Annotated in this window: 46 protein-coding genes and 2 rRNA genes (1 of these 48 running past the window's edge); 29 read left to right on the forward strand and 19 right to left on the reverse strand. The window is 41.3% G+C overall.

Annotation, left to right across the window (positions count from 1 at the left end; translation table 11 throughout):
- A protein-coding gene (locus P2W71_RS20955; RefSeq protein ID WP_276373287.1) for a lipase family protein crosses the window boundary here: on the forward strand, positions 1-863 show its 3' portion. 346 nt of this gene lie to the left of the window's left edge; the window shows 863 of its 1,209 coding nt (coding positions 347-1,209); the start codon falls outside the window, past its left edge; its stop codon occupies positions 861-863.
- Positions 864-872: 9 nt separating this feature from the next.
- Here P2W71_RS20955 and P2W71_RS20960 read toward each other — a convergent pair whose 3' ends face one another.
- The gene (locus P2W71_RS20960; protein WP_276373288.1) at positions 873-1,586 is read right to left on the reverse strand and encodes a DUF2071 domain-containing protein; all 714 of its coding nucleotides are present in this window, start codon (positions 1,584-1,586) and stop codon (positions 873-875) included.
- 3 nt (positions 1,587-1,589) lie between these two features.
- Entirely contained in the window at positions 1,590-2,510 is a 921-nt protein-coding gene (locus tag P2W71_RS20965) for a sugar phosphate nucleotidyltransferase (RefSeq protein WP_276373289.1), read from the reverse strand.
- A gap of 211 nt (positions 2,511-2,721) precedes the next feature.
- Here P2W71_RS20965 and P2W71_RS20970 point away from each other — a divergent pair, with 211 nt between their 5' ends.
- From P2W71_RS20970 to P2W71_RS20980, 3 genes are all read left to right on the forward strand, one after another.
- The gene (locus tag P2W71_RS20970; RefSeq protein WP_276373290.1) at positions 2,722-3,981 is read left to right on the forward strand and encodes a sugar MFS transporter; all 1,260 of its coding nucleotides are present in this window, start codon (positions 2,722-2,724) and stop codon (positions 3,979-3,981) included.
- Between the two features lie 124 nt (positions 3,982-4,105).
- The gene (locus P2W71_RS20975; RefSeq protein ID WP_276373291.1) at positions 4,106-4,453 is read left to right on the forward strand and encodes a YciI family protein; all 348 of its coding nucleotides are present in this window, start codon (positions 4,106-4,108) and stop codon (positions 4,451-4,453) included.
- Between the two features lie 79 nt (positions 4,454-4,532).
- Positions 4,533-5,789, forward strand: coding sequence for a sigma-70 family RNA polymerase sigma factor (locus P2W71_RS20980; RefSeq protein ID WP_276373292.1), 1,257 nt, complete (start codon positions 4,533-4,535; stop codon positions 5,787-5,789).
- 65 nt (positions 5,790-5,854) lie between these two features.
- Here the strand turns inward: P2W71_RS20980 and P2W71_RS20985 are convergent, their stop codons facing one another.
- A complete protein-coding gene (locus tag P2W71_RS20985) occupies positions 5,855-6,229 on the reverse strand; it encodes a VanZ family protein (RefSeq protein WP_276373293.1) in 375 nt (124 codons plus the stop codon).
- The gene (gene pnuC / locus P2W71_RS20990; RefSeq protein ID WP_276373294.1) at positions 6,226-6,879 is read right to left on the reverse strand and encodes a nicotinamide riboside transporter PnuC; all 654 of its coding nucleotides are present in this window, start codon (positions 6,877-6,879) and stop codon (positions 6,226-6,228) included. The genes P2W71_RS20985 and pnuC overlap by 4 nt, the downstream gene beginning before the upstream one ends.
- A gap of 157 nt (positions 6,880-7,036) precedes the next feature.
- On the opposite strand from pnuC, the gene P2W71_RS20995 reads away from it, so the two are divergent.
- Positions 7,037-7,684, forward strand: a complete 648-nt coding sequence (locus tag P2W71_RS20995) for a hypothetical protein (protein WP_276373295.1) — start codon at positions 7,037-7,039, stop codon at positions 7,682-7,684.
- A 4-nt stretch (positions 7,685-7,688) separates the two neighbouring features.
- Here P2W71_RS20995 and P2W71_RS21000 read toward each other — a convergent pair whose 3' ends face one another.
- Positions 7,689-9,134 (reverse strand): aldehyde dehydrogenase, encoded by a 1,446-nt coding sequence (locus P2W71_RS21000; protein WP_346659968.1) that lies wholly within the window; start codon positions 9,132-9,134, stop codon positions 7,689-7,691.
- Entirely contained in the window at positions 9,134-9,919 is a 786-nt protein-coding gene (locus P2W71_RS21005) for an SDR family oxidoreductase (RefSeq protein ID WP_276373297.1), read from the reverse strand. The genes P2W71_RS21000 and P2W71_RS21005 overlap by 1 nt, the downstream gene beginning before the upstream one ends.
- A 123-nt stretch (positions 9,920-10,042) precedes the next feature.
- On the opposite strand from P2W71_RS21005, the gene P2W71_RS21010 reads away from it, so the two are divergent.
- The 4 genes from P2W71_RS21010 (at position 10,043) to P2W71_RS21025 (ending at position 13,801) form a co-directional block, all read left to right on the forward strand.
- Positions 10,043-10,573, forward strand: coding sequence for a 3-hydroxyanthranilate 3,4-dioxygenase (locus P2W71_RS21010; RefSeq protein ID WP_276373299.1), 531 nt, complete (start codon positions 10,043-10,045; stop codon positions 10,571-10,573).
- Positions 10,574-10,641: 68 nt separating this feature from the next.
- Entirely contained in the window at positions 10,642-11,118 is a 477-nt protein-coding gene (locus P2W71_RS21015) for a methylated-DNA--[protein]-cysteine S-methyltransferase (RefSeq protein WP_276373300.1), read from the forward strand.
- 34 nt (positions 11,119-11,152) lie between these two features.
- Positions 11,153-12,424 carry a kynureninase gene (gene kynU / locus P2W71_RS21020; RefSeq protein WP_276373301.1) on the forward strand — a complete coding sequence of 424 codons (1,272 nt, stop codon included), beginning with the start codon at positions 11,153-11,155 and terminating at the stop codon, positions 12,422-12,424.
- 36 nt (positions 12,425-12,460) lie between these two features.
- The gene (locus P2W71_RS21025; RefSeq protein ID WP_276373302.1) at positions 12,461-13,801 is read left to right on the forward strand and encodes an NAD(P)/FAD-dependent oxidoreductase; all 1,341 of its coding nucleotides are present in this window, start codon (positions 12,461-12,463) and stop codon (positions 13,799-13,801) included.
- On the opposite strand, the gene P2W71_RS21030 is transcribed toward P2W71_RS21025, so the two are convergent.
- Complete coding sequence (locus P2W71_RS21030) at positions 13,746-15,146, reverse strand: transporter substrate-binding domain-containing protein (protein ID WP_276373303.1); 1,401 nt, start codon at positions 15,144-15,146, stop codon at positions 13,746-13,748. The two genes, P2W71_RS21025 and P2W71_RS21030, sit on opposite strands and share 56 nt — an antisense overlap.
- A gap of 156 nt (positions 15,147-15,302) precedes the next feature.
- Positions 15,303-18,539, reverse strand: a complete 3,237-nt coding sequence (locus P2W71_RS21035; protein ID WP_276373304.1) for a TonB-dependent receptor — start codon at positions 18,537-18,539, stop codon at positions 15,303-15,305.
- A 203-nt stretch (positions 18,540-18,742) separates the two neighbouring features.
- Here P2W71_RS21035 and P2W71_RS21040 point away from each other — a divergent pair, with 203 nt between their 5' ends.
- Together P2W71_RS21040 and P2W71_RS21045 are read left to right on the forward strand one after the other, a co-directional pair.
- On the forward strand, positions 18,743-21,304 hold the full coding sequence (locus P2W71_RS21040; protein WP_276373305.1) for a M14 metallopeptidase family protein: 2,562 nt from the start codon (positions 18,743-18,745) through the stop codon (positions 21,302-21,304).
- 82 nt (positions 21,305-21,386) lie between these two features.
- Positions 21,387-22,211 (forward strand): endonuclease/exonuclease/phosphatase family protein, encoded by an 825-nt coding sequence (locus P2W71_RS21045; RefSeq protein ID WP_276373306.1) that lies wholly within the window; start codon positions 21,387-21,389, stop codon positions 22,209-22,211.
- Between the two features lie 36 nt (positions 22,212-22,247).
- Here the strand turns inward: P2W71_RS21045 and dusB are convergent, their stop codons facing one another.
- Entirely contained in the window at positions 22,248-23,243 is a 996-nt protein-coding gene (dusB, locus tag P2W71_RS21050; protein ID WP_276373307.1) for a tRNA dihydrouridine synthase DusB, read from the reverse strand.
- An 88-nt stretch (positions 23,244-23,331) separates the two neighbouring features.
- Here dusB and P2W71_RS21055 point away from each other — a divergent pair, with 88 nt between their 5' ends.
- From P2W71_RS21055 to P2W71_RS21080, 6 genes are all read left to right on the forward strand, one after another.
- Positions 23,332-24,210, forward strand: coding sequence for a CPBP family intramembrane glutamic endopeptidase (locus P2W71_RS21055; RefSeq protein ID WP_276373308.1), 879 nt, complete (start codon positions 23,332-23,334; stop codon positions 24,208-24,210).
- A 46-nt stretch (positions 24,211-24,256) separates the two neighbouring features.
- Entirely contained in the window at positions 24,257-25,087 is an 831-nt protein-coding gene (locus P2W71_RS21060) for a phosphatidate cytidylyltransferase (RefSeq protein ID WP_276373309.1), read from the forward strand.
- A gap of 21 nt (positions 25,088-25,108) precedes the next feature.
- Positions 25,109-25,546: a DoxX family protein gene (locus P2W71_RS21065; protein ID WP_276373310.1), complete on the forward strand. Its 438-nt coding sequence runs from the start codon at positions 25,109-25,111 to the stop codon at positions 25,544-25,546.
- Between the two features lie 207 nt (positions 25,547-25,753).
- Positions 25,754-27,028, forward strand: coding sequence for a Glu/Leu/Phe/Val dehydrogenase (locus P2W71_RS21070; RefSeq protein ID WP_276373311.1), 1,275 nt, complete (start codon positions 25,754-25,756; stop codon positions 27,026-27,028).
- Positions 27,029-27,165: 137 nt separating this feature from the next.
- Entirely contained in the window at positions 27,166-27,825 is a 660-nt protein-coding gene (locus P2W71_RS21075) for a phosphatidylserine decarboxylase family protein (RefSeq protein WP_276373312.1), read from the forward strand.
- Positions 27,826-28,054: 229 nt separating this feature from the next.
- The gene (locus tag P2W71_RS21080; protein ID WP_276373313.1) at positions 28,055-29,164 is read left to right on the forward strand and encodes an acyl-CoA desaturase; all 1,110 of its coding nucleotides are present in this window, start codon (positions 28,055-28,057) and stop codon (positions 29,162-29,164) included.
- 18 nt (positions 29,165-29,182) lie between these two features.
- On the opposite strand, the gene P2W71_RS21085 is transcribed toward P2W71_RS21080, so the two are convergent.
- The 4 genes from P2W71_RS21085 to P2W71_RS21100 form a co-directional block, all read right to left on the reverse strand.
- Entirely contained in the window at positions 29,183-31,096 is a 1,914-nt protein-coding gene (locus tag P2W71_RS21085) for a carboxypeptidase-like regulatory domain-containing protein (RefSeq protein ID WP_276373314.1), read from the reverse strand.
- Entirely contained in the window at positions 31,086-32,084 is a 999-nt protein-coding gene (locus tag P2W71_RS21090; protein ID WP_276373315.1) for a FecR family protein, read from the reverse strand. Before P2W71_RS21090 ends, P2W71_RS21085 begins: the two co-directional genes overlap by 11 nt.
- A gap of 7 nt (positions 32,085-32,091) precedes the next feature.
- On the reverse strand, positions 32,092-32,685 hold the full coding sequence (locus P2W71_RS21095; RefSeq protein ID WP_276373316.1) for an RNA polymerase sigma-70 factor: 594 nt from the start codon (positions 32,683-32,685) through the stop codon (positions 32,092-32,094).
- Positions 32,686-32,797: 112 nt separating this feature from the next.
- Complete coding sequence (locus P2W71_RS21100) at positions 32,798-33,388, reverse strand: hypothetical protein (RefSeq protein ID WP_276373317.1); 591 nt, start codon at positions 33,386-33,388, stop codon at positions 32,798-32,800.
- Between the two features lie 167 nt (positions 33,389-33,555).
- Here P2W71_RS21100 and P2W71_RS21105 point away from each other — a divergent pair, with 167 nt between their 5' ends.
- From P2W71_RS21105 to P2W71_RS21115, 3 genes are all read left to right on the forward strand, one after another.
- Positions 33,556-34,170, forward strand: a complete 615-nt coding sequence (locus P2W71_RS21105) for a DUF4254 domain-containing protein (RefSeq protein ID WP_276373318.1) — start codon at positions 33,556-33,558, stop codon at positions 34,168-34,170.
- Between the two features lie 67 nt (positions 34,171-34,237).
- The gene (locus tag P2W71_RS21110) at positions 34,238-35,296 is read left to right on the forward strand and encodes a glycosyltransferase family 9 protein (RefSeq protein ID WP_276373319.1); all 1,059 of its coding nucleotides are present in this window, start codon (positions 34,238-34,240) and stop codon (positions 35,294-35,296) included.
- 83 nt (positions 35,297-35,379) lie between these two features.
- On the forward strand, positions 35,380-36,003 hold the full coding sequence (locus P2W71_RS21115) for an HAD family phosphatase (protein ID WP_276373320.1): 624 nt from the start codon (positions 35,380-35,382) through the stop codon (positions 36,001-36,003).
- A gap of 75 nt (positions 36,004-36,078) precedes the next feature.
- Here the strand turns inward: P2W71_RS21115 and rocD are convergent, their stop codons facing one another.
- A complete protein-coding gene (rocD, locus tag P2W71_RS21120; protein ID WP_276373321.1) occupies positions 36,079-37,317 on the reverse strand; it encodes an ornithine--oxo-acid transaminase in 1,239 nt (412 codons plus the stop codon).
- A 141-nt stretch (positions 37,318-37,458) separates the two neighbouring features.
- Here rocD and rmuC point away from each other — a divergent pair, with 141 nt between their 5' ends.
- From rmuC to P2W71_RS21140, 4 genes are read left to right on the forward strand one after another with little or no spacing between them, the layout of a single operon-like run.
- Positions 37,459-38,913 carry a DNA recombination protein RmuC gene (rmuC, locus tag P2W71_RS21125; RefSeq protein ID WP_276373322.1) on the forward strand — a complete coding sequence of 485 codons (1,455 nt, stop codon included), beginning with the start codon at positions 37,459-37,461 and terminating at the stop codon, positions 38,911-38,913.
- A gap of 40 nt (positions 38,914-38,953) precedes the next feature.
- On the forward strand, positions 38,954-39,328 hold the full coding sequence (locus P2W71_RS21130; protein WP_276373323.1) for a co-chaperone GroES family protein: 375 nt from the start codon (positions 38,954-38,956) through the stop codon (positions 39,326-39,328).
- Positions 39,329-39,382: 54 nt separating this feature from the next.
- Positions 39,383-39,589 (forward strand): hypothetical protein, encoded by a 207-nt coding sequence (locus P2W71_RS21135; protein ID WP_276373324.1) that lies wholly within the window; start codon positions 39,383-39,385, stop codon positions 39,587-39,589.
- Between the two features lie 54 nt (positions 39,590-39,643).
- Positions 39,644-41,101 carry an aminopeptidase P N-terminal domain-containing protein gene (locus P2W71_RS21140; protein ID WP_276373325.1) on the forward strand — a complete coding sequence of 486 codons (1,458 nt, stop codon included), beginning with the start codon at positions 39,644-39,646 and terminating at the stop codon, positions 41,099-41,101.
- 94 nt (positions 41,102-41,195) lie between these two features.
- Here P2W71_RS21140 and ndk read toward each other — a convergent pair whose 3' ends face one another.
- Positions 41,196-41,615 carry a nucleoside-diphosphate kinase gene (gene ndk, locus P2W71_RS21145; RefSeq protein WP_276373326.1) on the reverse strand — a complete coding sequence of 140 codons (420 nt, stop codon included), beginning with the start codon at positions 41,613-41,615 and terminating at the stop codon, positions 41,196-41,198.
- Positions 41,616-41,793: 178 nt separating this feature from the next.
- On the opposite strand from ndk, the gene P2W71_RS21150 reads away from it, so the two are divergent.
- Genes P2W71_RS21150 through P2W71_RS21170 form a run of 5 tightly spaced genes read left to right on the forward strand, consistent with a single transcriptional unit; the run spans position 41,794 to position 45,908 of the window.
- Positions 41,794-42,807: a bifunctional oligoribonuclease/PAP phosphatase NrnA gene (locus P2W71_RS21150; RefSeq protein WP_276373327.1), complete on the forward strand. Its 1,014-nt coding sequence runs from the start codon at positions 41,794-41,796 to the stop codon at positions 42,805-42,807.
- A 47-nt stretch (positions 42,808-42,854) separates the two neighbouring features.
- A complete protein-coding gene (locus P2W71_RS21155; RefSeq protein ID WP_276373328.1) occupies positions 42,855-43,751 on the forward strand; it encodes an FKBP-type peptidyl-prolyl cis-trans isomerase in 897 nt (298 codons plus the stop codon).
- 6 nt (positions 43,752-43,757) lie between these two features.
- Positions 43,758-44,666 (forward strand): FKBP-type peptidyl-prolyl cis-trans isomerase, encoded by a 909-nt coding sequence (locus tag P2W71_RS21160; RefSeq protein ID WP_276373329.1) that lies wholly within the window; start codon positions 43,758-43,760, stop codon positions 44,664-44,666.
- A 5-nt stretch (positions 44,667-44,671) separates the two neighbouring features.
- Positions 44,672-45,262 carry an RdgB/HAM1 family non-canonical purine NTP pyrophosphatase gene (rdgB, locus tag P2W71_RS21165; protein ID WP_276373330.1) on the forward strand — a complete coding sequence of 197 codons (591 nt, stop codon included), beginning with the start codon at positions 44,672-44,674 and terminating at the stop codon, positions 45,260-45,262.
- Positions 45,263-45,293: 31 nt separating this feature from the next.
- Positions 45,294-45,908: a uridine kinase gene (locus tag P2W71_RS21170; RefSeq protein WP_276373331.1), complete on the forward strand. Its 615-nt coding sequence runs from the start codon at positions 45,294-45,296 to the stop codon at positions 45,906-45,908.
- A gap of 64 nt (positions 45,909-45,972) precedes the next feature.
- On the opposite strand, the gene secDF is transcribed toward P2W71_RS21170, so the two are convergent.
- The 4 genes from secDF to P2W71_RS21190 all read right to left on the reverse strand — a co-directional run.
- Complete coding sequence (gene secDF, locus P2W71_RS21175) at positions 45,973-48,996, reverse strand: protein translocase subunit SecDF (RefSeq protein WP_276373332.1); 3,024 nt, start codon at positions 48,994-48,996, stop codon at positions 45,973-45,975.
- Between the two features lie 78 nt (positions 48,997-49,074).
- Positions 49,075-49,419, reverse strand: a complete 345-nt coding sequence (locus P2W71_RS21180; RefSeq protein ID WP_276373333.1) for a hypothetical protein — start codon at positions 49,417-49,419, stop codon at positions 49,075-49,077.
- Between the two features lie 519 nt (positions 49,420-49,938).
- A 5S ribosomal RNA gene (gene rrf / locus P2W71_RS21185) occupies positions 49,939-50,050 on the reverse strand.
- Between the two features lie 132 nt (positions 50,051-50,182).
- Positions 50,183-50,302 (reverse strand): 23S ribosomal RNA (locus P2W71_RS21190); the annotation flags it as partial.

Here is a 50,302-nt window from a genome sequence, read left to right on the forward strand (position 1 = left end):
CTGACGCGCCATCCAATTTTTCAGCAAGCGACTATAATGCGATCTCTTATGCCGCGATGGCTTCAGTGGGATTTATTGGTGTTATTCCTGATTACCTTGGCTTCGGCAGTTCTTCAAGCATCCTTCATCCTTACTATGTGGAGGAACTCACAGCATCTTCCGTAATTGATATGCTAAAAGCTGCTACTGAATTGGCCCGGCAAAAAAATATTCAATTTAATGGGAAGCTTTTTCTGGCTGGATATTCTGAAGGAGGTTATGCAACAATGGCAACGCACAAGGCCATCGAAGAAAACCCTCTCGATGGGTTTACGCTCACCGCTTCTTTCCCAGGTGCTGGAGCCTATGACTTGAAAGGAATGCAGCAACATATTTTCAATCTTCAGGAATACACTGATCCTCATTATCTAGCCTACATGGCACGTGCGTATCAGCTACATTATGATCGAGACAATTTGTTAACGGACTTTTTTAACGAACCTTATGCCTCACGGATTCCAGGTTTGTTCGATGGACAAAAAGGAGCAGATGCAATCAATTCGCAACTCACCCCAGTGATCGCGGACCTTATTCAGGGAGATGTATTAACGGGTATTGATACCGATCCTCAATATCAATATCTGTCGGACGCTTTTACCGAAAATAGTTTAACCGACTGGAAACCTGAAGTGAAAATGTTTATGTATCATGGCTTATCAGATGCAACTGTGCCCTATCAAAATTCAGTAGATACCTTTAATAAATTAATTTCCAACGGTGCGTCTACTAGCGACATTTCCTTAACCCCTTTAGAAGGAACACATAGTTCTGCCATAGAGCCGTATATCGCTGATATCATCGGAAAACTTTTGTCTTTAAAGTAAGATATGCTTCTATAGTATAAAGCCTCCCCTTACAATAACTTCCGATCCTTCGGCTAAAAAAACGGACAGTGGTTTTTCGTATTTCAATAAATGAAATTCAGTTCCATATAGGTTACCAAAATCAACATCGATGTGGTAGTCTTTAACCGGATACACTTCCCAACGTGGATGAGCAACTTCATACGCTGATGTTTTAGATGGGTTAATTTTGGGGTATCCCCAATAATGTTCCGTGATAAATTCTTCTTCACTTCCCAGTAAAAAATCCTGTGATGGTTTACCAGCTTTAACTTCAATCGAGTTCCATTTCAATTTTTGCTTCCATCGGTATTCAACATTTAAAGACGCATGGGAGTCTTCCCAAACATGGGTCATAGGCAATGTCTGGTAATGCTCTCCATACACAGCATTTGCAACAAATGTTAGCGCAGGCCGAGGAACAATTTCTTTAATAAATACCACACCGCGTTTCAATCCTTCAACCGGATCGTGGTACTTAACGTAAAATCTCAAATTAACCTCTTCAAAATTGATGTGATACGGCACTTTAAAGCCCTTCACAGTTGTGTTCAAAAACATAAACCCAACTAAACTCACATAGCACGTTCCATTCCACAAGTCGAGCTCTGTTTTCGCGGGGAGATATTTTGAAAGCAAAGAAGGCTGAATGGCATAGTTTGCCAAAGCCAGTTTACGCCATTCAGCTTTGAGAAAATTTTGCATTCGTTACCCCCAAAGTTTTTCAGGATATGTACCAAATGCAATCTGGAGTTTAATCTTTTGAGAAACTTCTTCTTTATCTTCTTTATATGTGACACCAAACCAATTATTGCTACCGGAGATAATTCGCACTTTACCAGCGTTCTTTCTGATCAATTCATTTACAATAAGTGGTATGTAAAATTCAGATTTAATATTGGTATGATTGTCGCGCAAGAAATTTTGAAACTCCTTTGCAGCAAACTCAAATATATCAGGATGGAATCCCCAAAAATTCATGGATGTTGGAACATCCGGACTTAATTCATGATCGCCTTCTTTCTCTTTAGCAATTATTTTTCCGTTTTGCTTTACGATGGTCGTGCGTTCCACTACTGACTTTAAAAACCCATCGAAATCACGTTCCCCACAGCCCCGCGAAACACTTCCATGTTCTGACAAAACATCTTTCAATGTATAACCAACCATGGCGTGTGCACCTTTATCTTCTTTCTGAAAAAAATCGGCCACTGCTATAAAAGATTCTTTCCCGTAAAAGTCATCTGCATTTATTACCACGAATGGCTCTTTAATTACGTCACGCGCGCATAGCATCGCATGACCCGTTCCCCAAGGTTTAACTCGTTCAGGGTTTCGATATTCCGCGGGTATAAGCTTGTCGAGTGATTGGATAACAAAGTCAACTTCAACTTTACCTTCGAGCTTGTGAAGGAATTTTTCTTTAACGGCTTCAAGTATTTCTTCTCGTACTATAAATACGATTTTTGTAAATCCAGCGCGGATGGCATCAAATAAAGAGTAATCCATGATCGTTTCGCCATGCGGACCAAATCCATCGATTTGTTTTATTCCACCATAACGGCTGCCAATTCCAGCGGCCAGTACTAGAAGTGTAAGTTTTTTTTGCGTGTTGCTTGGAGTGTCCATCGGAGTTTAGTTTTTTCAACTGTTTTTACCTTCTGTTTGCGCAAACATTATTTATATTTATTAAGCGAACAGAATGACCATTCTAAAAAAATGATGAAATTGAAAGTTTAACAATTTTTAAAAGTCCAAAAATAGAGTTTTAACTGAATTTATGTGTAAAGCACGCCGATACCTTCACTGTTCGGACAATCAAATCTAAAAACCAACCTAAATGAATACTCAACAAAAGTCGTATGTCCTACCGATGATCATCATCGGGGCTCTATTTTTCATTTTCGGATTCGTAACCTGGCTCAATAGTGTTCTGATACCCTTCTTAAAACAGGCGTGTCAGCTTACAGATTTTCAGGCGTATTTCGTTACGTTGGCGTTTTATATATCCTACTTTGTTATGGCAATTCCATCTTCGATAATTCTAAGGAAGATAGGATTTGCCAAAGGTATGTCTGTTGGCTTAGCAGTCATGGCGATTGGCGCGCTGGTTTTTATACCGGCAGCGCAAGTTAGGTCATATCCCTTATTTCTAGTCGGCTTATTCATGCAAGCCACGGGAATGACGCTCCTGCAGACAGCTTCAAATCCTTATGTGACCATTTTAGGTCCCATTGAAAGTGCAGCTAAGCGTATCAGCATTATGGGGATTAGTAATAAGGTTGCAGGAATGATTGGCATTTTTATACTCGTAGAATTACTCTTCAGCGACACACAAACGCTGTCTGAAAAAATTGCTTCGTTAAGCGGGGCTGAATTAGAAAATGAATTAGATATTCTCGCCTCAAGAGTAATTGTGCCCTACATTGTCATGGCTATTGTACTTGGCGGGCTTGCTCTGTTAATTCTGAAAGCTCATCTTCCGGAGATTAACCCCGAGGAAGAAGTATCCCCTGCAGCAGCCTCACATCTGAAAGAAAAAAAATCCGTATTCGATTTCCCTCACCTGGTGCTGGGCGTGGTGTGCATCTTTGTGTATGTAGGGGTGGAAGTTATTGCAATTGATACTATTGGTCTGTATGGAGAATATCAAGGTTTTGATTTAAGTACCGCCAGCAAATTTGGGATCTACAGCCTCATAGCCCTCACGGTCGGATACCTTTTGCAGATCGCCGTCATTCCTAAATATCTGTCGCAACGAATGGCGCTGATGTTGAGTGCAGTAATGGGATTTGTGTGCATCATTGCCGCGATGCTTACGAGCGGATGGGTTTCAATTGGGTTTATCGTGCTATTGAGTTTTGCAAATTCTTTTATGTGGCCTTCTATTTGGCCTTTAGCGCTAAACAGTCTTGGTCAATTTACGAAAGTAGGGTCAGCCCTGCTTATCATGGGGGTTGTCGGCGGGGCATTGATTCCTCTTATTTATGGCGCGTTGGCTGATAGTAGCAATCGTCAAATGGCGTATTGGATAGCACTCCCGTGCTATCTATTTATTGTGTTTTATGCCACGAAGGGTTACAAAGCAGGAAAGGTTTAAGAGCATGTTAGGTCACTCGTGAAAAACCAGCTTTTACTCTTTAAAAAAAAATAAAAAACATTGTCCATGTTCCAAACATTGAGACGTCATAGGGTAAATTATGTCTAACTAAACCTTCATGACAATGGAAAAGTATATGTTCATTTTTTTTGGTGGAGACCCGAGCCACCTTTCACCCGACGCTCAACAAGCCCACATGCAAAAGTGGTTTGACTGGGTTCAAAAACTAACAAACGAGAAACGCTACGTAGGTGGCGAAGCGCTTCTTCCAGGTGGCAAAACCATAAAGGGCAGTAAAAAAGCAGTAACCGACGGCCCCTTCACGGAAAGCAAAGAGGTTGTGGGTGGATACTTTGTCGTACTTGCAAAAAATCTCGATGAGGCTGTTGAGATGGCCAAAGAATGTCCCGACTACAGTCTCGACGGTGTTGTAGAAGTACGCGAGGTAATGAAGTTTGATAACATGGAATAAGCAAGGACCAACGCAATTTAGGAATCGAAGATGTGTTCATCGTTTCGAGTCATATACTTGAAACTTTTTAACTTTATGCGTGCCTGAACAACACGTACATCAGCTGGTCAGCCATCTTTTTCGCCATGAAGCGGGAAGGATGGCTGCAGTGTTGACACGCTTGCTGGGGTTTAATTCACTTAGCGCTGCTGAAGATCTTGTGCAAGACACCTTGCTGCAAGCCATGTCAACCTGGAAGATTAAGGGTATTCCGGAGAATCCATCGGCATGGCTTTATACTGTGGCCAAACGAAAAGCGATAGATTTTATCAGGCAGCAAAAAATTCACGAACAACATCATACCGAAATTGGATTAGCGCTTAAGTCTGAATGGACGCTGTCACCCACCGTAAACCGGCTATTTCTTGACAATGAAATTGAAGACAGCCTGTTGCGAATGGTCTTTGCCTGTTGCCATCCCGCTATACCCTACGAATCACAGATAGCCCTAACGTTAAAAACACTTTGTGGATTAAGCATTGGAGAAATAGCCAATTGTTTTTTAACGAATGACGAAACGATAACAAAGCGGCTGTATCGTGCGCGTGAAAAAATTCGTGAGGAAAATTTAACGCTTGAAACTCCTGCACCCGCCAAACTACCTGGTAGAATGGATGCGGTATTGCATTCACTTTATCTATTGTTTAATGAAGGGTATAATTCCTCTCATTCGGATCATGTCATTCGCCAGGATTTATGCCTGGAGGCAATGCGATTATGCCTGCTGCTCGTACAGAATAAGATAACAAATACGCCAAAGGTGAACGCGTTATTATCGTTAATGTGTTTTCAGGCTTCGCGCGAAGAATCTCGGATAAGTGTGGACGGTTCAATTATTTTATTAAAGGATCAGGATCGAAGCCGTTGGCATCAACCATTAATTGAAAAAGGTAAATATTTCCTCGAGCAAGCTGCAGAGGGCGAAGATTTCTCAGAATATCATATTGAAGCGGCAATTGCAGGTTGCCATCTAAAGGCACAAACTTTTCAAGAGACAGATTGGGAGCAAATTTTTCAACTTTATTCTGCTTTGGCTCAATTAAAGCCAAGCCCTGTTGTAGAATTGAATAAAGCTATCGCATTGGGTTACGCAAGATCCGCAACGGATGGCCTGACTGCACTTCAAAAAATAAGCGCCTTGCAGGATCATTATCTCCTTCATGCCGCCATTGGAGATTTTCAATTTACCCTTCAGAATTTCGAAGAAGCACGCAAGTGTTACATGAAAGCAATTACCTTAACACATTCCAACGCGGAGAAAAAATTATTAGAGCAAAAAGTCCTAACCTGCGGATAAATTTAAATAGCAACATCGATTGACAAATCGGCATTATTCAATTGAGCACAATTTTTTTCCTGGAGCTAAGAACTTTTTTTTAGCACAATCCAACCAAGAAAACATCCTAAGGTATCTGCTACGATATCAAAAATGTCAAACGATCGATGAGGAATAAAGTCCCTTTGGATAAATTCAATTGCTATCCCATAAACGATAAATGCTAAGGTAATGAACAGGCTAGCACGCAGTTTATTTTGTGCCCGGTGTTGTACCGGCAAACACCAGAGCACGACCAGCATGAAAAAAAGGCCCACATGAATTATTTTATCTAGTTGCAGATTCTCGAGCCAACCCGCTTGAGGGAATTCTTCACCGGGTAAGCAAAAAAGGAGCGTAGCTACGACAAGTCCAAATGCAGCAGGCCAAAACGATTTGATCTGAATTTTTAAAAATTTCATTGTTGTGATTTATATTCCTTTGTCCAGTTCCATAGACCAAAGGAAGCCAGGAAACAAAAAATTAAATATTCTGCAGCAACAAACTTAATGCCTTTAGCGAAATAAAGATAGGTTGCAACGGCATCTATAATAATCCAAATAATCCAACATTCTACTTTCTTTTGGATCATCAAAAACGTGGTAATAATGCTCATTACTGTTACGAATGAATCTGCATATGGGAAGGCACTCGGCAAGCTAAAAACTGTCGGAAAAAATTCATGCAGGTTTTTTGCAAACGAACCAAAGAGGTAGGTTCCTGCTAATCCGATCAGCACGAGGAATAAAAATTGTCTTCTGTCCATTAAACTCACCTTCAATTCTTTTTTTCTATCCTCTTCACCAATCTTAGGGTGAGCCCATCGCCACCACCCTAACAGGTTAGTCACCAGAAAAAACACTTGCAAAAACATGTCGGGGTAAAGCTGAACCTGGTAAAAGAGAAAAAAGAATAGAACGACATTGATAATTCCGATCGGCCAGCTCAAAATATTATTTTTTGCAGAAAGCCACACAGCAACACCGCCTGCTAAAGTCCCAAAAAACTCCAGGTAACTCATGGGGTAACCAAGTGCACTGAAAAATATATTTTCTATATCGAAGAATCGCATGCGTTATCCGTAATCTGCGTTTTCGTAACTTTGTTTGTTTAAATGCTAAGGTTGTGATAAAATATTTTGTTGCCACACTGCTCATATTCTTTTCTTTCAATTTACTGGCTCAAAAAAAGAAAAAGCAGGAATCCAATTTCATTAACGATAGGTCGGAGTGGTACGAAGGAGTATTATGCTGACAGGTGGAGAAGAACTTAAAGGTCTTGTGAAATATGACAACAAAAATGGCGTCTTGTCTTTTCAAGACGGTTCCGATTCCAGAGTTTTTACAGCTGTGAGGATAGTAGCTTTTGAGTTTTTCGATGAAAGCCTCATGATACAACGTGTGTTCTATTCCTTTGATTATGAAGATCCTCAAACGAATGTTGAACGCCCTCTTTTTTTTGAGGTTTTGAAACAGTATAAAACATTCGCCGTTCTTTCAAAAGCTGATCAAATTGATTTAGAAGAAAGGACCGATTATGTAGGAGGTAATTCAGTTGCAGGAGCACCTTCACCGATGTATTCAACCCGAACGGTGATATCTCAAACGGAAACGATCTATCTCATGAAGTCCACCGGAGAAATTAAACCATATTTTAAAATCATTAAAGAAGAGGATGGCGAAAAGCCTTTCGTTTTTTTTGGTACTGATACGGAAACTAAAAATAAGATGATTGATCGGGATCTTCTGGAAGAATTCATTTCGCCTGTCGAGCATGAAAAACTGAGGCAATATGCGCTTGCCCATGACTTGAAGTTTAGAAAAAAGGCGGATTTTTTGAAAATACTTGACTACTACGATCAGATTGTTGAGAAGTAGTTGATTAAAGCCGTATGCAAATATTTTTCGTGTCAGTAAAAAATTTCAGCGCATCCCATCCTCCTTCTCTACCGACACCCGATTGTTTCATTCCTCCAAAAGGGGTTCTCAAATCGCGGAAAAGCCAACAATTAACCCAGATAATTCCGCTTTTGACTTCGGCTGATACACGATGAGCCCGTTTTAAATTTTCTGTCCAGAGTGTTGCTGATAAACCATAGGGCGTACTGTTGGCCAAGCGAATCGCCTCTTCTTCCGTTTCAAACGGCATTACGGTTACAACCGGTCCGAAGATCTCTTCCTGATTCGTCGTGCATCGATGATCCAAGCCGGCAATCACGGTTGGCTCCACAAAGTAACCACCTTCACACCTTCCAGGCACTTTAACCTGTGTTCCACCGGTAAGAATTTTTCCACCCTCTTGCTTGGCCAATTCGATATACCCCAACACTTTGTTCAAATGTGACTGAGATATCAGCGCTCCCAGGTTCGTCGAAGGCTCTAACGGATCGCCTACTGATAATTTCTCTACCTGCTTCACGAATTCACTTACAAACTTGTCGTATAAAATGCGCTCAACAAAAATCCGTGATCCGCACAAACAAATTTCTCCTTGATTTGAAAATGACGATTGAATAGACGTAGCAACCGCTTGGTCAAAATTGCAGTCCGCAAAAATAATGTTCGGATTTTTACCGCCGAGTTCAAGGGAAATTTTTTTAAACATGGGTGCGGCAATAGATGCAATCTTCTTTCCTGTCACCGTGCCTCCCGTAAAAGAAATGGCCTTTACTTCAGGATGCTCGACGAGCGCCTGACCAGCCTTGGAACCTAAACCATGCACAACATTCAGCACCCCTTTGGGAAGACCTGCTTCGATGCATAATTTTGAAAACAAGTAGGCTGTCATAGGAGAAAGTTCCGACGGTTTGGCCACAACGGTACAGCCAGCTGCTAATGCAGGTGCGATTTTCCAGGTAAATAAATATAGTGGAAGATTCCAGGGAGAAATACACCCCGCTACTCCCAATGGAGTTTGCAAGGTGTAGTTGATTGCTTCTTTCCCAGTGATGTTAGCATCAGACGAAAAATGAATTGCGCCACTCGCAAAAAATCGCAGATTGGCTGAGGCCCGTGGAATATCCAATGACTTTGCCAGGCTTACAGGTTTACCATTGTCGATACTTTCGGCAAGGGCAAAGGCGTCGAGATCACGGTCGATTAAATCAGCGATGCGTTGAAGAATGGCCGAACGTTTTTCAACAGCAAGGGAAGACCACGCGGCGAAAGCCTTATCCGCCACGGCTACCGCCTTCCTGATATCCCTTTCATCAGAATCTGGTAATAAACTATAAACTAATCCCGTAGATGGATCGTAGTTATCCATATACTCCTTCGACTCGGGTGCTATTAATTCACCACCGATGTAGTTAAGAATGCGTTCCATCATCACAAGCTTTTTGTCCTGCCGCCATCCACAGGTACGTTAATTCCATTGATGTAACCCGCCGCAGGCGACGCAAGGAATGCCACCGCTGCTGCTACCTCATTAGGCTCGGAAATCCTCCCCGCGGGAATTTCTGCTATCATTTCGTTTTTTAATTCTTCAAAACTACTACCGGTGCTCTCGGCTTTTTGCTGTAGGACGGACTGAAGACGTTGTGTCATGGTGGCTCCAGGCAATACGTTGTTCACGGTTATTCCAAACGGCGCTAACTCCACAGAAAGTGTTTTGGACCAATTGGCCACTGCTCCTCGAATGGTATTTGACACTCCTAACCCCGTGATGGGCGTTTTAACAGAAGTTGATATAATGTTGATGATCCGACCATATTTTTGATCTTTCATTCCGCCTACCACTGCTTGAACCAAAATTTGATTACAAATCAGATGGCTCTTAAATGCCTTCAAATAGTCCTCAATCGAAGCATCAATGGCTAAACCCGCGGGGGGTCCGCCTGTATTGTTCACCAGAATTTGGATTACATTTCTTTCGCTGAACTCTTCGACAACGCCCTTTAATCCGTCTGGTTTTTCAAAATCTGCGACTAAGAAATTATGGCGTTGCTTTGGCGATGTCGGCAGTTCTTGGATCACAGATTGAAGCTTGGATTCATTTCGCGCTATTAATGTCACGCTAGCGCCAAGCAATGCAAGTTCAATGGCGGAGGCTTTTCCTATACCCTGCGTGCTTCCACAAACGATAGCTCGTTTCCCTTCAAGATTCAAATCCATAGTTAAGTCTTATTCCTAATACAAATCTTTAGTAATTTTAGCGAAATAAATTCAACTCACTTTCTATTGACAACAAATTAGTCGCGTTGAATATCGGGGATATACATTGAAACAACTTATACCATGGCAATCCGAAGACCTTTTAATTTAAAGCAGTGGATCAATGACAATCGGGATTTGCTTAAGCCGCCGGTGGGTAACAAAAATTTGTACGCCGATGCTGGCGATTACATCGTCATGATTGTTGGCGGGCCGAATGCAAGAAAAGATTATCACTACAATGAGACCGAAGAATTATTTTATCAGCTTGAAGGAGATATTAATGTTCGCATACAAGAAGACGGACGGCCTGTAGACATTCCGATTAAAGAAGGGGAAATGTTTTTGTTGCCTTCAAACACACCACATCGTCCGGAGAGGCCTGCTGGCACGGTAGGTCTCGTGATTGAATGTAAACGCGAAGATGAGAATATGCTCGATGGATTAATTTGGTATTGCGACAACTGCAACAACAAACTTCATGAGTATCGGTTTCACCTGGAAAATATTGAAAAAGATTTTCTTCCACGATTCAGAGAGTTTTATGGCTCCAAAGAGCTGCGCACATGCAAAAAGTGTGGTACGGTAATGGAAACGGATCCAAGATTTGTTTAAGTAATATCAACACTTGCCTTATTCGTACCTTAATCTTTTAATCTTATCATCTTTCAATTTCAACAGGCATGAAAGGTTTGGCGTACTATAGTTCACCCGTTGGAGAATTGATCATTGAGTCGGAAGGCGATAAAATTACTACGGTGAATTTTTTGAAGGAGTCAAAGAAGGAACAATTTCCGAACGCCATCACGGATAACTGCATAACTGAGTTGGAGGAATATTTTTTTAAGGGGCGCAAATTTTTTACAATTGAATTAAACCCGCAGGGAACGGAATTTCAAAAAAAGGTGTGGAACGAATTATTGACCATTCCGTACGGGCAAACGATATGCTATGAGGACCTGGCTATTCGAATCGGAAATATAAAGTCCATCCGTGCAGTAGGCCTTGCCAATGGACAAAATCCAATTGCGATTATTATTCCTTGTCACCGTGTCATTGGAAAGGGCGGCGAGCTTGTGGGATATGGTGGCGGTCTAGAGAATAAAGAGTGGTTGCTATATCATGAAGGTGCCTTGCACAGGCAGTTAACATTGTTCTGATTGAACGGTCACTACGATTTAAAAACGCGACAATTTGAAAATAGCATTTGAAAACAATTTACGGTTCGCCAAAACTTTAGATCGCTCGGATCATCTTCAATCATATCGTTCAAAGTTCTTTATTCCTGAGATTAATGGTAAAAAATCGATTTACTTTTCCGGCAATTCACTAGGGCTTCAGCCAAAGACTACGGGGAAGTTCATCAATCAGGAACTTGCCGATTGGGCAAAGCTTGGTGTTGAAGGACATGAACATGCTGAACGACCTTGGCTCTATTACCACAAGTTATCCAAAAAAATTCTTGCGGAAATTGTAGGTGCAAAACCCACTGAAGTTGTAGCGATGAATCAGCTTACTGTGAATCTTCATTTGATGATGGTCACTTTTTATCGACCAAATTCCAGTCGTTATAAGATTCTGACTGAAGCCGGTGCGTTTTCATCGGATCAATATGCTTTTGAATCGCAAATAAAATTTCATGGCTTAAACGCTGAAGATGCATTGATCGAATTAAAACCACGTGAAAATGAGTTCACACTCCGCACTGAAGATATTCTAACAGCCATAGAAGAAAATGCAAATGAAATAGCGTTGGTTATTTTCGGCGGTGTACAATACTACACCGGTCAATTTTTTGACCTCAAGAAAATTACCGAAGCAGGCCAAAAAGCGGGAGCGGTAGTTGGTTTCGACTTAGCGCACGCCGTCGGCAATGTAGACTTGCATCTCCACCATCATAATGTGGATTTCGCGGTTTGGTGCAGTTATAAATACTTGAATTCTGGACCGGGCGGAATTGCTGGCGTCTTCGTTCATGAAAGAAATTTTAAACAGACCGACCCACTGAGATTTGCGGGTTGGTGGGGTCATCAAGAGAGCGCACGCTTTGAGATGAAGAAAGGATTTAAACCGATGGATGGAGCGGATGGATGGCAAGTCTCCAATGTACCCGTATTACAAGCGGCTGCGCATTTAGCTTCGTTGGAAATTTTTCATGCAGCTGGCATGAAAGCCTTGCGCAACAAAAGCATCGTTTTAACCGGATACCTGGAATTTTTATTAAAAGAAAATGATCCGCTGGAAAAATATTATAAAATCATTACTCCGTCTGGGGCAGCAGACAGAGGTTGCCAGTTATCGCTTTACATCAAGAGAAACGGGCAAAAGATTTTTACCGGACTAACTAAAAAAGGTATATCGCTCGACTGGCGCGAGCCCAATGTTATCCGACTTGCACCCGTACCGTTGTACAATACTTTTGAGGAAGTATATAGATTTATGGAAATTTTTAAATCACTCTTTTAAGTGAATCGATAATTGACTTAAGTAACTAAAAAATTCATGTCAGGCCAGAAACACATTGCGATTACGGGCGCGGGACTTGTTGGATGCCTATTGGCCGTTTATTTATGCCGGCGTGGGTATAAAGTTACTGTTTTTGAACGGCGGCCTGACCTGAGACAACAACAAGTCGATGCAGGTAGGTCTATCAATCTCGCTTTAAGCAACCGCGGCCTGCGCGCATTGGAGGAAATCGGGCTAGCTGACGACATAATACGAATAGCCATCCCGATGCATAAAAGAATGATCCATGCACTTGATGGGTCTCTTACTTTTCAGCCTTATGGAAAACAGGGACAATTCATTAACTCAATTTCAAGAAGCAATCTTAACATACTGCTCCTGGAAACCGCCGAAAAACAAGGAGCCACCTTCCATTTTTCTCATCGCGTTACAGAGGTTGATTTAATGGCAACAACGCTAACTGTTCAACAAAATGGTGTCACCGCCGACAACACTTTTGATGCAATTGTCGGTGCCGATGGTGCGTTCTCTGCGGTAAGGCATGCGATGCAGTTTACAGACCAGTTTAATTTTTCACAGGATTATATTGAGCATGCCTATAAAGAATTTCATATTCCTGCCACACCGAATGGTCAGTTCGCTATGGAGAAAAATGCGCTTCACATTTGGCCTCGCGAAAGTTATATGCTGATTGCACTCCCAAATCCAGACGGAAGTTTTACCTGTACGTTATTTTTTCCGTTCGATGGAGATCCTTCCTTTAGCTCCCTTCGGACGGAACAAAACATTCGGCACTTTTTTCTTTCAAATTTCCCGGATGCCACAGCGTTAATGCCTCGCCTGATTCATGACTTCAATTCCAACCCAACATCGTCATTAGTGACAATGAAATGTTTTCCGTGGGTAAGAAACAAAACGCTGCTCATAGGTGATGCAGCACATGCCATTGTTCCTTTTTATGGACAAGGAATGAATGCCGGGTTTGAAGATTGCAGAATACTAAACCAGTTGATGGACCAGCACCAGGATGACTGGGAGAAAACAATACAGGCGTTTCAACTACAGCGAAAACCTGACACGGATGCCATCGCTCAACTTGCGCTTGACAATTTTATTGAAATGCGGGATCTCGTTGCTGACGCAGACTTTTTATTACGCAAAAAGATTGAAGCAAAACTTCATGAGCTTTATCCTGAGGAATGGATACCGCTTTATTCCATGGTAACATTTTATGATAATATTCGATATTCAGAAGCCTATCGAATCGGCCTTAAGCAAAAAAAGATTATGGACGAAGTGATGAAAAAGCGTGGCATTGAAACTACTTGGATGCGTTTAGATTTTGAACAACTTGTTCGTCAGCTTCAGGCAACTTGATATGCAATTTGTACTCTTCGTAGCGTGCTAAGACATCTTTTACATAGTTTACCGGCTCTTCGCATTTACAATATCCTGCTTTCGAAACTGGATCTTTATAAAATTTAGGATCCGTTTTTTTCAACAAAAAAAATTCGACATCATTCCAGTGTTGCGGATCCTTTCCATATTTCTCCGCGAGTTTACGCGCATCCAGTATATGCGCTAGCCCCGCGTTATACGACGCCAATATGAATTTCATGCGTTCTTCTTCATTCGCAATGCGTTGCGTCCAGTAGCGATCCAGATACCTCAGATAATTTACGCCTGCCTTTATATTTTCGACCGGGTCATATACATCCTTCGCGCCGAACCTTTTAGCAGTTTCCGGCATAAGCTGCATCAATCCCTGGGCACCAGCCCATGATTCATCACCGGTTTTAAATTTAGATTCCTGATAAACAATAGAAGCCAGCATGCGCCAGTCCCAACCTAGTTTTTCCGCGCCCTCTTTTATCAAAATGTCGTATTGAGAAAGTTTATTTCCACCTAGCGAAGAGTAATCGCTGTTCATTCTCATCAGGGATGTTCTGGGACTTTTAAAATATCGATTATAAATCACCATGAATGTGGGTCCCTTTTTAATCTTGGTGAGCCACTGATTAATTGTTTCAAGTAAGTTAGGCGCATTTCTGCGTAGACCCCATGCAATTTGCTGGGGCATGCTTAACACTGTTTGTACATCAAGTATAGGATAGTAGGATACATTCACATGTGCCAGGGTATGATCAGCAACTGTATAATCAATTTCACCTAAGGCCACCTTTCGAACCAAGGACTCGCTTTCCGAATTGACGGTGTCCTCCCGAATAATAATATCACCGCCTAATTCTTCCGATAAATTTCTCAGTCGCATAGCATGACTTGTACCAGCGATAACATGGATTTCCTTCCCGATAAGATCCACCGGATTGCGGATTAAATTTTCATTCACTTGATCCAATGTCAAGCGCCGCCAGTTGTCCGGCTTTCGTTGTACTAATACCTGGTATGCATTAAAATGAGGATGTGTAAACGCAACAGAATTTTTTAAGGCTTTTGTGATGGCTAGCGGAAAAGCAATGATGTCACCTTCTCCATTATTTAGCTGTTCAATAGCGCGTTCAATCCCAGATGTGACTTTAATCTTAAGATCTACTTTTAAATGATCAGCCAACAACTTCAGCAGTTCATATTCATAGCCCATAGGATGGCCTTTGTAGATGAAATAACTGATGGAATTATTGTCGACTAATGCATTGATGTAACCTCGCTTAACGATCGCATCGAGGTCAAACTGAACTTGCGATTCTTCATGTAAGTCCACTTTTGGGGCCTTTTCGCATGAAAAGCAAGCCAACAACAAACAAATGGTAAAAGTACAGCGCCAAAAAACCAACATACGAACTGAAAATAGCAATTCGCAGGGAAAATAAAAAGGAGGTTTCGACGACCTCCTTTCCACGTGATGTAAGTAATTTTTCTAAAACGAATAACGAATACCTACTTGGGCTTGCCATCTTGAACTAATAAGACCCGAGTCGTCAATATTAAGCTTGGTGGCTGGCTTGGCAAACCGGAAGTTAGGAATATTATCAGCGCCTAAATTAACATACTCGACTAAGCGAAAGTTATCGTTGGTGTTAAAGTATTGCCTGCCCCAATCTTTGTTGAGCATGTTTGTAAAATTAAAGACATCAAAGCTTAGTTGAAGTGTATGACGTGTTGAACCGATCGTGAGAAAAAAGTCCTGTAAAAAACGCAAATCGATGACGTTGGTAAAAGGCACCCGCGCACCATTTCTTTCTGCGTATTGACCTCTTCTTGAATTCAGGTAATCGTCACCTTTGATAAACTCATTAAGATCGGCCCACTGCTGATCTTCGCTGACAGGGTTGCTACCTGTTATTGGCACAAAACGGATCTCGCCAGCCGCTAATGCCTCTGCGTATGTCGCATAGTCCCTTGGCACATAAATAAGATCGTTGTCCGTGTTGGTAGCCTGAGGGTCATCGTTTAACAATGAATTACGATAAATATAAGAATAACGTGCACCAGACTGACCGTTATAAAATAAGGAGATGGTTGTTGCAAAATGTTTAAGGTATTCTTTCCGGTATGAGACACTTGCTACGATTCTTGAGCCAAGGTCAAAATCAGAATAAGAGAGGTCCAGGCGATTTTTACCGTTTACGTTTTCAATAAATCGCCATTGAGAGGAATTCTGAGAAGACGTTCCTTCATTTAAAACTTTGGATCTTCCAAACGTATAACCAACACTGGTTGACAATCCAAACTCAAAATCCTTTTTTAGTTGCGCCGTTAAATTATAGGTATACCCTTTACTTGTATTTTTACCCAACAGTATATGACGGTATGTGGCATCCACTGGCTCGCTCCTGTTCCAGCGCGGTCTGTTGTCCTGACCCACGAGGGTAGCTGTAGGTTGCTTGATATTGAATTGTTCGTAGTTGATATTGTTTAACGTTTTACTAAAGATACCCTCTAAAGTACCAACGAGTCCCCCGGGTAATAATTTGTCGACAGCCAATGACGTTCTGAAGACTTGTGGGAATTTGAAGTTTTTCGCAAAGATGTTAATATCTCCCGATGGCGTAGCAACTACTGCACCTACATCGGGTCCTGTATATTGATTATTTGGGTCTGGTCTAAAGGTAACTTTTGGATTTGCACCGGCAGGTATGGATCCTATCAGCACACCGTTATTGTTAAAGCTTGCGCCGGGCCATACATAAGGTATTCGGCTGGTGAAAATCCCGACACCTCCTCGAATTTGAGTAGTCTGATCGCCTTTAAGATCATAGTTAAAGCCAATCCGTGGCGACAACATTACTTGTGGCTTTGGTACTTCACCTACCCGAGCTCCCATCAGGTCATAACCTTCAGCTTCTATTTTCGGAATAACTGTACTATTAAAATATGGATCTTCCTGCGGTTTGTTTAAAAACATTGGAATATCAATGCGCAAGCCAGCAGTAAATCTGAATTTTTGGTTAACGGTTATCTCATCCTGCGCATAAACCCCTAGTTGTAACGTTTGAAAATCTGCAGCGGCTTTCGTTCCGTCGCCAGCGACATCATCGACGAGAGAGTAGCTTCGCTCATAATCCGTCGAAGCGGCACCTGTTAAAAAGCTATTTAAATCCGCAAAAGTGTATGTACCGTAAGCGTTACCCACAAAAGCATTATAAAAGGTTGCATATTCATTATGCGTTCCAAATGTGAAGGCATGCTTTTGCTTATAGATTGTAAAATTGTCGGTCAGTGTGAGAATTCTGGATTTCAATTGATTGATTGTGGAGAAAGGTTCGGTTCCGAAAATGATTCTGTTGGTACCATCATTAATCGTTACGCGTGGAAAATCCTGCCCGATAGAACCACGATCGTCTACCACAGTTGTATAACCTATGATCAAATTGTTGGACTTAGAATTACCAAAAGCGCTTTTCAATTCAACTGCTGTTGAATTGGTTGTGCTTGGAAAGAACTCACTATTATTTCCAAAATTGATGGTAGAGTTAGTCGATCTTGCACGTTTGTAGGCTTCTCCTTTCGTATAACTGTGGCGCAACGTAAGCGTATGATTACTGTTGATGTTGTAGTCAAAACGCACTAAAAATTTATCGCTTTTAGTCTCCGACGGATTATCCAAATAACCACCTGGATCGTATCCGTAGTTAGTTTTCAGAAAATCTGTAAGTCCGTTCAAATCGGTTTGTGTTACTGTTCCGTTATAGGTGGTGTAGTCAAAGGGTTGAGGCGTTTCATCCCGCTGAACTTCGGCATTTATAAAAAAGAATAATTTGTCTTTAATGATCGGCCCGCCTAATCGGAAGCCGGTAGTTTGCGCCGTAAAATCATCAAGTTTTTTACGTTCAGTTGCAGGGTTATCAGTTGGAGTTTTCCCTGCCAGCTTTTCATTCCTGAAAAACGTATACACCGAACCGGAAAATTTATTGCTGCCACTTCTTGTAACAGCATTTATTCCTCCACCAGCAAACCCTCCCAACCGAACATCGAACGGTGCTATAACGACTTGGAATTCTTCAATAGCATCGATACTAATTGGACTAATGCTGTTTGCTTGCCCGCCGTTTGTTCCAGTTTCTGAAAGGCCGAACACATCATTGTTAACAGCACCATCAACAAAGATTGAATTGTAGCGATTATTTGTTCCTGCAATTGAAATTCCCTGATTTGCCGTAATGGACACTTGAGGCGTTAGCCTGGTAAAGTCCGTGAGGTTTCGCCCAACGGTGGGCAATGAATTAATTTGTTGTTGTGAAATGTTGGTTGAAGCTCCAGTCCGTTCGCTATTAAAAACATCATCGCGGCTAGCGGTCACCTCCACATCGGCTAATTCAACAGCGGTTTCCGATAATTGAATTCTTAGATTGTATGTTTGTCCAAGACTAAGGAAAATGTTTTCTTTTTTGTCTTCCGTATACCCAACAAACGTCGTTGTAATTGTATAAGGACCCCCTACCCGCGCATTTAAAATTGTAAAACTTCCGTCGGTTCGGCTTGAGGTACCATATTCCGTACCTGATGGGGTATGCCGAGCAATAATCGTCGCCCCTGGCAACGGTTCACCGTTTTGATCTTTAATAGTCCCGCTTATGCTTGCAGTAGTTACACCCTGAGCAAAGGCAGTACCTGAAACAAGAAGCGCACAGGCTAGCAGTAAAATTCTATTCATAAATTATAGGTTAATTACTAGTGTAAAAATACCCTTTGGAATACACTTAAACTTTAAAGCCCCTTTAAATATTTACGCAAATTGTTTACAATAGCTTAACATCTGAAAGAAACACCGTAACAAATTCTGTTATGGCTAGGCAACTGTTTGATTTGACATAAAATATTTGTCAATTGGTCATAAGGCTCATTTAATACAATATCATGTATAAATTTTTATGGCGGTCCATTTTGTTGTTAACGATTGCATCAGGCGTAAATGCACAACCCGACCTGTCTTACTATTTACCGGAGGGTGTAACATACAACCCAAATATTCCAACACCTCAATCGGTAATAGGCCATCAGGTTGGTGAATGGCATGTGACTCATGATCGTTTACTCAACTACATGCATGCATTAGACAAAGCTTCCAATAGAATCAGTCTTGAGATATCCGGGTACACGCACGAAGCGCGCCCATTGTTGCTGCTCACGATAACAAGTGAAAAAAATCACAGGGATCTTGAGTCACTGCGCACGCAGCATAATTTATTAACTGATTTTAAAAAATCGGTGGACTTAGATCTTAAGAATATGCCGACTGTCTTTTACATTGGATTTAGTATACATGGAAATGAAGCTAGCGGTGTGAACGCTGGGCTATTAGTCGCTTATCATTTGGCTGCCGCTCAAGGTGAGGAAATCGAACAGTATCTCAACAATACCATTATTCTATTTGATCCTTGTTACAACCCTGACGGTATGCAGCGGTTCAGTGGCTGGGTGAATGCAAGAAAAAGCAAAATTACCTCGGTTGATCCATTAGATACAGAACATAACGAAGTGTGGCCCGGCGGAAGATTCAATCATTATTGGTTTGACCTCAATCGCGATTGGCTGGTAGCACAGCATCCAGAATCTCGTGCCCGCGTCAGCAACTTTCAAAAATGGAAACCTAACGTTTTGACAGACCATCACGAAATGGGCACCAATACTTCATTCTTTTTCCAGCCCGGTGTACCCTCACGCATGCATCCGCTCACGCCAGAAAAAAACCTAGAGCTGACAAAGCGTATGGGAGAATTCCACGCAAAAGCATTGGACGATTTATGTGCCCTATATTTTACGCAGGAAGGATATGATGATTTTTATTATGGGAAAGGTTCCAGCTTTCCAGATGCGCAAGGCGCTATCGGAATTTTATTTGAGCAAGCTAGCTCACGGGGTCACGCACAAGAAAGCACCAACGGCATCCTTCGATTTCCATTTACAATAAGAAATCAGTTTGTAACGGCTTTGAGTTCTTTGAGAGCAATTAATGCTATGCGCATAGACTTGCTGGAGTATCAACGCCAGTTTTATAGAGAAGCAGCGACAGAGTCGGCGAAAGATCCCGTTAAAGCATTCATATTTTCATCAAAGGATAAAGTTCGGGCACATGAGCTATGCCAGGTCCTGAATCGGCAAGACATCGACGTCTACAGCATCAAATCTAATCAAACCGTTCAAAACAAAAGTTATTCTCAGGCATCAAGTTTTATAGTACCGATGAATCAGCGGCAATACAAGTTGATTAAAAGTATGTTTGAAAAACGAATACAGTTTAAAGACAGTATTTTCTATGATATCTCAAGCTGGACCCTCCCGCTGGCTTATGGCGTAGCGTATGATGCGCTAAAAAACTTGCCAGCGCTTGGGGAAAAAATTACAAGCGAGCAGTTGCCCCCAGGCGAACGCATTGGAGGAAAAAGTGATTATGCATACGTATTTGAATCAGTCGGTTATTATTCACCACGATCCATATACAGGTTGCTAAGTCATGGCTTAAGAGTCAAAGTAGCTACCCAGCCGTTTTACCGCGCAGATGGAAAAAAATTTGATCCGGGTTCCATTTTGATTCCTTTGAGTGATCAAGATAAGCATGCTGAGCAAATAGAATTTTTGATAAATGAGATTGTAACGAAGGATGGAATTGATGTATACGCTTTCCAAACGGGCCTTGATTATAAAGGATCGAGTCTGGGCAGCAGCAATTTTCTTACCCTAAAAAAACCAGAAGTAGCCATGCTCATGGGTGATGGATTTTCTGCCACAGATGCCGGTGAGGTTTGGCATCAATTTGATACACGTTTCCATATACCATTGACGCTTTTACCCGTAGATGTTTTTAACCGATCGCCGATCTCCCGATACAATACCATTATTATTCCTCCGACCTCCGGCACTTTTCAGATTTCGGAAGGTGCCAAAGAAAAATTAAAGACCTGGGTGCAAAACGGAGGTGTAGTCATCGGTTTGGAAGGGGCACTAAACTGGCTTAACACGGTTGGGCTAGGCAAGTTTGGCATGAAAAAAGATGAAGTGAAAAAAGATTCATCGGTGGCGAGACCTTATGGATTGATCAACGCATATTCAGGTGCACAGGAAACAAGTGGGGCAATCTTTCAGGCGAATGTCGATCTTACTCATCCTCTTCTGTTTGGGTACTATAATAATACAATGCCGATTTTCAAGTCTAATAATTTATTCATGGAGAAAACAGAAAACCCTTATGGAAATCCAATTGTATTTTCACCGGATCCACTCTTGAGCGGATACATTTCGAAAATTAATTATAGCAAACTTAAAAACAGTTCAGTGGCTGGCGTCAGTTTCTATGGACAGGGACGAGTAATTGGTTTCACAGACAATTTATGTTTCCGTGGGTTCTGGTATGGCACAAATAAAATATTGATGAACGCTGTATTTTATGGTTGGCTGATAAACAGTGCTTCGGGCAGATAGGACACGAATTAATAATTCGGGCCATCAGAAAACATTTTACAATCAATTAAAGTCTTAAATTTCCCGAATAAATATTCTACGTATGCGACCACTCTTTGCATTCATTTTCTTCATGGCAACACTTGGTTTACAAGCGCAGGCGATCAAGGTAATGACTTACAACATTCGACTTGACACCCCGAATGACAGCATTAATCAATGGCCTAAAAGAGATCACAAAGTATATGCATTGATTAAAAAGTATGATCCAGACCTAATCGGATTGCAGGAAGTATTGCATCACCAATTAATGGATCTGCTTCAAAATCTTCCTGCGTATACCTATATCGGTGTTGGCCGTGATGACGGAAAAACAAAAGGAGAATATTCTGCTATTCTTTACAAAAAGGATAGATTTAAGGCACTTAATCAAAATACTTTTTGGCTATCAGAAACACCGGAAGTCCCAGGAAGTAAAAGCTGGGATGCTGCCATTACTCGTGTTGCGTCCTGGGGAACATTCAAAGACTTAAAATCAAACAAAGATTTTTTAATGATCAATACACACTTTGATCACATTGGAAAAGAAGCCCGCAAAAACAGCGCAGCTTTATTAAAACAAAAAGCGTCGGAGATAGCCAAAGATTTCCCATTGATCATCACTGGAGATTTTAATTGTACACGTGCAGATGCGCCCTATGCAACCATCATGAATCCTGTCGGCATATCGTTGGTTGATCCTGCACCGAAAAATCCCCCGGGAACTTTCTGTAGCTTCAAAGTGAATTCCATAACATGCAACGGTATTGATTACATATTTCATTCTAAAGCTTGGAATGCAAATGCCTATCAAGTCATTCAGGATAATGACGGTAAGTACTATCCTTCAGATCATCTACCGGTCATGGTAAATTTGACGATACAATAAAAGCTTGTTAAAAGTCACGAGAAGTCTCCCGCAACGCTAGGCTACCATGAGTGATTTTGGGTAGGTATCAATGACTTCATCGAGTATGCCCATCACCTCGTCAAAGCTTTCTACTGATACCAGGCGCGTACGATAAGGTTTAAAATCAGGGACACCTTTAAAGTAATTGGAGTAGTGTCTGCGCATTTCGAAAATTCCGAGTCGGTCGCCCTTCCATCGAATTGAAAATTCCAAATGTTTTTTTGTGACCCGAACACGGTCAGTCATTGTCGGCGGCGTGAGTTTTTCACCGTGTTTCAGGAAATGTTTGATCTCGTTAAAGATCCATGGATATCCAATGGCAGCACGGCCAATCATAATGCCATCAACACCAAATTTATTTTTATACTCCAGTGCCTTTTCAGGTGAATCGATATCCCCATTGCCGAACACCGGAATTTGCATGCGTGGATTTTCTTTAATCTTCGCAATCAACGTCCAATCAGCCGAGCCCTTGTACATTTGAACGCGGGTTCGGCCATGGATGGTTAACGCTTTGATCCCGATGTCTTGCAGACGTTCGGCTACCTCGACCACGTTTTTTGTCTTGTCATCCCAACCCAACCGCGTTTTTACAGTCACAGGCAGATGTGTACACTTGACAATTTCTTCAGTCATTTTTACCATCTTCGGAATATCCTGAAGTAACGCGGCACCAGCGCCTCTGCATGCTACAGCCTTGACCGGGCAGCCGTAGTTAATATCTATTAAATCAGGATTTACTTCAGTCGCAATTTCTGCCGATTGCACCATGTTGCCGATATCGCCACCAAAAAGCTGGATCCCAACAGGACGTTCATATTCAAAAATATCCAGTTTCTGCCTGCTTTTAGCCGCATCCCTGATAAGTCCTTCTGAAGAAATAAACTCCGTATACATCAAGTCGGCCCCGCCTTCTTTGCAAACAGCACGGAATGGCGGATCACTGACATCCTCCATTGGAGCCAGCAATAAAGGGAAATCACCCAATTCTATCTGACCTATTTTCACCATATTTGAGCACAAAGATAATCAGGATTAATCAATGTTAACTCCCAACTTAGTCTCCGATCGGTCACCCTTACGCTCATTACTAACCATATTGCTAAACGTATTTATTGGTTTTGTAATCGTAGGACCAGTCTTGGGACTAGCGGTCGCTTCCTTATTTTATGAAGGCGAGTTGCTAAGCGACATGCAAAATCCTGATCTGCATCCCGGCATTGTGGGCCCGCTACTCATTACCCAAAGTATTGCTACGCTCATCGGGTTAATCATTTTTCCCTTGCTGCATATCGCTGCGATAGAACGCAAAAACATAAATGCTTTTTTTCCAGTGCAAGAAAAGACAGCCGTCGTGCTGGTTTTACTCATGGGTTTGGGGTTAACGTTCATGATTTCCATTTCACCCCTTGTTGAATGGAATATTAATTTAAAATTTCCCGAATTTCTTAAAGGGTTCGAAACTTGGGCAAGGGAAGCGGAAGACCGAACGGCGAAATTGACCGAAGCGATGACTACTTTTGGATCTTTAACCGACTTGTTCATAGCAATAATTGTAATTGCTCTGTTGCCGGCTATCGGAGAAGAACTTGTGTTCCGCGGTATGTTTCAAAATGAACTTTTCAGAGGTACAGGAAACGCTCATTTGGCCATCTGGGGATCGGCAATCATATTCAGCACCATTCATTTTCAATTTTATGGTTTCGTGCCACGGCTTTTGTTGGGTGCCTTGTTTGGGTATTTGTATTTCTGGTCCGGCAATTTGCTGATTCCAATGTTTGCTCACTTTTTTAACAATGCTTTCGGGGTTACAATGATTTATCTGCACCAACAAAAAATTACCGACCTTAATGTTGAAGATAACACGGCCGCGCCCTTACATTATGTAATTCTAAACATTGTGTTAACTATAGGGCTACTGTACTATATCCGTAAACATTATCAAGACAGACTCAGGCAAACATCCAATCAATATTAAATGAATTTATTGACTCTAATTCAACGCATCGCTTACTGACTTTTTTGTGAAATCTCCTCTCGCGAAATATAATAACTTAACCCAGCGCATTATTACCGGGTTGCTTGGATCGGCTGGAATAATTGCAGCGATCTGCATTAGTGACTGGCTTTATTGCACGGTTTTTTTCATCATATGTCTTTTCTCTTTACTCGAATTTTATAAACTGGTTGGCCTCGATGGGCACGTACCTCAAAAAACATTTGGCACCTTCTGCGGTATTTTGATTTTTTTACTGTCGTTTTTTATTGAGAGAGGTGACCTCTCCGACCGTTTTTACTTTTTGATATTTCCGATCGTGTCTTGTGTGTACATGATCAAGCTTTACAAAAAATTTGAACGAAAACCTTTTACGAACATTGCCTTTAATTTTTTAGGTATTTTTTATGTTGCGGTACCTTTTGCATTACTAAATGTTGCCGTCTTTGAAAATGGTTCTTACAATTATGAAATCATTTTCGGCTTGCTCTTCATATTGTGGGCTACCGATACAGGTGCTTATTTCGCCGGCACGTTTCTGGGTAAACGCAAACTCTTCGAACGAATTTCTCCAAAAAAATCGTGGGAAGGTTTTTTCGGAGGTGCAATATTAGCTATGATCTTTGCATTTGGTATCTCAACTTACTTCCATTCCTTATCGCAAACACAATGGATGATTATAGGGGTTATCGTAATCGTCGGGGGTACCTTCGGAGATCTGGTGGAGTCACTCCTTAAAAGAAGCATTTATATCAAAGACTCAGGCACAAGCCTGCCAGGGCACGGCGGATTTCTCGACAGGTTTGACGGCCTTTTTATTTCATCTCCCTTCATTGTCGCGTTTCTCGAGATTTTTTAAGTTGACTTATGTAAATTTCTCATGGCAAATTCAATTTACCAGAGGCTGAATAAATACTTCGACGATAGGGGCGACTGGGGCGCTTTCGTTCTTAGGCTGCTGATCGGCTGGCGTCTTATTGATGGCACTCAGGACAATGTTTTTAGTTGGTCGCGCATGCTGGAATTCCGTGATTTTTTGGAACAATACCATGTGGCATATCCATTGATCGCCGCAAGTGTTTCTGTTTACGCGCAATTTATCTGTGGAGTATTATACATGATCGGATTATGGATCAGGCCTGCAGCATTGGTAATGATTATTAATTTTATCGTAGCCCTTGTTGTCGTACACTTTGGAACAACATTCCAACAATCCTTTGAAGCTTTAACTTTGCTGTTTGGGTCATTGTTCTTCTTATTTTATGGTGCTGGAAAAATCTCTGTTGAAGAGTTGATAAACAGCAAAAATGTAAAGTAGCATACGTAAATTTTCCTATCCTCGCCAATTCCCAAATTCTATGGCAGCTTTATGTAAGGCTGTAAGCTTTTATATCGAAAAGCAAAAGCAATCTGCTTATTTTCTATCTTTGCAACCGTTTTCGATGCGTGTTTAAGATGACATTTATAGGACTTCGGAACACACAAGAAATTTTTTTAACTTCTGACGCAATCTCAATTTTAGTTTATGGCATACATTGAACCTGCTCCATTAAAAGATAAAGAGAATCCATTCGAGGCTATGATGTCGAGATTTCATAAAGCATCACAGATCCTGGGTTTGGAAGAGGAAATTTATAACGTATTAAAGAACCCTACACGGCAAGTCATAGTTTCTCTACCCGTTACTATGGATGATGGTGCTATCAGAGTTTTTGAAGGTTACCGGGTAATCCACTCCACGATTCTGGGTCCATCAAAGGGAGGTATCCGTTTTGATCCCCATGTTAACCTGGATGAAGTAAAGGCACTGGCAGCCTGGATGACATGGAAGTGTGCCGTTGTAGACATCCCTTACGGTGGCGCAAAAGGTGGTGTTACCTGTAACCCAAGAGAGATGTCAACCGGTGAAATTGAACGCTTAATGCGTGCATATACACAAGCGATGGCAGATGTATTCGGACCTGATCGTGACATTCCTGCGCCAGATATGGGAACTGGTCCTCGTGAAATGGCTTGGCTGATGGATCAATTCTCCAGAATTCAAGGCATGACAACCCATGCCGTAGTCACAGGGAAGCCATTGGTGATGGGCGGGTCATTGGGAAGAACGGAGGCAACCGGGCGAGGTGTAATGGTCTCTGCGATGGCAGCCATGGAGAAGCTAAAAATTAATCCTTATAAAGCCACATGTGCTGTGCAAGGCTTTGGCAACGTAGGTTCATGGGCCGCGAATTTATTACATGAACGCGGATTACTGGTGCAAGCAATCAGCGATCTTTCAGGCGCCTATTACAACGAGAAGGGTATTGACGTCGCGGCAGCAACAAAATATCGTGAAGTAAACAATGGTTCTATTGAGGGATTTCCTGAAGCTCAAAAGATTACGAACGAACAGCTACTAACCTTGCCAGTGGACTTATTGGTACCTGCAGCCACAGAAGATGTGATAACACATTCCAATGCCGCGAACATTCAGGCGAAACTCATTGTGGAAGGTGCTAATGGACCTACCTCTTCGAAAGCTGACGATATCATCAACGAAAAAGGAATTGTTGTGGTACCAGATATTCTTGCTAATGCGGGTGGCGTAACCGTGTCGTATTTTGAATGGGTACAAAATCGGTTAGGCTATAAGTGGACAGCCGACCGAGTCAACCGCAGGTCAGATAGAATTATGAAAGATGCTTTCACCAACGTTTATAAGACCGCACAAGAATACAAAGTACCTATGCGTATTGCGGCTTATATGGTAGCAATTGATAAAGTGGCAAAGACATACAAATATCGTGGTGGTTATTAAGCGTGATGAGATTGTTTCCGGCGGTTTTATATTGAAGGCAAACCACATTGATATTCACTATTTCATTTAACTTTTGTAGTGTTGCAATGTTGTTTTCAACAAGGCATCATTTTTTTAGAACATAGCAATCTTTATACATGACTGTACACAAAGAGGGACGTTTATTATTATTCATATTATTGATCGTTCTTTTCGCATTGAATTGGGCAATGCTCTACTACTTTCCTGAAAGTGGATTGGTTCAAAATAGCGTAATGCTGGCGAGCATCATTTTTTATCTTTTGATTCTTCAATTTTTTAGAAATCCGGTTTTCTCAATAACGTCTAATGACAAACATGTTCTTGCGCCTGCAGATGGAAAAGTTGTCGTCATTGAGGAGACAGTGGAGGGAGAATATTTAAAAAGTAAACGAAAACAAATATCCATATTCATGTCGCCCATAAATGTTCATGTCAACCGTATGCCTGTGGGCGGAGTAGTGAGCTTTTTTAAATATCATCCTGGTAAATACTTAGTCGCCTGGCATCCAAAATCCAGCACAGAAAATGAACGCACTACTGTGGTGGTGAAAATGGAGAATGGTGTTGAAATTTTATTTCGTCAAATCGCGGGTGCGCTGGCAAGAAGAATAAAATGTTATGTGAAGGTGGGGCAGCCGTTTCACCAAGGACAGGAGTTTGGTTTTATTAAGTTCGGCTCCCGCGTAGATATCTTCCTTCCCCTAGATGCCAAGGTAGCTGTTTCCATTGGCGATGTAACGAAAGGCGGACGAACCATTATCGCCGAATTGCCTTAAGCGAACATGGTCTAAAATAAATGCAAGTAAGTTTCCTTGTGAATTAGCCACAATCTTTTAGAGCATTCAGCGTTACTTTGTAACTACCTGGCACAGCGAACAACACTGGGAATATTTTTTTGTTAAGACTAACACTCGTTTTTAATGTTATTCTCTATACATTTAAAATTCTATTCATCAGTTAATTATCTCCTGCCATAGTTTGGAGCCTTTTACCATAACCTCACCTATGAAGCATTCCAGCGCTATTAAATTCTCGTCAGCACGAGCCGACTTTTTCACTACGCTTAACCATCGCGTTAACGACTATTTTAAGTCAAACAATATCAGCCGATATGCAAATGCACAGATGAAGTTTAAAACTGTGTTCATGTTTGCTTTGTATGCCGTTCCTTACTACCTAATCGTTAGCCAAACGGTCGCTAACGGATGGGGCATGCTCGCGCTTTGTATTCTGATGGGAACAGGAATTGCAGGCATTGGCCTGGCGGTAATGCATGATGCAAACCATGGCTCCTATTCAAACAAAAGCTGGATCAATAACCTGGTGGGTTATTCGCTCAACGTGATGGGTGCAGGCGCATTCAACTGGAAAGTTCAACACAATGTTTTACACCACACGTATACCAACATACATGACGTGGATGAGGACATCAGCCCTCGCGGAATCCTGCGCATGACGCCTCATAGTGAATGGAAATCGATTCATAGATTTCAACACATCTATGCCTGGTTCGTATATGGTTTAATGACCCTTGTATGGGTGCTTATTAAAGATTTTGTGCGATTAAGCCGTTACCACAAAGATGGTTTGGTGACAAAACAAAAAGCTGATATTAAAAAAGAGTGGGCGATCTTGATTGCAACAAAACTAATTTACGTCGGCTATATTTTGGTAATACCGATGATGGTGCTAGACATCACCTGGTGGCAATGGCTAATCGGTTTTGTGGCGATGCATTACGTGGCTGGATTCATTCTTGCCATTATCTTTCAGCCGGCGCATGTTATTGATGGTACTGAGTTTCCGATGCCTGATGACAACGGTAAGATGGATAATAGTTGGGCCATCCATCAGTTGCACACCACTACTAATTTTGCTAACAACAGCACATTATTTTCCTGGTATGTAGGCGGATTAAATTTTCAGGTTGAACATCATCTGTTCCCCAACGTGTGCCACGTGCACTACAAAAAAATATCGACCATCGTGAGGGCAACCACAGAGGAATTTGGACTACCTTATAAATCCGAGAGAAGATTTATCGATGCCATCGTCGGCCATGGTAAACTCCTTAAAGAATTAGGGAAGCGCCCGGTCCTGCAAATAAATCGATAAGTAGAACTTCAAGGCTTGCTAAAAAAAACGCAACCCTACTTTACCACCCCACCACATCTTCATGTTGAGATCATTGCTGTAAGTTTTATCGACAATAATGTGCGGTGAGTAATCTGTGAAAAGTGGTTTATACTTATCATAAGTTGTATCCGTCACATATCCATTTAAGGTTACACCGAACGTAATGCTTAAATGCTTCAGTACTTGCACGTCTGCTCCCAGGTAAACTTTGTTGATCAGATTAATTGCGTCAATGGTATTACCATATACAACCTGGTTAGCCGTTACGTCTACATTCAGGCTCAAGGTGCGGGAAAGCCTCGGAGCTGTACCAATTCCATATCCAAATGTCCAATGTGTCTCTTCGTCTTCAAATGTATTTGGCTTAGCGCCCACTGTAAGAATATTGTAGAACTGTCTTACGCCTGTTCTAATGGCAAGGTTGGTATAAAAAATTTCGTCTGCGGAAACTTCAAGTTTATGGTAGCCTTTTAAAACTACACTTAGGAAGCCAACAGGAATGCCACGTATGCTGTCCGTTATGTTTAGCAATCCCACCTGGCTCCCATGAACGTTAGTGGCATAGTTGACCAGGCCTGCCACTTGTGCTCCCTTTATTTTTTTTGCAGCAATATTCATAAGACCCGAAATTTGTGCTCCCTTAACTTCTTTCGCAGCAAAATTAATCAGTCCGGAAAGTTGAGCACCAGTAAAATTGCCGACCGTAAAATTCATTACGCCTGCGGCTTGCAAAGGGTGCGAGTCTTTCGTCGAAAAATTAAAGAGACCTGCTAGATGCGGACCATTTTGTTGACCAATTGTTCCATTACCTAGGCCTGCAAAATGAACACCACGAGAATCTCGATAGGTAAAGTTGAACAGCCCGGCAGCGGAAGGTTTAATTGAAGAATTCCCATTCAAATTAATCAGACCGGCAAATTGATAGCCCGTGACAGAATCGCGGTTCATATTCAATATACCGGCCATTTGCAGAAACGTCATCTTGCCGCCCACAGAGTTAAAAATGCCCGCGAATTGTGCACCATTCACATCGCCACGGACAATGTTAAACAATCCACCGATCTCGAGTTTCTTCACTCCTAATGAATAGCCGCCATACCAATTGTAAGAATAGTCATTGATCACGTTGCCACTCAGTTTATGGTTAGTGCCAACAAAAGGAAAAACCGAAAATTGAAATTTTCGGTATAAAGTGTCTTGAATGTTTTCGATGTTTACAGCCTGGGGCGTTAAAATCTTCGATTTCCAAAACCGCTTTATTTTTTGTCGCACACTATCGGCCAGAACATTTACCTTTTCCCCCTGCTCCCGCATTTGTATCCGAAGAAGTTGTTGCTTGTCTTTGGTAACAAAAATGACTGTATCTGTGTAATTCAATTTACTAACCGCTAACTTAACTTCTTCCCCCGACGGCTGATCAACTTTAATCTGAAAATATCCATAGGAATCGGTAACTGTTGATGTAAGCGTTATCGGATCGTAGACGCTAACATTCTTTAATCTTTTGCCGGTCGATTCATCAGTAACATAACCCGTCAATACACGTTGATCCACGTTATGGCTTGCCGAAGCTTTAGTAAGAATAATATATTTACCTCGCGCTTTGTATTGAATTGCGCCGCTGAAAATCTGATCTAAAACTTCCCTCACTGTTTTACCTCGAAAACTCTGATTGATAATTTTATCGCCATCGATAATGTTTGAGTTGTATGAAAATGTAAAACCTGCCTCCCGAGATAATTTTTTAAGCACAGCATCAAGTCTTTCGTTCTCGAAATTTATGGTGACGATTCTCTCTAACAAAGGAATTGGCTCATCTGGAATGTATGAGTTTCCCCGAAATCCAGTTAGCAGCAGGCATACGATTGCTAAAACAAATATTGCTTTTGGGCAGATGTTTTTAGTTTTCACAGCCTGCACCTTCTAACCTGATACTGCTGTCGGTGTGGGTCACGGTAAGCCCAAGCGTTTCGGCCATGACGGATGCAATCTCATCAATATCTTCATTATTGAAAGACACGGTAAGATGACAGTTATTCAAGTTCTCACTGATCACAATTTTCTTATCGTACACATTGTTTAGGGCTTGCACTGCAGTCCGCAAATCGGTATCGCTAAAACTGAAAAACTTGGTTTTGTATGCCAATATATTTTCCTCGGGTTGCTCTATGGTAAATTTCTTGGTCGTTTTATTATAGATTCCTTTGCCATTGGCAGACAAGTAAATACCAGAATCTTTATCCGTATAGAACATTACCTTTCCTTCCACAACAACAACCTCTACGGTATTATCTTCCGGATATGCTTTTACATTAAATGAAGTTCCGATATCACGAACAAATACGCCATCTACATCAATAATAAATGTCTTATCGTCCTCATGCTGAATGTTAAAGTAAGCCTCACCCTTCAGCCTCACTTTATGGCTCTTTTTGTTTTTATCGTAAGAATAAGAGAGCTCCGTTTTTTTGTTTAGAAAAACTCCACTTCCATCGGGCAACGTATCGGCTTTCGTTTCTTTTTGTGAAACTACTCCCCACGATTTGATGCCAGCCGGGTTCATCCATCGATAAGCAAAAAATCCAATGCCAAATACCACAACAATGCTCGCGGCTATCCGCCAGAAAAGCTGTGAATGCTTTTGAGTTGGCAAGGCAACTGTTCTAGACTCCGGGTGGAGTTTCGCTTTCATTTTAATCCACGCGGCGTCAACGTCAAATTCCTGCAGCGCTTTAGATCCAACTGTTTTCTCGAAAATCAGTTTACAATGATTAAAGTACTTTTCATTCGCGTCGCTTTCCTTGGACCAAGCTTCGATAAAATGAATTTCCCCCTCCTCAGCTTCACCTGCCAGGTACTTTCCTATAAGTTCATCAATATGTTCTACGTTGTAGTTCAACCAATTTTTAGTTTAAAAATCCGTTCATCAGAACAAATAACAATGGCAAATAATCCTTCAATTGCTCGCGCATTATTTTTAAAGCCTTTCCCATTTGGTTCTCTACTGTTTTTATTGAGATATTAAGTTGATCCGCGATCTCTGCATATTTCAATTCTTCAAACCGGCTCAACTTAAATACCATTCTGCATTGTTCCGGAAGTTTGTTCATCGCCTGGTAGATGCGTTCCTCCAATTCAGACGCCATAACTGTGCGTGTTACGGATTCAGTACTGCGTTCCGCAACTGATAATTGGGCTGTGACATGTTGCTGTTTAATTTTCTCGTGTTTCAGAACATTAAGGGATGCATTACGCACCATGGCGTAGAGATAAGGCTTTACCCCCGTGTGGATGGCTAGGTTTTCTTTTTTTTCCCAAACAGAAAGAAAGGTTGATTGCACAATCTCCTCCGCTTCGTCCCGGTCTTGCACAAAACTGTAAGCATAATTGCACAAGGTTTGGTAATAGGTTTTAAAAATCATTTCAAAAGCAGTTATATCACCCGCTTGCAGCGTAGTCAAAAGCTGATGTGCCGGCAAATCCACTGTTTTAGCTTCCATGAACAGCGAAATTTACGGCTTTGCGGCGTTGAGGTTATGACAATTGACAAAAGATTTACCCCTATTCGGTAAAAAAGATTTTTTCGCGATCATAAATCGGGTTAGACCGCATCTAGACTTCTTCAGCAACCCAGAATGGCGAGCCCGCCTTTATTTTTATCAGGCCGGCGCTGGCTGCTTTCCAATGCTTTCCTTCTGTGTGAGTAAGACCTTCTGTGTGAAAAAAAGAATCTTGACTTTGTTTTATTGCTATCACAGCGCCTGCGGGTAACCATTTTTCGAAATTCCCCGTCACTACCAGGGACCACTTTTCCTTCTCATCGTAGACATCCACCTGCAGCGAGTGCCCTACGTTTTCAATCTTACTAAGGATTTCCTCGGTGGGCGTACAGATAATATTTACCGAGGAGTTTTTATTCTGAATAAGAAACTGTAGGCCCGCCAGCAAAATATCATTGTGAGCAGAAAGGATTTGAATAGGTTCTTGATCTTTAACAACTTCTTTTAATGTTTCAAATGAATATTCATGCTGTATTACAACATCAATTTTTATTCCCCATGGGATTATTGTTTCCAGCATATGATCGGCAACCATGATTAATGGCACCCACTCTAATAACGGCTCTACAGCATGAATAGAGACAGATTCCAGAATAAAAAGTGCTGGTTCTTGACCTTCTTTTACAAAATGATGTGATGACATGGAATGACGTAACGCCTAAAGTTAAATGCAAAAATTGAGAGTCAGAAAAGCATGAGTTAAGCATTTGACCTCATATTGCACTTTACAGTTTCAAGAGGGTTGTAGATTAGTATACAACTCACGACTTTTCCCATCAAAAAGCTAAATTGCACTCAAAATAATAACACATGCTAGAAGCAAACGACTGCTATACAATTTTCCAGCAAAGCATTGATGATTATCATGTACATGACCATGTTGATACATTGTTACATAATCCTTATCCAACTGGTAGTTTTAATGGCTTGCTTTACGGCAAAAATTGGATAGATACCGTACAGTGGCATCTTGAAGACATTATCCGTGTGCCCACTATCGACCCCGTTGAAGCCTTGAAAATTAAAAGAAGAATTGATAAATCTAACCAAGACCGAACAGACATGGTGGAGAAACTCGATGATTTTTTCCTGGAACAGTTTAAGAACGTAAAGGCGCAACCTGGCACACGCATAAATTCTGAAACCCCTGCATGGCTATTGGATCGGATGAGCATTTTAATGCTCAAAATCTATCACATGAAACAGCAAACTGAGCGTACCGACGTAAGCCAGGAACATACTAAAACGACAAACGCAAAGCTTGCTATCTTGATGGAACAGAAAGCAGATATGCAACTTGCTTACGATGAGCTGATCGAAGACATCAAACATGGAAGAAGAAGATTTAAAGTTTACAGGCAAATGAAAATGTATAACGATGCTTCTTTGAATCCCATGTTGTACGGCACCAAATCCACATCATAGAAGGTTGATCAATGACAAGAAGTGAAAAGCGTGTTGCAGCTTTCAAATTAGACCTTTATCTTCAAACGTGGCTCTTACAAAAATTTTAGTACTTCGTTTCTCCGCGATGGGTGATGTCGTACTGCTCGTTCCGGTGATCCGTTCATTTGTTGCTGCTTATCCTGACGCAGAAGTTACTGTAGTGACGCGTCCAAAGTTCGCTTCTTTTTTTACAGATATCGAAAGGGTCGTGCCGTTTCCTGCCGACGTAGACCATACCTACAACGGCATATTCGGAATGCGAGACTTGTTCAAAAAGCTTTTGAAAAAATCGAGTTATGATGTAGTAATCGACATGCACGATCATGTTCGTACGATGATTTTGAGAAATCTTTTTAAAATATTTTTCACACGTGTTGTTGTTTTCGATAAAGGAAGAAAAGAAAAAAAGGAAGTCGCTCGTAAGGAAAACAAAATTGTAAGGCCATTACTACATACCGTTGAACGATATCGGCTGGCTTTTGAGAAGGCTGGCTTTCCATTTCAAATCCAACCCCCCCCTTACTTTCAGATAAAACAAAGCATACAAGACGAGACAAATGAATGGCTCATTAAAAACATTTCGAAAAAAAAAGAGAAATGGATAGGCATCGCACCTTTTGCCATGCATCAATCTAAAATTTGGCCGCTGGAGAATTATACTGTTGTCATAGCGCAGTTAGTAGAGAGGTTGCCTGTTAAATTTTTCTTATTTGGAGGTGGCGAAAAAGAAATAAAATTTTTTGAAAGCCTTAAGGAAAAGTTTCCCGCGCACTGCCTGATCGTGGCGGGGCAACTCAAGCTTAAACAAGAACTTGCGCTGATCGAAAAACTGGATTTGATGTTATGCGTAGACTCTTCTAACATGCACCTTGCATCGCTCATGGGCATTCCGATAATTTCCCTTTGGGGAGGCACCCATACCGATGTCGGTTTCGGTCCCTATGGAAAAGGGCCTGATAGTATTCTTCAAATCAGCCGGCAAGAACTGCCGTGCCGTCCATGCTCGGTGTATGGCCGAGAAAAATGCTATCGCGGTGATTTCGCATGTCTTACCTGGATTCAGCCGGCTTTAGTCGCCGAGAAAATTGAAAAATCAATGATGTAATTTCTTTATAGGGATGTTAATTTTTTTTCGAAGGGAATTTTTTAACTCGCGTCTTGTTTCGGTGATAGATGTACTCAACAACTATGAATAAAACGCTTGATACGATAATTTTTGACTTAGGGGCCGTGTTAATTGATTGGAACCCACGTTACCTCTACCGTAAAATTTTTAAAACTGAGGACGAGATAACATGGTTCCTCGAAAATATTTGCACCAGTGAGTGGAATGATGAACAAGATGCTGGAAGGTCGTTTACGGAAGCTACGGAATATTTAGTAGCAAAACATCCTGAATGGGAGGTACCTGTGCGCGCCTGGTATGATCGCTGGCACGAAACGATTCAGGGGCCTATTCATGACACAGTAGACATTTTAAAATCGATTAGGGAATCGAAACAGTATAAACTTTATGCGTTGACAAACTGGTCGGCGGAAACATTTCCCTGGGCGCTCAATACTTTTGATTTTCTCCATTGGTTTGAAGGCATTGTTGTATCAGGCATCGAAAAAAAGAGAAAGCCACATCCAGAATTTTACCAGATCCTTTTTGACCGCTACAAAATCAACCCGGCCAATGCATTGTTCATTGACGATAACTTAAAAAATATTGAAGCAGGAAAAAGAATCGGACTTACCACCATTCACTTTAAATCTCCTGAACAATTGCAGGAGGAGTTAAATCAATATGGAATACTGATCAAGTCGTAATACCAGTTTCTAATCCCAAGAAAAAATTGCTCCCTTGCACCGGGGTACAAAAAAGGTTGATTGATCGCGGGGAAATTATTTTGAGAATTCTAAAATGCAATTCTCAATAATGTCACAACATTCATGAATTTGATCCTCTGTAATAATCAACGGAGGGGCCAAGCGAATAATATTTCCATGGGTAGGTTTTGCAAGCAATCCGTGCTTTAAGAACTCCATGCAAATATTCCATGCTGTTTCGCTTTCCGGTGTATCGTTGATAACAATAGCGTTTAAAAGTCCCTTACCCCGCACCATGGTAATGAGATCTGTTTTTTTCTCCAGTGCTTTCATCCGGTCACGAAAGATAATTCCAAGGCGGTAGGCGTTTTCGGCCAGGTTTTCATCTTGAACAACTTGAAGGGCCTCCATACAAACCACGGCAGCCAAAGGATTGCCTCCAAAGGTTGAGCCATGTTCGCCTGGTTTTATCACAAGCATGATATCGTCGTCAGCAAGTACAAGTGAAATTGGAAGCACGCCTCCAGACAAAGCTTTTCCCAAAATCAACACATCCGGTCGTACCTGTTCATAGTCAGATGCCAATCGTTTGCCGGTACGCGCGATCCCAGTCTGAATTTCGTCCATCATCAGCAATACATTGTTTTTGCGGCATATTTCTGCTGCCGCTTTTAGATAGCCATCACCAGGAACATACACTCCGGCTTCTCCTTGGATGGGCTCAATCCATAATGCGCATACTTGTGGGTTTGCTAATGCTTCTTCTATTCCCTGGACACTATCATAATCGATGATTTCAAAGCCGGGCATAAAGGGACCAAATCCGCTACGCGCAGAACCCTCCGTGGAGGCTGAGATTATCGTTGTGGTACGTCCATGAAAATTCTGCCGTGCCGCTACAATAATTGCTTTATTATCCGGAATACCTTTTTTAGTATATCCCCATTTTCTCGCAAGTTTAATTGCCGTTTCATTAGCTTCTGCTCCACTGTTCATGAAAAGCGCCTTGTCGTAACCGAAAAGATCGCAGACATACTTCTCGGAAATCCCAAGCTTGTCATTATAAAATGCCCGGGAAGTCAGTGTCAATTCCTTTGCTTGTTCAATAAGCGCCTGGACAATCCGTGGATGACAATGCCCTTGGTTAACCGCACTATAAGCAGAAAGAAAATCGTAATAACGTTTACCTTCTACATCCCAAACAAAAACCCCTTCGCCTTTGCTGATAACCACTGGCATCGGATGATAATTATGAGCACCATACCGATCTTCCAAGTTGATCGCTTCTTGGCTGGAGGTTATTGTTCCGTACATAGATTTATGCATTTACAAAGTTAATTAAGCGCCGTGTTTTAAAAAATTAGTGTCTACATTATCATTTCGGCCAATGGCACTAACCAAAAAGATTGGGTAATAATGAATAGATTTGAAGAAATATTATATAAACATTAATAGATGACGATTATTCACATTTTTTTGATCATCGTAATTTTAATGCTGCTTTTAATTCTTTGGATAATTATAAAAGCAAAGGATAAAACTGAGTACGTTGATCTCAGAACTGAAGTGGCAAAGGTTGCCTCAGATTTATCTAAACTAGACCCATTGTTAAGAAATGAATTCTCAAGAAATCGAGAGGAGATTCAAAAGAATTCGCGGGATAGCAGAGAAGAACTTAGCAATTCGTTTCGAAACCTGGGAACGGGATTACAGACATCATTCAGAGACACAAAAGAAGATCTATCAAAATCTCTTAAATCATTTGAAGAAAGATTCAGCCTGGGCGTAAGGGAATTTAATGAACTTCAAAAACAAAAGTTTGATGATTTAATTAACAAGCAGCATCAACTAAAATCAGAAGTAGAAGTAAGACTCGATAAAATCAAAGAGACAGTTGATTCTCAATTGCAAAAAATTCAAGATCAGAATTCCAAGAAACTGGACGAAATGAGAGCTACCGTAGATGAGAAGCTACAGTCTAGCATTGAAGCCCGCTTTAATGAATCGTTTAAATTAATCAGCAACCGACTGGATCAAGTTCATCAAGGATTAGGCGAAATGCAGAAACTTGCAACCGGTGTTGGTGATCTGAAGAAAGTATTAACCAATGTAAAAACGCGGGGAGGGCTAGGTGAAATTCAATTGGGTAGTATTCTTGAAGAAATCTTTTCGCCTGAACAATACAACAAAAATTCAGTTGTAAAACCTGGCACTATGGAAAGGGTGGAGTATACTATAAAATTGCCAGGGAAAAATAATGATGCATCGCCGGTTCTTCTACCCATTGATTCCAAATTTCCCAATGAAGACTATCAAAGACTGATCGAAGCTTATGAAAATGCTGATAAGTCGAGTCAAAAGGAAATTGAAGATGCAAAAAAAATCTTTATTGGTTCAGTCAGAAAAAACGCAAAAGATATCAGGGAGAAATACATCAATCCGCCGGTTACAACAGATTTTGCAATTATGTTTGTTCCTACCGAAGGACTCTATGCGGAAATCTTGAGAACGACCGGTCTTTTTGAAACACTGCAGCGGGACTATCGCGTAACTGTAGTTGGCCCGACTAACTTAGTAGCATTTTTGAGCAGTTTACAGATGGGCTTTAGAACATTAGCTATAGAAAAAAGGTCAAGTGAAGTTTGGCAAATACTTGGCGCTGTAAAAACACAGTTTGGAGAATTTGGAAAGATTTTAGAGAAAACGAAGAAAAAGTTAATCGAGGCAACAAATGTAATAGACAATGCGGGCGTGAAGTCACGCGTCATTGAGAGAAGGTTGAAGACAGTGCAAGAATTATCTCCCGATGAGGCCGTTACTTTGCTTGGAGAACCTATTGATTTTGAAATAGAAGACAGCATTGCTAACGTATCAACTGACGAAGAAAGAGAACCGGAACTCCCCTTCTAACAGACTGAAATTAAATTAAACATGGATAAGAATCGCGACAATGAAAATAACATCAGAAAATAAACTTAAAAAACTAATTGTAGTAGGTGATCGCGTTTTAATTAAACCCACCAAACAATCCGACAAGACATCATCCGGACTTTATCTTCCCCCAGGTGTACAGGAAAAGGAAAAAATACAAAGCGGTTATGTAATAAAAGTTGGACCCGGATATCCTCTACCCTTACCCGTCGATGAAGATGATATGTGGAAAGGAAAGGATGAACAAGTAAAATACCTCCCCCTGCAGGCACAAGAAGGAGATCTGGCAATCTTTCTGCAAAAAGGCGCTATTGAGGTAATCTATGAGGATGAGAAATATTTCATCGTTCCGCAGTCATCAATATTAATGTTAGAACGTGAGGAGGAATTGTAAAGCGACATGAACCCTTTCCAAAGAATTCAAGTTAAATCTTTTTAAACATAAAAAATGGCTGGGCTTTCATTTGATGTATTGCGAACGGGGAAGAAATATGCGCTGGTTAACTTTGGCGAGAAGCATGAATTTATTATTGAGAACATTTTGGTAAATGGCGACTTCAAAGTAAAAGATCTGCTAACGTTAGAACGTTATCATTTGAAGGATCTTATTAAATACGGTAAGGGAAATGACTTTATGTTAGAAGAAATACCGTAATTATTAACCAGTTTAACGAACATTTTAAGGCGCAATTTGAAACACACCACTTGTATGAAAAGATTAATTATACTGCTGCTGTTTTTAACTCCATTCCTTGCTTATACACAGCCTTCGGAAGATTTGCCTTCTGATTTTTTAAACCAGGAATTTCACAAAGGACGCAGACAGGCTCTCCGTGATAAATTGCCTTCAAATTCCGTTGCAGTTTTTTTTGCCAACCCTACACGCAATCGCTCAAATGATGTTGACTTTGTTTACCATCAAGATCCGAACTTTTATTACCTCACTGGCTATAAAGAACCGGATGCTGTACTGCTGATTTTTAAAGACAAGCAGACGGCAAAAAACGGCGCTCAGTACGATGAGATAATTTTTGTTCAGCCCAGAAATGCCAACGCCGAAATGTGGACGGGTAGACGATTGGGTGATGAAGGTGTAAAAACGAAATTAGGATTAAATCAGGCGTTCAATAACACAGAGTTCAAAAAATACAATATCGACTTCACAAAATTTGATGCCATCTTATTTCATGATTTTAACAATGATGTGCGCGACAATCCGAAAGACTCCGCTGACTTATACAGTTTGATTGAGCAATTCAAACAGAAGGTTAATTATCCCTCAAAGGAAAGCACATTGAATGTTGCACGTGAATCAAAAAAAAACAACTTAAATACCAAAGAACTCCCGGTATTAATGGGCATGCTTCGCGGCGTAAAAACCAAAGAAGAGCTGGAACTTGTCCGCAAAGCAGTTAGCATATCTGGAATGGCCCAACGGGAAGTTATGAAAGCAATAAAACCTGGAATGTCGGAAAGAGAAATTCAAGGAATACATGAGTACATCTTTAAAAAATATGAAGCCGAGGATGTGGGTTACCCGTCCATCGTTGGTGCTGGTCATAATGGATGCATTCTCCACTACATTGAAAACTATAAGCCAACCGTTGCAAACACGGAATTAATTTTAATGGACTTAGGGGCAGAATATCATGGTTATACCGCTGACGTAACGAGAACTATACCCATTTCAGGAAAATTTTCAGTCGAGCAACGGCAGATTTATGATTTGGTTTTAAAAGCACAGGAAGAAGCCATGAAAGCTTGCAAGCCAGGAATCACAACACAAGAACTTAGTACCATTACTCGAAATGTTATCAATCGTGGATTGGTCGAATTGGGAATCATTAAAACTGAAAACGAAAAGCATCTATACTACCCGCACGGGTGCTGCCATCACATTGGGTTAGATGTACACGATCCCATTCCTCAAGGCAAGCTTCAGGAGAACATGATCATTACCGTTGAGCCTGGAATATATATTCCTGAAAATGCCAACTGCGATAAACGGTGGTGGGGCATCGCGGTGCGAATCGAAGATGACTGTCTGATCACTAAAGATGGCTTTGAATTACTGTCATCCTCAGCACCTCGCAAGGCTGAAGAGATAGAGGCACTCATGAAAGAACCCAGTGCCCTGGATGATTTTGAACTTCCGGAAATCAAGTAGTGCCATTTTCCAAGAACAAAAAAAGCCAGGTATCAGACTGACTTTTTTTCCTTTCATTTTTTTATAAAGTGCCAAAAGGCGCTAAAGATTAGATCTAGTAGCGCTCAAGATTTGAGAAAAAGAAGTTGCCTTCAATCGTAGCGTTTTCATCGCTATCAGAACCGTGTATGGCGTTTGCCTCAATAGACTTAGCAAAAAGATTGCGGATAGTTCCAGGAGCAGCTTTTGCAGGATCTGTTGCTCCAATCAGTTTTCTAAAATCTTCAACAGCATTTTCCTTCTCCAAAATCATTGGAACAATTGATCCAGAAGACATATACTTGCAAAGGTCTTTGTAAAAAGGGCGTTCCCTATGCACGGCATAAAATTCGCCAGCACGCTCAGGCGTTAGCATCGTCTTCTTTAAGGCGATAATCTTAAAGCCTGCTTCTTCAATAAGTTTGATGATAGCTCCGGTATTGGCGGCCGCCACAGCATCCGGTTTCAGCATTGTAAACGTTCTTTTTCCTGCCATATAGATTTACTTGGTTGTCCTTGTTATGGAATGGCCGCAAAAATAACATAATACTCCATAGAGTTACATGCTTAAACATTTTTTAGGAGCATTTAGCGTAATGACTTGAACTATCAAAGTTTAAGCATTGACTACACGTGAAAATTCATCATTTTTGCCACTTGCTTTTTAGTAGGGCATGGAAAATATTCAGGAATTCAAACAATACTTACAAATTTCGCGAAAAGCGGTCATCCTGACCCACTTTAAACCAGATGCAGATGCGCTTGGATCTTCGTTGGGATTAGCTCGGTATTTGAAGCAAAAGGGCCATACGGTCACCGTAATTACCCCTAGCGACTATCCTGATTTCATTTCGTGGATGCCGGGAAATAGCGATGTCTTTATTTTTACGAAGGATAAATCGGAGAAAGCTGAGGCATTAATAAATCAGGCTAATCTAATCTTTTGCCTGGATTTCTCGTCTCTTAATCGCATTAATGATTTAGGGGAAATGATTCGAAAGTCGCCCGCAAAAAAAGTATTGATCGACCACCATCTTGAGCCCGAAAAGTTTGCTGATTTCGAACAGTGGGATGATACGGCAGCATCAACCGCAGAGCTTGTTTTCAAGCTAATTGTCGATCTTGGAGACGAAGCTTTGGTGGACGGAGAAACAGCGAATTGCCTGTATGCAGGACTAATGACAGATACCGGAAGTTTCCGTCATTCAAACACCAGTCACCAGGTTTTTCAAATTGCAGCTGCGTTAGTTGCCCGGGGTGCCAATCCCTATAAAGTTTCCAAACTTATTTATGATACCAATACCATTGAACGCCTGCGTTTAATGGGCTACGTATTAAGCGAAAAATTGCAAGTACTTCCGGAATATCGCACAGCTTACATGGTGCTTAGTGCGGAAGAATTAAAGCGGTTTGGATCGCAAACAGGCGATACGGAAGGATTGGTGAACTATGGTCTTTCTATCAAAGGAATAAAACTTTCGGTTATGATTTCTGACCGCAAAGACAGCATTAAACTTTCGTTGCGATCTCTTGGCGATTTTTCCGTGAATGAAATGGCCCGGTCGCATTTTGGCGGAGGAGGACATAGAAATGCCGCAGGCGGCCAAACATCACTGACCCTGGAAGAGACCTTGAAGAAATTCCTAACCGTTTTACCGCTCTACAAAGACCAATTACAAAACGATTAAGAAGGATTACAACTTTTTAGAAATATAAACTGTCTAAACAAAATAATATGATTCGAGTTTCAAACGCGCTACTAGGAATGGCTTTACTTCTCTGTGTGGCCTGCAGTGATAAAAAAATTGAAAAAGAGACCCCTAATGGATTCAAATTTACAGTCGTAAAGGCCGGAGACGGCATTTTACCCAAGAAGGATGAGATCTTGGTATTTGATCACCTTTTGAAGGATTCTAAGGACTCCGTTTGGAATGATACACGTGTCGAAGGAATGCCTTCAGCTGTAAAAATCCAGGACAGCACAACAATGTCTCAGGAAAATGGAATTGTTCAAATGTTCAGGATGCTATCAAAAGGCGATAGTGTGCATGTTACTATGCCGGTTTCCAAATTCTTCAATAAGATGGTAGGCGCGCCCGTGCCTCCGGGAGTAGATACAACTTTAAATCTTTCCTATTCGCTACAGGTGAAGGACATCATGAATATGGAGGAATTTCAATCATTTCAGACAGAGGTCATGAAAAAGAAAAAAGACAGCCAAGTGGAAAAGGATGCCGCCATCATAACGAAATATTTGGCCGATAATAATATTGAAGCGCAACAAGATACCAGTGGATTGAGATATATTATTCATACCACGAAAGGTGGCTCTAAACCAACCGCAGAAAATTGCGTCGAAGTGAAATACGCCGGCAAATTTCTGAAGGACGGTAAGGTTTTTGACCAGGGTGACAAAGTTTCCTTTCCTTTAAACCGAGTGATTCCCGGATGGCAGTTAGGCATTCAATTACTAGGGGTCGGTGACTCTGCGACATTTTACATTCCGTCAGGATTGGCTTATGGACCACAGGGTTACCCAGGAGCCATCCCCCCAGATGCAATTTTGATATTTGATGTTGAACTCCTGGGTTTTGGAGGAGAGTTTGACGAAACGACAGGAACTTGTAAATAAAAAATTATGAACGTGATAACGAGAAGATTAGCAACAGGACTTTGTGCGGGAGTTTGTTTTATTCTCTTTTCTTGTAACGATGACCCAGACGTGCCCGATGATTTAGCGCGGTGGTATCAGGAAGTGGCGATTATTGATGGTGCATTAGCAGGAACACAGCCTGTGAAAGATCCGGAAAGCGGCATAAATATGATTATTACAAAACTTGGAACCGGACTTCCTGCACAAAAATATAACGTGGTTGATATTGACTATGTCGGGAGAAGATTTGAAGATAAAGTTGTGTTCGATCAGGGGAATACAAAGCTGGAGCTTTCTAAATATATCGTAGGGTGGCAAATTGCGTTGTCTAAGCTGCCGCAGGGATCGGAGGCTAAGTTGATAATCCCCTCATTGTATGGCTACGGAAGCATCGGCTCTGGTAGCGCAATTCCAGGAAATACCATTTTAGAATTCGACGTTAAGTTTAACAAAGCAACTTTATCTAGCACTGAAGCACAAAGACTTGGTAGTGACACGGTAGCCATCGACAATTACCTCACTGGCAAAAGTATCAATGCTATAAAAGATTCGACAGGTTTGCGTTATGTCATAACCACGCCAGGTTCGGGACCTACACCTACCTGGTACAGTCGACTGACAATGAAATACAATATTAAGTTGTTGTCTGATGATACAAAAACACTTGTGGCCCTCGAACGCCAGCCTTCAGACACGTACTATAGTCGCCCCGTTGATTACATTCAAGGACTGGTAATTGGTCTTCAAAAATTATCGGTGGGTTCAAAGGCGGTCTTTTATATTCCTTCTGGCTATGCCTTTGGGCCGGATGGAGTAACAGATCCCAATACGGGTATATCCATTCCCGCAAACTCCAATATCATTGTCGAAGTTGAACTCATTAATATTCAATAGTCTAAATGAAGCTATGCTTCGCTACAAACAATAAGCACAAGCTTGAAGAAGCAAAAGATATTGCTGGAAAAAATTTCGAGATCGTAAGCTTAGAAGAAATTAACTGCTTTGAAGAATTGCCCGAAACAAGGCCCACCCTTGAGGGCAATTCTTTACAAAAAGCAGAATATGTTTTTCAAAAATACAACGTTCCCTGCTTCGCCGATGATACCGGCCTTGAGGTAGAAGCATTGCATGGCGAGCCTGGAGTTTTTTCTGCGCGATACGCGGGTGAACATAAAAATAGCGGTGACAACATTGCGCTTTTATTGAAAAATCTAGGCAACAACCTAAACCGGAAGGCAAGGTTCCGCACCATTATTACCTTAATCGGACTTGAAGAAAAGCCACTTTATTTTGAAGGTGAGGTACCAGGCATTATCACGGCTGAGCTTCGGGGTAAATCTGGTTTTGGTTATGATCCGATTTTTATTCCAGAGGGTTATGATAAGACATATGCAGAAATGAGCCTCCAGGAAAAAAGCTTGCTTAGTCACCGTGCCATCGCTGTAAAAAAGTTAGAACAATACTTAAGGAGGCGATCAGCTCCACAATAAAGTTATTTGTATTTTGGTGCTTTAACAGCTTATGCCTGCACCTTTTACTATTGGTATTACAGGAGGGAGTGGTTCCGGAAAAACATATTTTATTCAGGCATTGTCTGCTCATTTTAAACCTGAGGACGTCTGTCTGATTTCCCAAGATCATTATTACAAACCCCGAGATACCCAACAAATTGACGAACGAGGGGTAAAGAATTTTGATTTACCCGAATCCATTGAACGCGAACAATTGCATTGCGACATTAAGAAACTAAAACAAGGCCAATCTATTTTCAAAAAAGAATACGCATTCAATAACCCTCACGCCACTCTTGGGGTATTGGAATTCAAGCCTGCTCCGCTGTTGATTGTTGAAGGCTTATTCGTTCAGTATTTTCCGGAAATAGAAAAAGAGCTGGACCTGAAAATTTTCATTGAAGCAAAAGATTATCTTAAACTTAGTCGTAGAATAAGGCGTGACAACACCGAACGCGGATATGATCTTGACGATGTTTTATACCGTTATCACCATCATGTAATGCCCATTTATGAATCTCTCATTGAGCCGTTGAAGCATAAGTCTGATTTTATCATCCCCAATAATCATCATTTTGAGACAGCACTGATGATTATTGTGCGAGCGTTAAAAACACTTCTGTGAATCTCCACAATGAGAAAAGGGGCTGATCACTCAGCCCCTTTTTTTAGTTATGATCTGCTAATGATTAAGCAATCGCTCTTTTGGGTTCAGGTTTGACGTCCGGTGTTTTTTTCGTTTGAACTTTATCAAAATCCAAAACGATAGGTGCTGCCATGAAGATAGACGAATATGTACCTACCACAACACCAACTAATAGTGCAAACGAAAATCCCCTTAATACTTCTCCGCCGAAGAACAATAGCGCAATAACCACCAGCAATACTGTCCCTGATGTTATGATGGTCCGGTTCAGCGTACTATTGATTGCGTCATTGAAAATTTTGGCTCTGTCATGCGAAGTAGCTAGTCCCAGGTATTCACGAATACGATCGAAGATGATTACGGTATCATTTATTGAGTAACCAATAACGGTAAGGATAGCCGCAATGAACACCTGATCGATTTCGAAGGAAATTCCAAAAACGCGCACGATAGCAAACGATGCAATAACAAACAAAGCATCATGTGCTAACGCCACAACGGCACCAGCACTAAATTGCCACTTCCTGAAACGAATTAGGATATACATAAAGATCGCCAACAGGGACAGGATAGTGGCTTGTAAGGAAGCTGCTTTTGTATCATCGGCAACGTTCGCTCCCACTTTGGTTGAGCTGGAGATAGTGAAGTGTTTGTCATCTACTTTAGAGTCATCCTCAACAAATGCTAAACCGGTAGATTTCTCAAGTCCTTTGATTAAGGTCGACTTAACTTTATCATCTGCCGTTTCGGCATCATCATCAATTATGTATGATGTAACCACTTTCACAATGTTATTGCCACCAAAATTCTTAACCTCTGTTCCAGCGCTCTCAAAGCTTTCAGTCAAATCTGTCTTTAATTCGGTAGCATCCACAGGATTGTTAAAGGTTACAACGTAGGCCCTGCCTCCCTTGAAGTCCACGCCATAGTTGAATCCTTGAATGGCGATTAACAATATACCAATACCAATAACGGTTCCTGAAAAGATATATGCTAGTTTTCGCTTCCCTATGAAATCGAAATTAGCTTCGGACGCCACAAAACCAGAAATGAAGGTTTTAAAATGAATATTGCTGTCGTCACCTTTTTTAGCAACCATCCAGTCGATAACCACGTGTGAAATATAAACAGCAGTGAAAAATGTCGTAGAGATACCTACCATCAATGTGATCGCAAATCCCTTAACGGCGCCTTGACCAAATAAATAAAGCATCAAAGCGGTTAGGAAGGTCGTGATATTAGAGTCAAAAATTGTCCAGAAAGAGCGTTTAAATCCAAGATCTATGGCTTCCCTAAGGCGCTTACCTGCGCGTAATTCTTCACGGATACGTTCATAGATAATAACGTTGGCATCCACCGCCATCCCCATGGTTAACACAATACCAGCAATACCGGGCAAGGTTAATGCAGCATCGAGTTGAGCAAGAATGCCTAATACAAAAAACAAGTTAAATACGAGAGAAAAGTTTGCTACTGCGCCGCCTTTTCCATAGTACCCCACCATGAAAATTACAACCAATGCCAACCCACAGACCACTGAAAACATGCCCTGGCTTCTGGCAACCTCACCTAGTGTTGGACCGATGATAGCTTCTTCCACAATTTTGGTAGGCGCTGGCAGTGATCCAGCCTTTAGAACGTTTGCCAAGTCTTTTGCTTCTTCGGGCGTAAAATTTCCAGAAATCTGGGAGTTACCATTGGGTATTTCTCCATTAACAGAGGGTGCAGAATAGACAGTATTATCTAAAACGATAGCTATTCTTCCCTTCGGGTTTTTACTAGAAGCTTCGGCTGTCCATTTTGCCCAGATGCGTGTTCCCGCGGCATTCATATTCATGCTAACGGCAGGTTGTGCTAACTCATCGAGATCACTGCGAGCTTCTGTTATTACCGTTCCATCTAACTTAGCTTTTCCATCTCTTCGGATATCTAAAAAGAACAACTCTAGCGCTTCTTTACCCAATTGGTCTTTTTCTGGTTTATTTGCCCAAAAGATCCCGACCGTTCGTGGAAGCAAACTTCTTATCTCGGGCCGTTTAAAAATACCGTTTATCTTGGCAGTATCTTTTACATCGTAACGGAAAGTACCGGGTGGTGTGCTTAAGGAAAACAGGGGAGATATGTTCAAATTCTGGAGAGAATCAAGTCCCTTCGAGGCTTCAGCTTGCGTTTTCGTTGTATCCGATGGGGCATTTGTACTATCACCCAATAGTGCCGACAAATCCTTTTGCTCAGGTTCCACATCAGTAGTGGTTGCAGCTGCGGACGGTTTCGCTTTCGCTTCTTTAACAAGGATGTCATTGATTGCTAAAAGGGAGTTATTTAAAGTATTCGGCTCAATTACATCCCAGAATTCAAGTTTTGCTACGCCTTGAAGGAGTTTACGTACCCGTTGAGGATTGTCAGCTCCGGGAATTTCAATCTGAATTCTACCAGTACCGGGTAAACGTTGGATATTCGGTTGCGAGGTTCCAAACTGGTCTAACCGATTTCTAAGAATGGTGAAGGATCTATCGATGGCATTTTCAATCTCTTCATTTACTACTTCAATAACTTTGCTGTCCTCATCATTTGAGGCGATTCGACCCTTAGTAGCGGAGTTTGCAAAAATTGAAGTAAGTCTTTTATTAGGGTTTGCGTCACGATAAGCTTTGAAGAACAGGTCACTAAAATTTCCTTGATTCCTCACTTGCTGAGTACGTGCCGTCGCCAATGCTTTTAAAAAAGCGGAATCCTGACTGTTAGCACTTAGTCCCTTGATAATGTCAATGGGTGAAATTTCCAGAGAAACGTGCATCCCACCTTGCAAGTCAAGTCCTAAACTCAGTTCATTGTCCTTGACTTCTTTGTAAGTGTACTCTGCTCCAAATAAATTGTAAACTGGAATATTCCAGATAGAATCCAGGTAATTTTGTTTTTTGGAAAGATCTACAACGCCATCCTTATTGGTCGCGTATTCAACAGCGTCTTTTGCCACGCCGTTAGAGACATAGGTAAATGAAAGGTAGTATAAGCACAGGGCTGTGATGACTACCGTTAAAACAATTATTAAGCCTTTGTTTTGCATATTGATAAATTAAAAAATCGTGTTAAAAAAAGAAGTGGACAGAATCTAATCTGTCACGAAAGGAACACTGTAAATTATCTAAGGGGCGTTGGGTGATATGGTCACCCCGAAAACAGTTCGGAAAAACTGACCCAACGGAACGGCTATCTTAAATTCCGGTATTTGAAATATGTTTTCTTCAAAAAGAATTTCGAATAAGAAAAATACATTAGGATTTAATTCAACGTGAGCCGAAGATGGTAGACTCGTTGAAGGAACTGAGAAGTGAACTTGATCATCGGAATCTGACTGATGTTGTTCAGTTTGAGGTTCTTTTTTTGATGATGCTGTTTGAGGTAAATAGAAAAGCTGCGAACATACAACACCCAGGGCCACCACTATTCCCAGGACCATTGTTATTGTACGTGTTGCTTTCCTTTTCATGAATTTTTAAACGGGAGACAAAAATAGGTATTTGATGTCTTAATTCAATGCTTTAAACCACAATCAAAATTAATATATAGCGGGGCCGAGAGGGGAAGCAGAGGTATCGGCACTACCAGCCAAAAAGTGTTTATAAAAAAAAGCCTCATTGTGGATGAGGCTTTAGAATCCGCCTTCGCTAAAGCTATGGTGGATGCGATAAAAGATAGGCAACGTCCCGATGGCTATCGGGATATTCTCCCGGGTGTTATCCCTACTAGAAAAAATTGAAAAACAAAAAAGCCTTCACGATTTCTCATGAAGGCTTTTGAATAAAAGATAGGCAACGTCCCGATGGCTATCGGGATATTCTCCCGGGTGTTATCCTAGTACCATCAGCGCTGGTGGCGATAGCTATCGGGATAACTGCTCTGTTCGGTCCCTCTCTATACTATCGGGACGATTGAGAAGGGATGATCCAGCCGTCAGTAAAATGTTAGACAAAAAAAAGCCTCATCGGTGGATGAGGCTTTAATAAAAGATAGGCAACGACTTACTCTCCCGGGTGTTATCCTAGTACCATCAGCGCTGGTGGGCTTAACTGCTCTGTTCGGAATGGGAAGAGGTGATCCCCACCGCTATAGTCACCTTAAGATCTTTAATATCTTTTGATAAATATCTTTTTACAATAATCTTTAACATGGGTGTGATGAAAGAGTAGTGTGTAGTAAATAGTGCGAGCACATAAGAGTGTTCTCGTTTTTGATATTTGAAATTGTTTTCTTTATCTGAAGCGTTCGGGTAATTAGTACTGCTCAGCTTTGACATTTCTGCCTTTACACCTGCAGCCTATCAACGTCATAGTCTCTGACGTCCCTTAATGGAAGTCTCATCTTGAGGCAAG

The organism is Chryseolinea sp. H1M3-3 (assembly GCF_029360725.1).
Lineage (GTDB): Bacteria > Bacteroidota > Bacteroidia > Cytophagales > Cyclobacteriaceae > Chryseolinea.

Bases quoted from the DNA above. Each gene is read 5' to 3' on its own strand.
- P2W71_RS20985 (WP_276373293.1), bottom strand. From the start codon at position 6,229: ATGAAATTTTTAAAAATTCAGATCAAATCGTTTTGGCCTGCTGCATTT.
- P2W71_RS21115 (WP_276373320.1), top strand. From the start codon at position 35,380: ATGAATAAAACGCTTGATACGATAATTTTTGACTTAGGGGCCGTGTTA.
- P2W71_RS21180 (WP_276373333.1), bottom strand. From the start codon at position 49,419: ATGAAAAGGAAAGCAACACGTACAATAACAATGGTCCTGGGAATAGTG.
- secDF (WP_276373332.1), bottom strand. From the start codon at position 48,996: ATGCAAAACAAAGGCTTAATAATTGTTTTAACGGTAGTCATCACAGCC.
- pnuC (WP_276373294.1), bottom strand. From the start codon at position 6,879: ATGCGATTCTTCGATATAGAAAATATATTTTTCAGTGCACTTGGTTAC.
- P2W71_RS21065 (WP_276373310.1), top strand. From the start codon at position 25,109: ATGGCAAATTCAATTTACCAGAGGCTGAATAAATACTTCGACGATAGG.
- rdgB (WP_276373330.1), top strand. From the start codon at position 44,672: ATGAAGCTATGCTTCGCTACAAACAATAAGCACAAGCTTGAAGAAGCA.
- P2W71_RS21025 (WP_276373302.1), top strand. From the start codon at position 12,461: ATGTCAGGCCAGAAACACATTGCGATTACGGGCGCGGGACTTGTTGGA.
- P2W71_RS21000 (WP_346659968.1), bottom strand. From the start codon at position 9,134: ATGATGGAACGCATTCTTAACTACATCGGTGGTGAATTAATAGCACCC.
- P2W71_RS21135 (WP_276373324.1), top strand. From the start codon at position 39,383: ATGGCTGGGCTTTCATTTGATGTATTGCGAACGGGGAAGAAATATGCG.
- P2W71_RS21105 (WP_276373318.1), top strand. From the start codon at position 33,556: ATGCTAGAAGCAAACGACTGCTATACAATTTTCCAGCAAAGCATTGAT.
- P2W71_RS21160 (WP_276373329.1), top strand. From the start codon at position 43,758: ATGAACGTGATAACGAGAAGATTAGCAACAGGACTTTGTGCGGGAGTT.
- rocD (WP_276373321.1), bottom strand. From the start codon at position 37,317: ATGTACGGAACAATAACCTCCAGCCAAGAAGCGATCAACTTGGAAGAT.
- P2W71_RS21095 (WP_276373316.1), bottom strand. From the start codon at position 32,685: ATGGAAGCTAAAACAGTGGATTTGCCGGCACATCAGCTTTTGACTACG.
- rmuC (WP_276373322.1), top strand. From the start codon at position 37,459: ATGACGATTATTCACATTTTTTTGATCATCGTAATTTTAATGCTGCTT.
- P2W71_RS21170 (WP_276373331.1), top strand. From the start codon at position 45,294: ATGCCTGCACCTTTTACTATTGGTATTACAGGAGGGAGTGGTTCCGGA.
- P2W71_RS21155 (WP_276373328.1), top strand. From the start codon at position 42,855: ATGATTCGAGTTTCAAACGCGCTACTAGGAATGGCTTTACTTCTCTGT.
- P2W71_RS21005 (WP_276373297.1), bottom strand. From the start codon at position 9,919: ATGGATTTGAATCTTGAAGGGAAACGAGCTATCGTTTGTGGAAGCACG.
- P2W71_RS20960 (WP_276373288.1), bottom strand. From the start codon at position 1,586: ATGCAAAATTTTCTCAAAGCTGAATGGCGTAAACTGGCTTTGGCAAAC.
- P2W71_RS21035 (WP_276373304.1), bottom strand. From the start codon at position 18,539: ATGAATAGAATTTTACTGCTAGCCTGTGCGCTTCTTGTTTCAGGTACT.
- P2W71_RS21070 (WP_276373311.1), top strand. From the start codon at position 25,754: ATGGCATACATTGAACCTGCTCCATTAAAAGATAAAGAGAATCCATTC.
- P2W71_RS21010 (WP_276373299.1), top strand. From the start codon at position 10,043: ATGGCAATCCGAAGACCTTTTAATTTAAAGCAGTGGATCAATGACAAT.
- ndk (WP_276373326.1), bottom strand. From the start codon at position 41,615: ATGGCAGGAAAAAGAACGTTTACAATGCTGAAACCGGATGCTGTGGCG.
- P2W71_RS21100 (WP_276373317.1), bottom strand. From the start codon at position 33,388: ATGTCATCACATCATTTTGTAAAAGAAGGTCAAGAACCAGCACTTTTT.
- P2W71_RS20965 (WP_276373289.1), bottom strand. From the start codon at position 2,510: ATGGACACTCCAAGCAACACGCAAAAAAAACTTACACTTCTAGTACTG.
- P2W71_RS21075 (WP_276373312.1), top strand. From the start codon at position 27,166: ATGACTGTACACAAAGAGGGACGTTTATTATTATTCATATTATTGATC.
- P2W71_RS21140 (WP_276373325.1), top strand. From the start codon at position 39,644: ATGAAAAGATTAATTATACTGCTGCTGTTTTTAACTCCATTCCTTGCT.
- P2W71_RS21045 (WP_276373306.1), top strand. From the start codon at position 21,387: ATGCGACCACTCTTTGCATTCATTTTCTTCATGGCAACACTTGGTTTA.
- P2W71_RS21150 (WP_276373327.1), top strand. From the start codon at position 41,794: ATGGAAAATATTCAGGAATTCAAACAATACTTACAAATTTCGCGAAAA.
- P2W71_RS21040 (WP_276373305.1), top strand. From the start codon at position 18,743: ATGTATAAATTTTTATGGCGGTCCATTTTGTTGTTAACGATTGCATCA.
- P2W71_RS21080 (WP_276373313.1), top strand. From the start codon at position 28,055: ATGAAGCATTCCAGCGCTATTAAATTCTCGTCAGCACGAGCCGACTTT.
- P2W71_RS20975 (WP_276373291.1), top strand. From the start codon at position 4,106: ATGGAAAAGTATATGTTCATTTTTTTTGGTGGAGACCCGAGCCACCTT.
- P2W71_RS20970 (WP_276373290.1), top strand. From the start codon at position 2,722: ATGAATACTCAACAAAAGTCGTATGTCCTACCGATGATCATCATCGGG.
- P2W71_RS21015 (WP_276373300.1), top strand. From the start codon at position 10,642: ATGAAAGGTTTGGCGTACTATAGTTCACCCGTTGGAGAATTGATCATT.
- P2W71_RS21130 (WP_276373323.1), top strand. From the start codon at position 38,954: ATGAAAATAACATCAGAAAATAAACTTAAAAAACTAATTGTAGTAGGT.
- dusB (WP_276373307.1), bottom strand. From the start codon at position 23,243: ATGGTGAAAATAGGTCAGATAGAATTGGGTGATTTCCCTTTATTGCTG.